At 63.9% G+C, this 52,527-nt stretch carries 33 protein-coding genes; 18 read left to right on the plus strand and 15 right to left on the minus strand.

What is annotated here, in order from left to right:
- Positions 1 to 9 precede the first annotated feature (9 nt).
- Positions 10 to 3,084, plus strand: a complete 3,075-nt coding sequence (locus KA354_17840; protein MBP7936505.1) for a family 10 glycosylhydrolase — start codon at positions 10 to 12, stop codon at positions 3,082 to 3,084.
- A gap of 44 nt (positions 3,085 to 3,128) precedes the next feature.
- Here the strand turns inward: KA354_17840 and KA354_17845 are convergent, their stop codons facing one another.
- The 4 genes from KA354_17845 to KA354_17860 form a co-directional block, all read right to left on the minus strand.
- A complete protein-coding gene (locus KA354_17845) occupies positions 3,129 to 3,653 on the minus strand; it encodes a histidine phosphatase family protein (GenBank protein ID MBP7936506.1) in 525 nt (174 codons plus the stop codon).
- 74 nt (positions 3,654 to 3,727) lie between these two features.
- Complete coding sequence (gene ppk1, locus KA354_17850) at positions 3,728 to 5,833, minus strand: polyphosphate kinase 1 (GenBank protein ID MBP7936507.1); 2,106 nt, start codon at positions 5,831 to 5,833, stop codon at positions 3,728 to 3,730.
- On the minus strand, positions 5,830 to 7,425 hold the full coding sequence (locus KA354_17855) for an HD domain-containing protein (GenBank protein MBP7936508.1): 1,596 nt from the start codon (positions 7,423 to 7,425) through the stop codon (positions 5,830 to 5,832). The genes ppk1 and KA354_17855 overlap by 4 nt, the downstream gene beginning before the upstream one ends.
- A 14-nt stretch (positions 7,426 to 7,439) precedes the next feature.
- Entirely contained in the window at positions 7,440 to 8,423 is a 984-nt protein-coding gene (locus KA354_17860; GenBank protein ID MBP7936509.1) for an ROK family protein, read from the minus strand.
- Positions 8,424 to 8,698: 275 nt separating this feature from the next.
- Between KA354_17860 and KA354_17865 the strand changes: the two genes are divergently transcribed.
- The 6 genes from KA354_17865 to rpsU all read left to right on the plus strand — a co-directional run bounded on the left by KA354_17865 (position 8,699) and on the right by rpsU (position 16,325).
- The gene (locus KA354_17865) at positions 8,699 to 9,577 is read left to right on the plus strand and encodes a deoxyribonuclease IV (protein MBP7936510.1); all 879 of its coding nucleotides are present in this window, start codon (positions 8,699 to 8,701) and stop codon (positions 9,575 to 9,577) included.
- 142 nt (positions 9,578 to 9,719) lie between these two features.
- Entirely contained in the window at positions 9,720 to 10,370 is a 651-nt protein-coding gene (locus KA354_17870) for a hypothetical protein (GenBank protein MBP7936511.1), read from the plus strand.
- A gap of 49 nt (positions 10,371 to 10,419) precedes the next feature.
- Positions 10,420 to 11,898 (plus strand): hypothetical protein, encoded by a 1,479-nt coding sequence (locus KA354_17875; GenBank protein MBP7936512.1) that lies wholly within the window; start codon positions 10,420 to 10,422, stop codon positions 11,896 to 11,898.
- A gap of 76 nt (positions 11,899 to 11,974) precedes the next feature.
- A complete protein-coding gene (locus KA354_17880) occupies positions 11,975 to 14,467 on the plus strand; it encodes a hypothetical protein (GenBank protein MBP7936513.1) in 2,493 nt (830 codons plus the stop codon).
- Between the two features lie 120 nt (positions 14,468 to 14,587).
- On the plus strand, positions 14,588 to 15,934 hold the full coding sequence (locus KA354_17885) for an MFS transporter (protein ID MBP7936514.1): 1,347 nt from the start codon (positions 14,588 to 14,590) through the stop codon (positions 15,932 to 15,934).
- A gap of 187 nt (positions 15,935 to 16,121) precedes the next feature.
- On the plus strand, positions 16,122 to 16,325 hold the full coding sequence (gene rpsU / locus KA354_17890; protein ID MBP7936515.1) for a 30S ribosomal protein S21: 204 nt from the start codon (positions 16,122 to 16,124) through the stop codon (positions 16,323 to 16,325).
- A gap of 237 nt (positions 16,326 to 16,562) precedes the next feature.
- Here rpsU and KA354_17895 read toward each other — a convergent pair whose 3' ends face one another.
- Positions 16,563 to 19,088, minus strand: coding sequence for a sodium-translocating pyrophosphatase (locus KA354_17895; protein MBP7936516.1), 2,526 nt, complete (start codon positions 19,086 to 19,088; stop codon positions 16,563 to 16,565).
- A 214-nt stretch (positions 19,089 to 19,302) separates the two neighbouring features.
- On the opposite strand from KA354_17895, the gene KA354_17900 reads away from it, so the two are divergent.
- From KA354_17900 to KA354_17920, 5 genes are all read left to right on the plus strand, one after another.
- On the plus strand, positions 19,303 to 19,965 hold the full coding sequence (locus tag KA354_17900; protein MBP7936517.1) for an O-methyltransferase: 663 nt from the start codon (positions 19,303 to 19,305) through the stop codon (positions 19,963 to 19,965).
- A gap of 81 nt (positions 19,966 to 20,046) precedes the next feature.
- On the plus strand, positions 20,047 to 21,792 hold the full coding sequence (locus KA354_17905) for a hypothetical protein (GenBank protein ID MBP7936518.1): 1,746 nt from the start codon (positions 20,047 to 20,049) through the stop codon (positions 21,790 to 21,792).
- Between the two features lie 97 nt (positions 21,793 to 21,889).
- Positions 21,890 to 23,173 carry a glycosyltransferase family 2 protein gene (locus tag KA354_17910; protein ID MBP7936519.1) on the plus strand — a complete coding sequence of 428 codons (1,284 nt, stop codon included), beginning with the start codon at positions 21,890 to 21,892 and terminating at the stop codon, positions 23,171 to 23,173.
- The gene (locus KA354_17915; protein ID MBP7936520.1) at positions 23,163 to 23,846 is read left to right on the plus strand and encodes a class I SAM-dependent methyltransferase; all 684 of its coding nucleotides are present in this window, start codon (positions 23,163 to 23,165) and stop codon (positions 23,844 to 23,846) included. The genes KA354_17910 and KA354_17915 overlap by 11 nt, the downstream gene beginning before the upstream one ends.
- Positions 23,847 to 24,023: 177 nt before the next feature.
- Entirely contained in the window at positions 24,024 to 25,523 is a 1,500-nt protein-coding gene (locus KA354_17920) for a radical SAM protein (GenBank protein MBP7936521.1), read from the plus strand.
- A gap of 159 nt (positions 25,524 to 25,682) precedes the next feature.
- On the opposite strand, the gene KA354_17925 is transcribed toward KA354_17920, so the two are convergent.
- The 5 genes from KA354_17925 to KA354_17945 all read right to left on the minus strand — a co-directional run bounded on the left by KA354_17925 (position 25,683) and on the right by KA354_17945 (position 35,815).
- On the minus strand, positions 25,683 to 26,465 hold the full coding sequence (locus tag KA354_17925; GenBank protein ID MBP7936522.1) for a class I SAM-dependent methyltransferase: 783 nt from the start codon (positions 26,463 to 26,465) through the stop codon (positions 25,683 to 25,685).
- 163 nt (positions 26,466 to 26,628) lie between these two features.
- Positions 26,629 to 28,590 carry an acetylxylan esterase gene (locus KA354_17930; protein MBP7936523.1) on the minus strand — a complete coding sequence of 654 codons (1,962 nt, stop codon included), beginning with the start codon at positions 28,588 to 28,590 and terminating at the stop codon, positions 26,629 to 26,631.
- Between the two features lie 541 nt (positions 28,591 to 29,131).
- Positions 29,132 to 31,282, minus strand: a complete 2,151-nt coding sequence (locus KA354_17935) for a beta-N-acetylhexosaminidase (protein MBP7936524.1) — start codon at positions 31,280 to 31,282, stop codon at positions 29,132 to 29,134.
- A 29-nt stretch (positions 31,283 to 31,311) separates the two neighbouring features.
- Positions 31,312 to 34,569: a hypothetical protein gene (locus KA354_17940; protein ID MBP7936525.1), complete on the minus strand. Its 3,258-nt coding sequence runs from the start codon at positions 34,567 to 34,569 to the stop codon at positions 31,312 to 31,314.
- Between the two features lie 280 nt (positions 34,570 to 34,849).
- Entirely contained in the window at positions 34,850 to 35,815 is a 966-nt protein-coding gene (locus tag KA354_17945) for a hypothetical protein (GenBank protein MBP7936526.1), read from the minus strand.
- A 144-nt stretch (positions 35,816 to 35,959) separates the two neighbouring features.
- Here KA354_17945 and KA354_17950 point away from each other — a divergent pair, with 144 nt between their 5' ends.
- The 3 genes from KA354_17950 to KA354_17960 all read left to right on the plus strand — a co-directional run bounded on the left by KA354_17950 (position 35,960) and on the right by KA354_17960 (position 39,330).
- Positions 35,960 to 36,823 (plus strand): histidinol-phosphatase HisJ family protein, encoded by an 864-nt coding sequence (locus KA354_17950; protein MBP7936527.1) that lies wholly within the window; start codon positions 35,960 to 35,962, stop codon positions 36,821 to 36,823.
- Complete coding sequence (locus KA354_17955) at positions 36,807 to 38,744, plus strand: hypothetical protein (GenBank protein ID MBP7936528.1); 1,938 nt, start codon at positions 36,807 to 36,809, stop codon at positions 38,742 to 38,744. The genes KA354_17950 and KA354_17955 overlap by 17 nt, the downstream gene beginning before the upstream one ends.
- 67 nt (positions 38,745 to 38,811) lie before the next feature.
- Complete coding sequence (locus KA354_17960) at positions 38,812 to 39,330, plus strand: thioredoxin family protein (protein MBP7936529.1); 519 nt, start codon at positions 38,812 to 38,814, stop codon at positions 39,328 to 39,330.
- A gap of 146 nt (positions 39,331 to 39,476) precedes the next feature.
- Here KA354_17960 and KA354_17965 read toward each other — a convergent pair whose 3' ends face one another.
- Complete coding sequence (locus KA354_17965) at positions 39,477 to 40,994, minus strand: arylsulfatase (protein ID MBP7936530.1); 1,518 nt, start codon at positions 40,992 to 40,994, stop codon at positions 39,477 to 39,479.
- A 240-nt stretch (positions 40,995 to 41,234) separates the two neighbouring features.
- Between KA354_17965 and KA354_17970 the strand changes: the two genes are divergently transcribed.
- Together KA354_17970 and KA354_17975 are read left to right on the plus strand one after the other, a co-directional pair.
- Complete coding sequence (locus tag KA354_17970; protein MBP7936531.1) at positions 41,235 to 42,200, plus strand: M48 family metallopeptidase; 966 nt, start codon at positions 41,235 to 41,237, stop codon at positions 42,198 to 42,200.
- A gap of 36 nt (positions 42,201 to 42,236) precedes the next feature.
- Complete coding sequence (locus KA354_17975; protein MBP7936532.1) at positions 42,237 to 43,586, plus strand: M48 family metalloprotease; 1,350 nt, start codon at positions 42,237 to 42,239, stop codon at positions 43,584 to 43,586.
- A gap of 131 nt (positions 43,587 to 43,717) precedes the next feature.
- On the opposite strand, the gene KA354_17980 is transcribed toward KA354_17975, so the two are convergent.
- The 3 genes from KA354_17980 to KA354_17990 all read right to left on the minus strand — a co-directional run bounded on the left by KA354_17980 (position 43,718) and on the right by KA354_17990 (position 48,924).
- Entirely contained in the window at positions 43,718 to 45,577 is a 1,860-nt protein-coding gene (locus tag KA354_17980) for a sulfatase-like hydrolase/transferase (GenBank protein ID MBP7936533.1), read from the minus strand.
- A gap of 78 nt (positions 45,578 to 45,655) precedes the next feature.
- Positions 45,656 to 47,215, minus strand: coding sequence for a hypothetical protein (locus tag KA354_17985; protein MBP7936534.1), 1,560 nt, complete (start codon positions 47,213 to 47,215; stop codon positions 45,656 to 45,658).
- Positions 47,216 to 47,394: 179 nt separating this feature from the next.
- Entirely contained in the window at positions 47,395 to 48,924 is a 1,530-nt protein-coding gene (locus KA354_17990) for a YifB family Mg chelatase-like AAA ATPase (protein MBP7936535.1), read from the minus strand.
- 384 nt (positions 48,925 to 49,308) lie between these two features.
- Between KA354_17990 and KA354_17995 the strand changes: the two genes are divergently transcribed.
- The gene (locus KA354_17995; GenBank protein MBP7936536.1) at positions 49,309 to 50,985 is read left to right on the plus strand and encodes a hypothetical protein; all 1,677 of its coding nucleotides are present in this window, start codon (positions 49,309 to 49,311) and stop codon (positions 50,983 to 50,985) included.
- A 44-nt stretch (positions 50,986 to 51,029) separates the two neighbouring features.
- Here the strand turns inward: KA354_17995 and KA354_18000 are convergent, their stop codons facing one another.
- Complete coding sequence (locus KA354_18000; GenBank protein MBP7936537.1) at positions 51,030 to 52,271, minus strand: WD40 repeat domain-containing protein; 1,242 nt, start codon at positions 52,269 to 52,271, stop codon at positions 51,030 to 51,032.
- Between the last annotated feature and the right edge of the window lie 256 nt (positions 52,272 to 52,527).

Below are 52,527 nucleotides of genomic sequence, written 5' to 3' on the forward strand. Positions count from 1 at the left end.
GCTTAGAAGATGGCGTACCGCCTTGGAAGCACGACCGGACTGCACGTCGGGTTCGCTCTCGCTGCATTGGCCGTCGGCCTGCAGTCGCCACCGGCTCCGGCTGACGAATATCGGGCGTTCTGGGTCGATGCCTGGGGACCCGGCTTCCGCAGCCAGTCCGAGGTCGAAACCTTGCTTGGCAAGGTCGGCGATCCGGCCAACGTCGGGCGCATCCGCGAGGCCAACTGCAATGCGGTCATCGTCCAGGTCCGGCGTCGCGCGGACGTGTGCTATCCCTCGGCGGTCGGCGAGCCCTACATGTCCGACCTGTCCCCCTGGAATTTCAACGCCCTGCAGGCCATGATCGACGCTGCCCATGATACCACCGGCGGCAAGCAGCGTATCGAGGTCCACTGCTGGCTGGTCACCTTCGCGACCGGCAAATCCGGATCGGCCGGCGTGGTCTACCAGGCCCATTGCTCCACCCCGACGGGCAGCCTGATTACGCTCGATAACTACTGGCCGACACGCGACCAGAACGGGGCGGAGACCGATGACAAGGCTTTCGACCCTGGACACCCCCTGGTCCTGAAGTACACCACCGACGTCTGCATGGATATGGTCAACAACTTCAACGTTGACGGCGTACACTTCGATTACATCCGCTTCACCGGCAACAGCCAGGGGTACAACCCGACCAGTATCGCCCGCTACAACGCCCGCTACGGACTCACCGGGCAGCCGGCGTCCACCGATGAACGATTCAAGCAATGGCGCCGAGACCAGGTCACGGCCGTGGTTCGCAGGGTCTACGCCCATATCCAGCAATCCAAGCCGCAAGTCAGACTGTCAGGCGCGTTCGTCACCTGGAACCCTTCGCCCACCACATCCACACGGGAAGGCTTCAGGGCCACCCGGCCGTACTACGACGTCTACTCGGACTGGGACAGCTGGATCCAGGAGGGCATTGTGGATATGGCCGTCCCGATGACCTACTACAACTGGGGGGGCTCGCTGGCCGCCGACTACACTCGCTGGATGAACTTCGAGAAGGACCGCAAGGGCGACCGGCACATGGTCGTCGGGCCGGGAATCTACATGAACTCGCTGGACAACGCGATCTACGAACTGCAGATGACGCGGAATGCGTCGCCGGCAGGCAATCACGCTCACGGCTTCTGCGGCTACTCGTATCGAGCCCCTTTCACACTGGGCTCCTCCTACGGCCCCTGGACTGACTTCGCTCCGCGACTGCTCAGTGACGTGACACCGGTCAAGGCCGCCATTCCCGACATGCCGTGGAAGTCCAGCCCCACCAAAGCCCACCTCATGGGAACCGTCACCCTCGTCTCCAGCGGCGCCTGGGCGGACGGGGCAACAGTCGGCATTGCCGGCCCCGAAAGCCGGAGCATGGCCACCGACGGCACCGGCTTCTACGCCTTCATCGACCTCACCCCGGGAACGTATCAGCTCACCGCGAGCAAGGCAGGATACCCCGATCTGACCGCAACCGTAAGCGTGGCCCTGGGCGCGGTGACCGGCAACATGTACGAACAGGACTTCTCACTCGGGGGGAACATTCCACCGGTGATCAGCGAAGTCAATGTGACCGCTCTCACCGACCACACGGCGTCGATCACCTGGACGACGGACACGCCGGGAACTTCCCAAGTCGAGTACGGCACGACGACCAGCTATGGCGCTCAGACGCCGCTCGATGCAACCAGAGTCACCCGCCATGCTGTCACCCTGGCGGCTCTGGAGCCCAACACCCGCTATCATTTCAGGGTCATGTCAGCCAACGACTATGGCCCTTCGACGTCCGCGGACTTCACCCTGGCTACCGACGGTCCACCAGAGATCTCGGACATCAAAGCCGCCAGTGTGGCCGCGACCGAGGCGGTGATCACTTGGACCACCAACGCCGCGAGCACCAGCCAGGTCCGCTACGGGCTGACCGGCGACTATGGGAGCCAATCCTTGCTGGACCCGACCAGGCTCACCAGCCACTTCGTGACGTTGACCGGCTTGACGCCCTTAACCGCCTATCATTACCAGGTCGTCTCGACCAATGACTACGGGTCAAGACAGTCGGCCGATCTTACCTTCGCCACGCCCGAAATGCCCACGGAATACTTGATCGACAATACCGATTCCGGCTGGGCCAATACCTCGCCCTCCGGAAACTGGACGGTAGGCGTCGCCGCGGCCGTGCCGCGCATCGGAGTCAACTACTTGTATACCTCGGGCGTGGGAAACACCGATGAATGGGCCGCCACCCGCAAGTGTACCTGGACGCCCAACCTGGCCCTCAAAGGCTACTACGACGTGTATGTCTACTACCAGATCGGAAGCAACCGCTCGAACTCGGCGCCCTACCAGGTTCATCACCAGGCCGGAACACTCACCAGCGTCCAGAATCAGAACTCGAGCTCTCCGAACCAAAGCGGCTGGTTCCTGATCGGCCAGGACCTGCTCTTCCTGGCAGGGACTTCCGGCTACGTCGAGCTGGGCAACAACACCGCGGATACCAGATACGTCAGCGCGGACGCCGCCAAATTCGTCTTCAAGAGCCCCTTCGACGTGACCCCGCCGAGCACCCCCGTGGTCACCGACGAGGGAGCTTGCACGCTTTCAACCTCGGTCCTGAGCGTCACCTGGACCACCGCCGACGCGGAGTCCGCCATCGCCAGGAGCGAATACCGCATTGTTCAGCTGGCCGGACCGACGGTCCGCGATTGGACCGACGTCGGCACCCAGACCCAGGTGACCGCAACCGACCTTACCCTGCTTCCGGGCCGAAGTTATCGTGTCCAGGTTCGAGCCACCAACGATGTCGGCCTGGCCAGCGAGATCGGAGCATCCGACGGCATTGTGGTGTTCGGCTTCGACGTGGACGGCAACACCCTGGTCAACGCGAGCGACATGAACACCTTCCAGCAGTGCCTCGCCGGACCGGAGATCCCTTACCCCTCGACCGCAGCCCCGGACTGCGGCCGGTTCGACACCGACAGCGACAACGACGTCGACATGAGCGACTTCGCCGTCTTTCAGCGCTGCCTGACCGGCCCCGACCCGATCGACCCGAATTGCGTGAAGCCGTAGACAACGCCCGACTGACCGCGGCAGCGGAATCCGCGAATTCACCGTCAGGCGGAGTCGCTGCTCGCCGCCCACGGGGGCCGGTCAATGCGCTGCGGGCGCCACAGCGAAACGAGCGTGCCCCTGGTCTCCACCGACAGGTCACCCCAAGATCGAATGTCCAGATCGATGCGAGCCACGGCGCAAGTAGCCATGCGCGAGCGGCCGTTGCTCAACAAATCCACCAGATCCTCCAGGCACGGATTGTGACCCACCAGCAGCACCCGTTGACGTTCGTCGGCCAACTTCTGCAAGCACGAAATGCAGTCCTCCGGAGCGGCATCATAGAGTTCGCTCAGAACGTCAACCTCACCCGTATAGCCGCAGGCTTCCGTCACCCGGGCGGTCGTCTTGCGAGCCCGTTTGGCCGACGAACTCAACACGAAATCCGGGACCAGCCCGCACTCCAGCAGATACTGGCCAGCCATCGGCGCCTCGCGTTTCCCCCGCTTGTTCAGGGGACGATCGTGATCCGGCAGCTCCTCGTCGTCCCAGCTTGACTTCGCATGCCGAAGCAGCAACAGTGTCTTCATCCAAGCCTCCCGTCGCCGCGGTCAGCGGCTCGTCCTGAACAGTCGTCCATCTTCCCCCTCCGTCGGCCGCCGGGTCAGATGCCTTCGCCCCCGGGCCGATACGGCTCAAACGTCGTCTGCCGGTGCTGCTCCGCCTGCCGGGCGATCTTCCGCACTTCCCTGAAAAGACTCTCCTGGCAGCGGACCGCCCGGCCACCCTTGTGACGCGGCAGTTGATAGCTGCCGTCGGACGCCAGATGCCGACCCTTGACCGTGTCTTTGAAACATGTCTCCATGATGTCCACCAGCCGCGCCTTGCAGGCCGGATCCTCGATCGGCACCAGGAGTTCGACCCTGCGGTCCAGGTTCCGCGGCATCCAATCCGCGCTCGAGATGAACACCAGCTCGTCACCCCCGTTGTAGAAGTAAAACAGCCGGCTGTGCTCCAGATAACGATCCACAATGCTGATCACGCTGATGTTCTCGCTCAATCCGGGAACACCCGGCCGCAGGCAGCAGATCCCCCGGACATTCAGTCGGATCTTGACCCCCGCCCTCGACGCGGCATACAGCACTTCAATCAACGCAGGGTCAACCAGCGAGTTCATCTTGGCCATGATCCGGGCCCGGCCACCCTGGCGCTTCCGCTCCGTCTCCACCTCGATCAGCTCGATCAGTCTCTCCCGCAACCCCAGCGGCGCCATCTCGATCTTGCGGAACTTCTGGGGCTGTGAGTAGCCGGTAATGGTATTGAAGAAGCTGGTGGCATCCGAGACCAGCTCCTCATGGGTGGTCATGAAGGAGGCGTCGGTGTATTGGCGGGCGGTGATCTCGTTGTAGTTGCCGGTGCCGAAGTGGACGTAACGCTGAACTCCGTGCGGCTCGCGACGAATGACGATGCAGACCTTGGCATGAGTCTTGAGTCCCTTGACGCCGTAGATGACCTGCACCCCGGCCTGCTCCAGCTCGCGAGCCCACTCGATGTTCCGGGCCTCGTCAAACCGAGCCTTCAATTCGACCAGAGCGGTCACATGCTTGCCCCGCTCGGCGGCCCGGGCCAGGGCTGCGACGATCGGGCTCTTGCGGCTGGTGCGATACAGGATCTGCTTGATGGCGAGCACGTCGGGATCATCGGCCGCCTCCTCGACCAGCCACACGACCGGGTCAAAACTGTCAAACGGATGATAGAGCAGGACATCGCGCCGGCTCAGAATGTCGAAGATGCTGAACTTCAGGTCGACGTCCGGCGAGGGATGCGCCGGCCAAGGCTCGTATTTGAGATCCTCGAAACCCTGCAGCTCGGTCAGCCGCATGTAGGCTGCCAGATCCGGCGGCCCTGCGACCGCATAGACGTCCCGCGACGACACGTCCAGCGACCGCTGCAGAAACTCCAGCACCCCAAGGCTGGCCTGCTGCGAGATTTCCAGTCGAACACAGTCGCTTTGTTTGCGCTGATCGAGAATCTCCTCCATTTCCTCCAGAAGATCGAACGCCAGATCCTCTCGCACACTCAGGTCCGCGTTGCGGTTGATTCGGAACGGCACAACTTCCAGCACGTGCTCGCCGGGAAAGAAGCGCTGAATGAAAAGAGTGCAGACGTCCTCCAGCAGAATGTACTCATACCGCCCAATGGCCGGCAGGGTGACGTGCCGCTGAAGGGCCCGGCCGAACGGAATCACGGCGTAGCGGGCCTCACGCTCGCCCGCCCCCGGATCCACCCGAACGCAGAGCGTCAGCATGCGATCGGTCAGCAGCGGAAACTCCCGATCCCCGCCCACGGCCATCGGCGTCAGAACGGAGAAAACCTCACTCTCGAAAACCTGCTCCACGGCCTTCAGCTGCCGGTCGGAGAGTTCGCCCGGCCGCCTTCGCATCACCCCCCCCTGGGCCAGGGCCGGTTCAATGTCGTCGAGATAGCAGCTGTATTGCCCCTCAACCATGCGGCGGGCACGCCGGCTGACCGCCTCGAGCTGCTCCTCGGGGCTCATCCCCGCCGGATCCGTCTTCTGGCTGCCTTGACGTACGAGTTGCTGCAACCCTCCGACCCGCACCATGAAGAACTCGTCGAGGTTGGATGCGGTGATGGCCAGAAACTTGATCCGCTCCAGCAGAGGGATGGCCCGGTCTCGGGCCTCGTCAAGCACCCGCTCATTGAACTCCAGCCAGCTCAACTCCCGGTTGATGTAGGTCCGCGGTTTCATGATCTCGCTCGACGCAGCAGTACCTGCATGCCGTAGGTCTCCTCGAACATCGGCCCTTTCTGGTCGAGGGCCAATTGCTCGAGGGAAAGATCCTCGGTGTTGGGAATCGCAATCACCAGCCGGCCATCCTCCCGGCTGCACCTCAACTCCGTGACTCGCTGACTCCGCGAGCAGTCCAGGGCGTCGGCAACCCGCAGCAGAGCCGCCATCTTCGCAACCACGATCCGACGGGTACGATCCAACGTCGCATACCCCTCGTGCGTCGGTTTGGGCGAGGCCCGCCGCGCATACCGGGCAACCAGGGCAACCAGCCGCACGTCCATCTTGCTCAGTCCGAACAGATCACTGTTCATGATCACGTACATCGAGTGCTTGTGATGGCTGGCCGGGTTGACAAAAGCCCCAATCTCGTGCAACAGGGCCGCGAGATAGAGAAGCAGCTCGTAACGCGGATCGAGCTGGTGCTCGCCCTGCAGGGCGTAAAACAGCCGCCGGCACAGCTCGCCCACGTGACGGGCGTGAGCCTCATTGACCTGATACTTGCGCGCCAGATCTATCGCCGAGCGGATGATCTGGTTGTTGAACTCCTCGGTCCATACGCCTCGCGTGGCCATCTGGTGCAGCAACCCGTCGCGCAGGTTGACCGGGGCGACCAGGACCTCCCGGAGATCAAAAGCCCGGGCCATCTCCACGTAGGTCAGCAAGGCCGGAGCCAGTGTCTCGGCCTCCGGAAACGTCAGATGATACTCCTGAACGATTCGCCCCGGCGTCAGGTCAAGAAGGTCGTCGGTGAGGCTCTCCAGCGCGGCCAGAGATAAGCGATTGATGCCGTCCGGGTCCCAGCGATCCAGCAGCCGCGAAGCCGCAAAACGAACATCACCACCAAGAGCAATCATCTCGATCGCCACGCTCCGCGACACGTGCTGAATGACCTCCTCTACCGTGATGCGGATCTGGCTCACCATGATCTGCCGGGTCTTCACCGTCGGAGCACGATACGTGTTCAGCATCTCCCGGAGCCGGATCGCTCCCAGCCGGTAGGTGCGGGAGAACGCCACGTTGTCGCCCTGGACAACGAGCAGCTCGGTGCTGCCGCCGCCAACCTCGATCACCATGGCCCGGGCCCCGGCCAGCTCCGGCTCCGCCTTCAGGAGCGGCTGGATCCCCAGGTAGGTGATCCGGTTCACCTCCGCTTCATCCAGCGGCTCAACCTGAAGCCCGGTCGCGATGGCAATGCGGTCCACGAACGCCAGTGAATTCGCCGCCTCGCGAACGGCGCTCGTCGCAACGACACGGATCCGGTTCTCCTCACTAACCCCGTATTCCTTGAGCAGACGCTGGTAGCTGCGCAACACCGCCACGCAATCCTCAATGGTGCTCTTGCGCAAATGCCCGCGAGTGAACGTGTCCTTCCCCAGATCCACTTCCCGCGACACCGACTCGAGGATCCGGATCCCTCCCGCCGGACCGATCTCCGCGACAGCCATACGCACAGAACCCGCCCCAATGTCGATAACCGCCACCGGCGTCGTCCCGGCGACCTTCTCGCCCGGAACCGTCGCGGTCGCTTTGTCAGGCACATTCGACTTCATGACAGCGGCCACCATCACTTGACGACCGATTCCCGAGCCCAGGCGGCAGCGCCCATGGCCGCAGCATCGTCACCGAGTTGGGCCGGAACCACCTTGAACGATTTGGCAAAGGCCGGCAGAACACGCTTTCGGGCAGCGCGACCCACGCCATCCACGAACAACTCCGGCATGGCCTCCACCAGACCGCCGCCGAGGATAACCGTGTCCGGAGCCAGCAGGTTCACTACGCCCGCCAGGACAACGCCGATCGACCGGGCCGCCTGCCGGACAATCTCCTCAATCGCCTGATCACCTTCCTTGATCGCCTCGGCCAGCGTCGCGCTGCGAATCTCGGCCAGGTCTGCGCCGGCCTTGGCCTGGAGGTGCGGGGCCTCGCCTCGGCATACCGCTTGGGCGGCAGCGCCGGCGATGGCCAGCCGACTCGCGTGAGCCTCCAGGCAACCTCGCTGCCCGCAACCGCACAGGCTTCCGTCGGGAAACAGCGGTACGTGGCCGATCTCCATGCACGAGCCCGTCTTGCCGCGCAGAATCTTGCCTTCGTACACACACCCGCCACCAATGCCAGTGCCCGGGAAAACCCCAATCACACAGCGCCCCGATCGTCCCGCCCCAAAACGGTACTCACCGTAGATTCCGGCATCCACGTCGTTCAGAATCACCGCCGGACAACCGAACTCCTTCTCCAGCATCGCCTTGATGGGCACGTCCTTCCAGCCAAGGTTGGGTGTGTCGAGAATGATCCCCTGATCCAGATCCAGCGGGCCCGGGCAACCGATACCGATCCCCCCCAGGCGATCGCGGGCAATGTGGGCTTCGTCGAGCATGGTCTGAATGACCTGCACCATCCGCCTGAAAACGGCATCCGTTCCCTCCTGCCCTTTGGTCTTCTTCCGGTTGCGCCCCAGCATCTGGAACTCGGAGTCAAAGACCGTGGCCAGCATCTTCGTGGCCCCCAGGTCGAATCCCACCCAGTACGTCTCGTCCGGTTTGGCTGCCATGATGAAGCAAGGATAGCAGACTCGCCGCCCGAACACCACCCGGCGCTTGACCACGAGGAGCAGGTTGCAGTCCCCGTCAACCACGCGGATAATGAAGTCCGGATGGCAGCGCGCAACCGGATCATCGCGACGTTCCACCCGTGGGAAATCGACCGGCCCGCGAACCATGGCCTTCATGCCGCCGACCAGGCCGCTTGACGCCAGCCGATCGGGGAACGCAAGCCTTGGCCAGCAAACGACTCCTGCCCGATGGCCAGCAACGCTTCGGCGCCCACATGTCGATCGCCGGCGGGCTGCACCAGGCGCTCGTACTCGGCCGCAAGACCGGCTGCAACTGCATTCAGATCTTCGTCAAGAACCAGCGGCAGTGGCACGCGCCACCGCTGACTCAAGATCAGGTCCAAGCCTGGCAGAGAGCCCTGGCGGAATCGGACATCCGGCCGGTGATCGCCCACAGCACCTACCTGATCAACCTCGCCAGCCCCTACGACCAACTCTGGCAACGCAGCATCAACGCTTTCACCGACGAACTCGAACGATGTGAACGACTCGGTATCACCGCCCTGGTCATCCACCCCGGGGCCCACCTCGGCCAGGGAGTCGACCGGGGCATTGCCCGAGTCGCCCAGGCCCTCAATGCCATCCACGCCCGCACCAGGGGTTTCACCGTCAAGACCACCCTGGAAACCACCGCCGGGCAGGGCTCGTGCCTGGGCAGCCGGCTCAACCAGCTGGCGGCCATAATTGAACAAACCCGGGAGCCCGACCGAATTCGCGTCTGCGTGGACACCTGTCACATCTTCGCTGCAGGATACGACCTCAGCTCCGCGCAAGGCTACGCGGCAACGATGGCCGATCTCACCCACCATATCGGCCTTGGTCGAATCGTCGCGTTCCACCTCAACGATTCGCTGAGCCCGATTGGCTGCCACAAAGATCGCCACGAACACATCGGCCGCGGGCACCTGGGCCGCAGTGCATTCCGACACCTGCTGAACGACCCCCGATTCCTGGGCCGCCCTATGATCCTGGAAACACCCAAAGGACAGGATTCCCGCGGCCGCGACCTGGACCGCGTCAACCTCGCCACCCTCCGGCGGCTGGTCGTCTCCGTCAAAACCCGCCCCACCGGCGCCGGCAAACCCCATGCATGAACGCCCGGCAGCAGCCCGCCCTATCGACAAGTGACCACCCGCGGTTAGAATCACCGGATATGGCGGTGCGTCCGAGCCCTCGGATTCACCTCCACGAAGTGCCACCTAACGTATCGGATCATTCGCTGCCGGAGGTGCGACCATGAGCGACACGAATCGTGATCCCGTAACGCCTCCCCCGCCTCCGCCCCTGCCTCCATATTCCACCACCCCCCCAGTCTGCGCAGCGATGCCCTACGCGACAAGAACGCAGGAGTCAAACTGGCCCAAGGTGATCGGCATCATCGCTGTCGTCTTCGCCATCTTCGGAATCGTGGGAGGCGTTTGCGGCCTGGTGTCCTGGCTCGGAATGTCAGCCATGCAAGTCAGCATGCCGTCTTCCGGGCAAGTGGTGAAGGCCAACCTGCCGGTCATCACCGAGATGGGCAAGTGGCGGGCGTACACCTTGGTGGCCGGCGCGGTCAGCTTCATCCTCCAGATTGTCTTGCTGGTCAGCGCGATCCATCTCATGAAACGCCGGCGATGGACCATCCCAGTCCTCCGGATCTGGGCCTGTTTGTACATCTTCTTCTCCCTCATCGGGACGACAATCAGCTACCACATGCAGAAGGAACTCTACCAGCAGCTGGCGTCCGGCGGAGGGCCCCAGGGATCATTCCCCATGGCCGCCCCTCAGGCATTGATCGGCCTGGGAATGCTGTTCGGCATCCTCTGGGCTTGCGCCCTGCCGGTTTTCGTACTCATCTGGTTCTCGCGGCAGAAAATCAAGGCCGAGACGGCCACATGGGTCTGACCACGATCATCAGCCCTGCCAGGGACACCCTGTTGGACAGGTTCACGCCATGAAGTGCAAGAGGTGCGGATACCGACTCTGGCAGCTTCCTACCCGTCGATGCCCGGAATGCGGTGCCGACTTCCGGCCCAGCAACTACGAGTTTGTCCCCAACAGCGTTGAGTTCTCCTGCCCCCACTGCCGGCAACCCTATTACGGCACCGGCCCCAAAGGCCATCTCGAGCCCATCGCATTCAACTGCGTGACCTGCGGCCGACCGGTCACCATGGACGAGATGATCCTCAGCCCGGCGCCCGGCACGAGCGAAACACAGACCGAGGTCTTCCGCCTGCCGTGGCTGGACCGCAAGGAACGCGGTTGGCTCCGCGCCTGGTTGGCCACCGCACGCAGCGCCATGCTCAGCCCTGCCCAGATGATGAAGGGCGTGCCCGTCGAGAGTTCAGGGTGGGAGGCATTTGGCTTCGCGTTCCTCAATACCTTGCCCCCGATGATCATCGCGGTGCTGCCCATCGCCGCAGTCATGCTCGTCATGACCCTGGCCACTCCACGCTCCGCCGTTCCCATCTTCGTCCCTGTCATCGTGGCCGTCGAATTCGCGGTCATTGGAGTCGTATGCCTCGTGGCAACGGCGGTATGGGCAGTGACTACCCACCTCCTGCTGCGACTCACCGGCCAGACCGCCGGTCCGCTCCTGCGAACCCAGCAGGCCATCTACTACAGTTCCGGCGCCAACCTCATCAGCGCCATCCCTTGCCTGGGCTACTACGTGGGCTGGATCTGGTGGATCGTGAGCGCCATACTCGCGGTGAAGGAAGGCCAACGCGTACACGGCGGACGAGCTGTGTTCGCCGTGCTCGGACCGCTGGTAGGCTGCGCCCTGTTGTTCGCCGGTTCTGCCGCCGCCTTGATCGCACTGGCCAAAACGGGCACCTCCTTGCCACTGCCAACCGTCACGCCTCTCACTCAGGCCGACACGAGTAAGGTGACTCAGGCCGTCATCCGTTACATGGGGCGACATAACGGCCGCAGACCCGATCACGCCATCCTCCTCGTCACTCAGGGCGATCTCCTGGTTTCGGATTTCATCAACTGCGACTCCGCAACCACCCTCGGCAACATCCCCCTGGCCGGTACCAACCTCGACTACTTCAACTTCGCCAGACCCAACGAGCGAATCCAACTCGCCAAGAGAGCGGTCGCCGACCTGCCCATGGGAACTGTCGCCCACCGGTTGGGCGACTTTGTCTTTACCTGCACAGGCGTGAATCTACCCATTTCCGACAATCGGCTGTGGGTCGTGGTGCAAATCGTCGATCCGGTCGCCAACGCCGGCCAGCCCCCGCCATCCCACCTAATCTGCGGCATGACAGATGGCACCACGAAGACGACGCCGGTAGCCGACTTCCTGGCCGACCTGAAGACACAGAACAGTGTCCGGGCGGAGCATGGCCTGCCCCCGCTACCCGACCTGCGAACGATCACCCACAGCCAACCCGCCACCTCCGCACCGGCGGAAGCCTCAGAGTAACTGGACACCACGACCATATACGCCATACTGGTGTCCGAGTCCTGTTCGCTGACACTTGCCACGGGGAGGCTTTGCCTTGACCTGCTCCACCATGATGCGAAACATGCTGCTCGCCTCACTCGTCCTCCTCACTGCCAGCCGACATGCCGTTCGCGCCGACGACTGGCACCACGAGCTGGCGACGCCGCGCCCGGAGTTCAGCCAGATGCCCTTCTGGTTCTGGAACGACCAGCTGGACGAGAAGGAAATCAAGCGACAAATGGCCGATTTCCGCGAGCACGGCGTCTACGGCTTCATCATCCACGCCCGCATGGGACTGTCCAAGGATATCCCCTACATGGGCGAACGCTGGCTTCAACTCGTCCGCGCCGCCGTCGAGGAGGCCAAACGCACCAACATGCGTGTGTGCCTCTACGACGAAGGCATGTACCCCTCAGGCTCCGCCCATGGCGAAGTCGTTCGCTCAAACCCAGCCTTCGCGGCCAAGGGCCTGACGATGACCATGCAGGACGTCACCGGGCCAACCGATCTGCCCCGTCCGGCCCCCAGGAACGGCACCCTCGTCGCGACGCTCATCGCCAAGCCAACGCCCGATTCGAAGGCCAAAACCGTGGAACCGACCAGCCTGCAACTTGTCGACCCGGCCGCCACCTCGATCAAGGTCCCCGAAGGTCCGTGGCGCGTCATGACTTTCGCCTGCGTGCCCTCCAAGGGGCGCATCCGCGGAGTCCACGAAGACGAAGAAGACTCCGCTCCAACCGCTCCGCCAGCCGCCAACCTGCTCGATCCCGCCGCCATGCGGGCCTTCATCCGCTTCGCCTACGAGCCCTATGACCGAGTCCTCGAGGAGCATTTCGGCAAGACCGTGATCGCCATGTTCACCGATGAACCCAACATGCTCGGCCGCCGATCGACACCCGGCCTACAGCCCTGGACCGACGGCATCGAGCGCGACTACCAGAGACAGCACGGCGACTCCCTGCTGCCCCTGCTGCCCGCCCTGTTCCTCGACATCGGCCCGAAGACCGCCACCGTCCGAGCCGGCTTTCGTCAGACCCTTGCGAGAAAACTCAACGATAGCTACTACCGCCAACTCTCCGAGTGGTGCGACGGCCACAAAATCGCCCTCACCGGCCACCCCGCCGGGCCAACCGAGATCGATCCCCTCCGCTACTTCCAGATCCCCGGCCAGGACATCGTCTGGCGCGGTCTCCTTCCCGAAAAGAACCTCGCTCTCCAGGGCACCAACAGCGCCATCGCCAAATGCACCAGCAGCGTCGCCCGCCACGACGGCCGGCGACTCAACGCCAACGAGGTCTACGGCGCATTCGGCTGGCAGCTCACCATGGAGGAAATGAAATGGCTGGCCGACTGGCTCATGGTCCGCGGCGTGAACACCCTCTACCCACATGCCTTCTATTACTCCATCCGCGGCGACCGCTTCAACGAACGCCCGCCGGACGTCGGCCCGAACAACGCCTGGTGGCCGCACTACCGGCTCTTTGCCGACTACACGTCGCGACTCTGCGGGCTTCTGGCCGACAGCCGCCAGGTCTGCCACGTCGCTGTCCTCTGCAGGAACAACGAGCTGCCCTGGCGCGCCGCCGAGCACCTCTACCAGAACCAGATCGACTTCAACTACCTTGAAGAACGGCGTCTGACCGAACAGGCCACCATCGACCACCGCAGTCTCGCCGTCGGACCGATGCGCTACACCCTGCTCATCGTAGATCAGGACCAGCCCCTGGCGAAGCCCATACAAGGCAGAATCGACGAGCTCAAACAGGCAGGCCTGAGCGTCAGCTCCTGCACCGGCGGGGTGGGACCGAAACTCGTGCACGACGCCCCCCGCGACCTCACCGCCGATCCGGCCGCACCGGATCTGCGCTGCACCCACCTCCGCAAACACGATCTCGACTTCTACCTACTGGTCAACGAGGGCGACCGGCCCATCGAAACCGACTTGACCGTGCCGATCCGGGGAAAGGCCGAGTGGTTCGACGCGTGGGAGAGCACGTTCCGCCTGGCAACCGTCCACAAGGCAGACCACACCACCATGACCATCGCCCTGCAGCTCGAGCGAAGATCCAGCCTCGTCCTGTGCATCGACCGGGGACAGCCGCGCACGGAGGCCCCCACCACGCCGCGCCCCGCCGCCCAGCCGCCAACCACAATCCAGCTCCCCGGCCCCTGGCAACTCTCCGACACCAAGGGCACACCCTTCGACGGCACGCTCGGCAACTGGCTCCAGAACCCTGACACGACCGGACTCGCCGGAACCGTGCTCTACCGGACCTCCTTCAACCTGAGAAAAGTGGATGTGCTGGCCTATCGTCTCCATCTGGGTGCCGTCGGCGATTTCGCCGCGGCTCGCCTCAACGGCCAGGCTCTGCCGCCACGGTTCTGGGCCCCCTACCGATGGGACGTCACCCAGGCACTGAACGACGGCCGGAACGAGCTCACCGTCGAGGTTACCAACTCGCTGATCAATCGGTATGATCCCAAGCAACTCCGGCCGTCAGGGCTGATCGGCCCGGTCGAGCTGCAGGCAGTTCGCTCCACCGACTGAGCAGGCAATTCCTCCTGCAGAACCTCAGGGCCAAACCGGTCCAGCGGAGGGCCAATGGCTGAATTCTGACCGCCGCTCGCCATTGACGAGTCCCCGGCTTTCACCGATGCTCGCTGCCCTATGCACCAGGAAGACGCTACCGGCGGCCACGATCCCTACACCGCCCTTCGTGGTCGCGATTTCCGCTTGTTCCTGTCCGGAAATGTGCTTGCCAACCTGGGCATGCAGATGCAGAACGCGGCCGTCGGATGGGAAATCTACGACCGGACCGGCCAGCCGTGGGCACTCGGAGCCGTCGGACTGGCTGAATTCCTCCCCGTCGTTGCCTTCACCCTGATTGCCGGCCAGGCAGCGGACCGCTTCAACCGGCGACTGGTGGCCGCCGTCGGACTCACGGTCATGGCCGCCGGTTCACTCGGCCTGGCCGCCGTCTCCTTGTCCCGCGGACCCATCCTCCTTGTATACGCCCTGCTCATCCTCGTCGGTGCCGCCCGAGCCTTCACCACCCCCGCCAAGGCCGCCCTCATGCCTCAGATCGTCCCCCGGGAACGATTCAGCAACGCCGTAACCTGGAACAGCGGCGGCTTCCAGGTCGCCTCCATTGCCGGCCCGGCGCTGGGCGGATGGCTCATCTACCTCTTGGGTAAGGCAGCCATGGTCTACATGCTCGTCGCCCTCGCCGACCTCGTCTTCGTCGTCCTCCTGAGCCTCCTCTGCTATCGGCCGACACCACCACCCAACGAACCGGTCACCTTGCGCTCACTCTTCGCCGGAGTGGGCTTCCTGTGGAACAGCCCCGTGGTGCTCGGCGCAATGACCCTGGACATGTTCGCCGTGCTCCTGGGCGGAGCCACCACCCTGCTTCCAATCTACGCCAAGGATATTCTGCACGTCGGCCCCGACGGCTTTGGCTGGCTGCGGGCCTCGCCGGCACTGGGAGCCCTGGCGATGGCGTTCCTCCTGGCACACCGACCACCGATGCGAAAGGCCGGACGAGCCATGCTCTGGGCCGTGGCCGGCTTCGGCGTGGCCACCATCGCGTTCGGCTTGTCCCGATGGTTCTGGCTCTCCATGACCATGCTCGCCCTGACCGGAGCACTGGACACCATCAGCGTCGTCGTGCGTCACACCCTCATCCAGTTGCTCACCCCCGACTCGATGCGCGGCCGCGTCTCCGCAGTCAATTCCATGTTCATCGGCGCCTCCAACGAATTGGGCGGCGCCGAGTCCGGCTTCGTCGCGGCCCTCTTCACCCCGACCATTTCCGTGGTCGCCGGCGGAATCGGGACCATCCTCGTCGTGATCACCGTGGCCGTGACCTGGCCCCAGCTTCGCCGCTACGGGCGGCTAGGCAGCGATGAGCCGGCACCGGCGTTTCCCATCCCCAAACCGCCCCGAGAACCGGCCAGCCCGCAGTCCGACCAGCAACGTGAGCACGACGCCGCCCTGCGCAAGACTGCCGAGTGATGCAAGTCACAGGCAGCCATGAGGTTGCGATTCGACGTCCCGGATGATGCATCGCCGGGGGGCAGCGGACAGCGGGGGCCAGCGGGGTGTTTACATCCCGCCCGCTGGCCGATATACTAACCTCCTCAGTCCACGGATCGCCGTAAGGTCTGGACAAGACTTGTTCTGCGAAAGGACGCTCGTTGGCATGATCAAGGTGAAGGCTCGGGGCAACGAATCGCTGGATCAGATGCTTCGCCGCTTCAAGAAGATGTGCGAGAAGGAAGGCCTGACCAAGGAAATCAAGCGGACCAGCTACTACGAGAAGCCCAGCGAACGTCGCCGCCGCCGCATGCGCAAGTCTGCCAAACGCGAGTTTCGACCCGGGATGGGCCCCGGTCCGAAGCGCTGACTGTTCGCCGACCGGCGTCGTTCAGAAACTCATCCAGAGCCGTGCCGTCTCTGCGGCCCGGCTCTCTTGATGCGCCACAACCCACATTCCCGCGAGGGGAATACGTTCGGCCGGGCCGGGCGACCCACCTGCATGCCCGGGCCAACAGGAAATCGAAAGCCGCCGGGCCGGACGACCAACCCAGCGGCTTTCGTTGTTCCAGCCGACCGAGAGGCTCGATCGGTGTCTCAAGTCACCTTACCTGACGTCAGCCTTGTCCTCGGGAATCCGCATCCCGTAGAACGACCGGGCCACGAAGATCATCGCGATCAACACCAGCACGCCGCCGATGTAGTACGAGGCCATCGATTCCGGCGCGGCCTTCTTCATCGTCACGGCGATTTCGACCGCCAGCACACCGAATAGCGTGGTGAACTTGATCACCGGGTTCAGCGAGACCGACGACGTGTCCTTGAACGGATCACCCACCGTATCACCCACCACCGACGCCTCGTGCAGCGGGGTGTTCTTCATTCGCAGGTCCACTTCCACGATCTTCTTGGCGTTGTCCCACGCGCCGCCGGCGTTGGCCATGAACAGGGCCTGGTATAACCCGAAAAACGCGATGCTGACCAGGTAACCGATGAACAGGTACTGATTGATGAACGGCAGACCGAGCGACATGCAGAACAGCACGACGAAGATGTTGGACATGCCCTTCTGAGCGTAGAGCGTGCAGATCCGCACGACCTCCTTGCTGTCCTTGATCGAGGCGGTCGCTGCGTCGAGCTTGATGTTCTCCTTGATGTAGACCACCGCCCGGTAGGCGCCGGTGACCACCGCCTGGCAGGACGCACCCGTGAACCAGTAAATGATCGCGCCGCCGGCCAGCAACCCGAGAACGATCTCCGGCTGCACCAGGCTCAACGCTTCCACTACCGGCTTGAACACGCCACCCGGCGTCTTCTTGTACATGTCTTCCAGAAGCATGATGATGCCGAAGATCATCGTCGTGGCACCGACGACCGCCGTGCCGATCAGCACCGGCTTGGCAGTCGCCTTGAAGGTGTTGCCCGCCCCGTCATTCTTCTCCAGGAAGTGCTTGGCGTTCTCGAAGTCCGGCTCAAACCCGAAAGTCTTCTTGATGTCGTTCTTGATGTCCGGCTGGGCCTCGATCCGGCTCAGTTCATAGACCGACTGGGCGTTGTCCGACACCGGACCAAAACAGTCCACCGCAATCGTCACCGGGCCCATGCCCAGGAAACCGAACGCCACCAGGCCGAAGGCAAAGATCGGAGCCGCGAAAGGGAACTCCTTCGGCATCAGGTCTTGCACCGCAGCCTGCTGCGAAAGGATCGCGGCAATGGCCATCAGAGCCAGCATCAGGATGCCCTGCCAGTATGCCGAGAAGTTGCCGGCCACAAAACCGGATAGGATGTTCAGCGAAGCCCCACCCTGCCGTGACGAGGTCACGACCTCCTTGACATGCCGCGAGTGCGTGCTCGTGAAAACCTTCGTGAACTCGGGAATCAACGCCCCCGCGATCGTGCCACAGCTGATGATCGTGGCCAGAATCCACCACAACGAGCCGAACGACGAGCTTGGCGGCAAGAGAATGAAGCTGGCCAGGTAGGTCGCCGCGATCGAGATGATCGAGGTGATCCAGACCAGGTGAGTCAGAGGCTTCTCCGGATCAAATTCAATCTTGCCGGCAAACGCCGACTTGGTGTAAGCGTCGTTCACGAAGTAGGAGACCAGCGAGGTGATAATCATCAGGATACGCATGGCGAAAATCCAAATGACCAGCTGACCGCACAGCATCGCCTGCCTGGCAGCATGAGCCGCAATCGCAGGATCCGCGCTGCCCATGTCCGTGGCCACCGGACCGAAGATCGCCAGAGCCAGGAAGGCAATCAAGGCCACGCCGGTGACGCCGTAGGTCTCGAAACCGTCGGCCGTCGGCCCGACGCTGTCGCCCGCATTGTCCCCCGTGCAGTCCGCGACCACGCCCGGGTTTTTCGGATCGTCCTCCGGCAGGTGAAATACGATCTTCATCAGGTCGGAGCCGATGTCCGCAATCTTGGTGAAGATACCGCCGGCCACACGGAGAGCGGACGCACCCAGCGACTCGCCAATGGCGAAACCAATGAAGCACGGCCCGACGACCTCCTTCGGAAGGAAGCCCAGGATGAGGATCATGAAAAACAACTCAACGCTGACCAGCAAGAGGCCCACACTCATGCCCGACTTCATCGGGATGAGCAGCGCTTCCAGCGGCGTGCCCCTCAGCGACGCAAACGCCGAACGGGAGTTGGCCTTGGTGTTGATGCGGATGCCAAACCAGGCCACACCATACGAGCCAAGGATACCCAGAATCGAGCAACTGATGATCCAGAGGAACTCGGCCGCCGGCTTGGCCTGGAGCTTGATGAAGTAGTAGTACATGCAGATGAAAATCACGACCCAGAGGATCACCAGGAATTTGCCCTGCTGAATCAGGTAGGTCTTGCAGGTCTCCCAGATGGTCTCGGAGACATTCACCATGCAGGAGTGTGCAGGCAGACCCCTGATCTGGAAGTACTGGATCAAGGCGAAGATCAAACCAATCACACACACCACCAGACCAAGCTTCAGGAGGGTCATCCCCTGAAGCCCCCCAAAGGCGTCAAACTGGATCGTGTTGAGGTCCGGCAACTGGATGTCGGCCTCGCCGGCCATGACCGGTACCCCTGCGAAGGCCAGAACGACTGCCGCCCCTGCAAGCAGCCACTCCGTCCTCCCCATTAGACTTTTACCTGACATACACTTTCTCCATATACGATGAAATACGCGATGTCCCTCGGGTAGCGGCCCGAAGGAAGTCCAACCACACTCGATCAGGTTGCAGGAAAACAGCAAACCTGGCCCCCAACCCGGGTTTGGACGATACTGCACAACCACACAAAACGCAAGTGCCCGAGTTCGGTGTACTTGCCTGTCCCAAAAAGGAGAAACGAGCATGACCATTGCGAGACAGACCATAGGCTTGATCTGCCTGGCCGCCTTGGCCACCGCAGCCCTCAGCTGGGCGGCCGCCACCTCCGGTTCACCCGGCGGGCGCGAAGCCGAGAAGAAGACCCTGGCCGTCCTGGAACAAATCTGGGAACACGAACGTGACGGCATGCTCAACGCACCCCCGGAGGACGGCCGCCTACTCAGACTTCTGGCCGAAAGCATGGGCGCAAAGAATGTGGTCGAAATCGGTACGTCCAATGGCTACTCTGCCATCTGGTTGGGCCTGGCCCTGCGAACCACCGGCGGGAGACTGACCACCTTCGAGATCGACCCCAGGAAAGTCGAACTGGCCCGCAAGAACTTCGTTCGCGCCGGCCTCGATTCCATCATCACCGCCGTCGAAGGCGATGCCCACAAGAAGATCACCGAGCTGAGAGGACCGCTCGACCTCGTGTTCATCGATGCCGAGAAAGACGGCTACGTCGACTACCTGAACAAGACGCTGCCTCTGGTGCGCCCGGGCGGACTCATCCTCGCCCACAATACGACCGACTGCAAAAAGGCCCTTGAGGAGTACGTCAGACAGGTCACCACCAACCCCGATCTCGAGACCATCTTCCTCCACGAACAGAACCGTGGAATCGCCGTCACCCTGAAGAAACGCTGACCGAAACGCCGATGCCTACGTCATCCGGCCGGGAGCACCGAGACTCCGGATGAGCCGGCAGAACAGGCGCGGAAGACAGCCATGGCCGACCACCCAACCATCGCTAAACCCGAAAGACACTCTGCCTTTGGCGGGACCAGCCAGCCCCAATACAAACCGTGGATCGTGTTCTTCTGGTTGGCGGCCATCACCCTTGCAGGCCTCCAGGAATGGTCCTCACGCCACACCGTCTCGCAAGACGCTGTCTCCTACATCGAAGTGGCTGAGGCCTACGCCCGAGGCGATTGGAACAACGCCCTCAACGCCTACTGGAGCCCCATGTACTGCTGGATCCTGGCCGTGAGCCGATTCCTCTGGCCACCCTCGCCCTATTGGGAGGCGACCGCTCTCCATATGACCAACATCCCCATCCACCTCTTCACCCTGGCTTCCTTTCATTTCTTCTGGAAGCGCCTGACGCAATTCCGCCACCGGCCCGACGCGGCCGATCTCGACCAGGACTGCACCACACCCTCACTCCCACTGTGGACCATACTCGGCTACACACTGTTCCTGTGGTCCTCGTTCGCCTTCAGCCGGGCAACCGGGGCCGACACCCTGGTCACCGGTTTCGTTCTGCTTTCGGCTGGCCTCTTGCTGCGGATCCAGTCCGGCCGCGACGCATGGGGAAGCTATGTCCTCCTCGGCATCGTGCTTGGACTGGGTTACCTCGCCAAGGCCATCTTGCTCCCCGTCGGCCTGGTCTGCCTGGCAGTTGCCCTCTTCTGTTCACCCAGAGCTCGTAAACGAATCCCCCATCTCCTGGCCGCAGGCATCGCTATGGCCTTGGTCGCCGCCCCGTTTGTGGCCGCGCTCTCCTCGAAGATGGGCCGATTCACCACCGGAGAAACAGGCCGCTTGAACTACGCTTGGCTGGCCGGCAAGCCGACAACCCAAACTCAACCCCCCACCACGCAAGAGGCTCCCTATTTCCCGCGGCGAGTCCTCGATCTGCCCACCGTCGAGGAGTTCGCAACCCCCGTGGCCGGCACGTACCCGATGTGGTACGACCCCGCCCACTGGAACCGGCATCTCCGCGTTCATCTCGATCGCTGGCGACAGTGGACGCTCCTGCTGCAGAACCTGGGCATCTACTACGAGATCCTCTTTGTCCAGCAGGCCGGAATCCTCGCCACCCTTCTTGTTCTCCTTCTCCTGGCGGCGAATCGCGGTCGCCGCCTGCGCGACATCGCCTCAGCCTACCCAATTCTCATACCCGCTATAACTCCTCTTGGCCTCTATGCCCTGCTCTCGGTGGAGCCTCGCTTCCTCGGTGGCTCCATGATCCTGATCTGGTCCGCCCTGCTCTGCGCGGTCCGACTGCCGGCTGGAACACCCTACGAGCGACTCCTCCACGCTGCCGGGCTCGTGCTGATCCTGGTAATGGCAGTCCCCATCGCCCAGGCCGAGCTACACCCTGCCCAGCGAGCGCTCAAGGACATCCGTGCCCGCCGCGACACCGCCCCCCACCCCCAGTGGTATGTCGCTCAAGCCCTGCAAGAACAAGGTCTCAGGCCCGGTGACCGCGTGGCAATCCTCGGAAGCATCAACCCGTACTGGGCCCGCCTCGCGGGTGCACGAGTCATCGCCAGGATTCCCGATGCCCACGCCCAACTCTTCCTGGCCGCCAATGACAAAACCAGGGCCGAAGTCCAGGCCGCCCTGGCCGGAATCCAGGTCCGGGCCTTGGTGGCACGTTCCGGTCCCCTGGTCGACCCCGCCCTCGAGACCGGCCCCTGGCGGCGGTTGGCCCACACCGACCATTACGTCTTCCCGATCCCGAAGTGACCGCATATCTCAAGCCTCCCCCCGGCAGGTCCGATACATCGGATGCACCGGCGAGAGTTCGCCTTGCGCACAGAATACGCCCGGGAGACCGTACCCGATGCCGATGACATTCACCCCCCCGCAACCAGCCTGCACCTGCAACGAGGCTCGGTCAACCCCGATCGAAAACCGGATCACCTTGACCATCGTCCTCCCGGCACTCAACGAGGAAGAAGCCATCGGCCGGACCCTCGAACGCTGCCTCGCCGCCCGGGAAACCATCATCGCCGGAGGCAAGGTGACCGACGTGCAGCTCGTGGTGGTCAGCGACGGGTCAACAGATCGAACCGCGGCCATCGCTCGTGGTTATCCGGATGTGCTGGTCATCGAATTCGAGAAGAACCGCGGCTACGGGGCCGCAATCAAGGAAGGCTGGCGACAGGCGGGAGGCGATCTGCTCGCCTTTCTCGATGCCGACGGAACCTGCGACCCGGCCTACTTCCTGCCAATGTGCAACGTCGCCCTGGATGAGCAGGTGGATATCGTGCTCGGCTGCCGTATGGGCGCGGACTCCAAGATGCCCCTCGTTCGCCGCGCCGGCAACAGGATCTTCGCCTCCATACTCGGCCTGCTCTCCCGGCGGCGCGTCGACGACACTGCCAGCGGGATGCGCGTGATCCGGGCCGATTCATTGCCCAGGTTGCTGCCCCTGCCCAACGGACTCGACTTCACCCCCTCGATGAGCGCACGGGCACTCATGGACACGGAACTGCGAATCCGTGAAATCCCCATGAAATACGAGGAACGCATCGGCCGCTCCAAACTGAAGGTCTTCCAAGATGGCCTCCGCTTCACCCGCGAAATCCTCTCTGCAGCCGTGTACGTCCGGACTTCCCGGGTCACCCTCCCCATCGTGGGCGTTCTCGCCCTCATCGCCGCCTCTCTGAGCCTCTTCCCCGTGCGCCACTACCTGGCCAACGGTACACTCCCCGAATGGCTGATCTACCGCTTCCTGACGATTCTGTTGCTCGGCCTGGCAGGCGTCACCCTCCTGTGCGCGACCGTCGTGGCCGAACACGTCATCGCCCTGTCCCAGCTTCGCTACGACCGCTTCCTCGACAAGGCCCATCTATGGTGGGGGCGCCGGGCGCTCCGTGTCTACTGGAAACTGGGGCTGATCGCGGTCGCCCTGGCCATAATCCTGGTCTGGCCCGGAATCGTCTCCTATGCCAGGACCGGGGAAATCGCCCCAACCACGCTTCATTGGTCGCGCGTGGTCGTCGCGGCGTTCTTCGTGCTGGCATTCTGCCAGATGGCCGCGACGGCCTGCCTCCTCCGGATCATCCCGGCCATGCATGATCGTCAGCGGCTGCTCATGTCGGACTCAGACCATGGGGTTTGACCAATACGCGCTGAACTACGAGGCCGAGTTGTGTCGCGGCCTGCGCTGGTCCGGCCAGCAACCCGATTGGTTCGCCGAACGGCGTGTGGCGTGCGTGCGCCAACACTGTCACGAATCGGGACTGGCCCCACGGCAAGTCCTCGAATTCGGTTGCGGCGTCGGCATTCACGTCCCCTTCCTGCGGGCGGCATTCCCGGAAAGCCAGATCATCGGCCTCGACATCTCCCGGGAGTCGCTTGCGGTCGCAGCCCGCCGCCACGGCAGCCACCACGTCTGCTTCTCGACACCTGAGGAGTTCAGCCAGCGACACACCGCCGACCTCGCCTATGTCAACGGCGTATTTCACCATATCGCCCCGGCCGAACACCGCCATTGGCTCCACCGCATCCGTGACTACATGGCTCCCGGGGCTCTCCTCGCCATGTTCGACAACAACCCGTTCAGCCTCCCGGCCCGATGGGTGATGCACTCAATCCCCTTTGACCAAAACGCGATCATGGTGAACCCCCATCGCTTCGCTCGACTGATGCGGGCCACCGGCTTCGGCCGCCCGCGACTGCGGTTCCACTTCCTGTTCCCGCGTGCATTGAGCTGCCTGCACGGCATCGAGTCGTTGGTCGCCCGCTTGCCTCTCGCGGCTCAGTTCAGTCTCCTCGCCTGCCGGAAAGAGTGACGCGGCCCCGGCACATCGCCAGCCCGGCCCGCCGAGCGGGTAAATCCACCGTCGATCCTCCACCGCCCGGGTCCCATAATCCAGCCGCTCCTACCTTCAGTCAGCCTGCCCAGCAACCGATAACCCTTCAGACGACCCGAGCGTGAGCGGGCGACAACTTGACCAAGGACCCTCTGCGTGCGCGTTCTGCTGATCAAACCCAACAACCTGAGCGACCACATCCAGCCCTCACTGGGACTCGGCTACCTTGCCCAACAGATCCGCAGAAACCACGACGTCACTCTTTTTGACTGCATAAAGAACCACACCTCGCCGGATGAGATCAGCGGCGTCCTCGAAGCCCTGCAGCCCCATGTGGTTGGCATCCAGTCGTACACCTTCGACCTGCCCAACGTCAAACGCATGCTCCGCGTCATCAAGCGATGCGACTCCGCCATCACCACCGTGGTCGGCGGGGCTCACGTCTCGGCCGATCCGCTCGGAGCCTGCCGGGCATTCGGGGACGACCTGGACTACGGCTTCAATGGCGAGGGTGAAATCGGCTTCGGCCCGTTCCTTCACGCCCTGGAGAAAGGCCGCCGGGAATACAGCGGCATCCCCGGGGTGATCTGGCGGCACGGCGATCAGCGCATCGTCAACCCGCCTCAACTCGCCGAAGACCTCGACCATCTCGGTCTGCCGGCACTGGACCTGTTGCGGCCGGATACCTATCCCGAATCCCAGCACGGGGCTTTCTACAACCAGTTCCCCATCTCGCCGATCCTCACCACCCGGGGCTGCCCCCACGCCTGCACCTTCTGCTCCGCGCCCATTCTCTCCGGACGCCGCCTTCGCCACCACAGCGTCGGCTACCTCCAGCAGATGGTGCGCCTCCTGTACTCGGTGTACGGGATTCGCGAGTTCCATATCGTGGACGACAACTTCACCCAGGACCTCGACTACGCCAAGTCAGTCCTGCAAATGATCCTGGACATGCGACTCGACATCTCCCTGGCTCTGCCCAACGGCATCCGCATGGACAGGGTCGACGACGAGCTCCTCGAAATGATGAGAGCCGCCGGAGTCTACGTCGTCTCGGTGGCCGTCGAGAGCGGCAATGACCAGGTCCTGAAGGCCATGAACAAGAAAACCACCGTCCACAGGATGCGTGAGAACGTGGCCCGCATCCGCCGTCACGGCCTCGACGTGGCCGCGTTCTTCATCCTCGGATTCCCCGGCGAGACCCGCGAGACAATCCGCGATACGATCAGGCTCTCACGTGAACTGGACCTGGTCCGGGCCAATTTCTTCACCTACCTGCCCCTGCCGGGAACAGCCAGCTACAACCAGCTCGTGGAGTCGGGCGAAATCGAGAAAGTCGACTGGAACGACTTCAAGTTCATGAGCGCAGCCTACGTGCCCAAGGGAATGACTCGAGATGAACTCCTGAGCCTCAAACGCCGGGCGTTCTTTAGCTTCTACCTGCGGCCATGGATCTTCACCCGCAACCTCCTGGCCATCCGGTCCTACCGCCATCTCCGCTTCCTGCTCCAGCGGTTCTACCACTGGGTGGTAATGAAACCGGCCGACCGCAGGGAACACACCCCCAGACGTCCGCTCCGGGCAATCGCCGCCCGGCTGCGGAGCCTCTTCAGCGCCGTCAAGCCCGCTCCCACACCTCACCCCGATCCCACGTGAGCCGCCCCCCACCAACCAGCCTGCCGCCTACCCTTGCCCCCGCCGGTCGGGTGGCAGCATCCCGCCGGTCACTCGCACGTTGGCCGCGGAGCATCCCCTCGGGCCAGAACCGTCGCCACGCACCGCAGAGCCCGCGCCACTGCCCCACTTTTTCGCTCCTCAGCCCCCCCTTCCCGCCACCTCAGGACTGCGCGGCAAACAGCCGGGCAGCCGCATCGCTTTGATCGCCAGAAACACCGGGATCTCCTCACCCGCACGCTTGAGACCCTTGGCACGAGGCCCCGGCGGCGGCTCCCGATGGGTCAACGGCTCTTCACCCGCCACCACCGCCAGGCCCGCACGCCCCAACGCGTTCAAGTAGTCCGCCAGGGGCCGATGATGAAACACCGTGTGCTGACCCGGCTCGCGGCCCGGATGCGTCGCGATCGGCACCCTCATCGGCGAGGCGTAACGCTCAATCCGCCGGTACTGGGCCTTCTTCTGATCGTCCCAGCCCCACGACGACTGCCGCGGAACGCGGAAGCACGGGTGCATCATGACAATGACCGCACGACCACCCTCCTTCAGCGATCGGGCCATGCTCTCAAACAGATCGTCCACCCCCTCCACATCCTGCACCGCCATCACACAGGCCGCCGCGTCATAGCTCCCATCAGCCAAGTCATCCAGCCGCCGAGCATCCCGAACCACATACCTCACCCGCCGATCCGCCGGCCCGCGCTTCTTGGCGGCCGCGATCAGCTCAGGACTCGCGTCCACGCCCAGCACCGACGCCGCCCCACGCTCGAGAAGAATCCGCGTCAACACCCCCTGGCCACAACAGAGATCCAGATACCGCTCGTCCCGACGTGGATCAAGCAGACGAAGCACAACCGGGAGGATCACCTTCTGGTGATAGTCCGATCCCTCGTCGCCAACCAGCCGATCGTACCACGCGGCCACATGATCCCAGCTGCCGGCTTCGGGCCGGGACCCCCTCCCGAAATCCCGCCCAGGACGGACCCCGGATGGCCGCTCCCCAGGTCGCTGGCCCGACCACCTTCCCCTGCGAGGCAAGGTAGACCGGCGAATCGGTCGCTTCATCACCGTGCGGCTCCATATGCCTTCATCGTTGACCGCCCAACGCCGCCAGATCCTCAATGTCGAACTGGCCCAACAACCCGAAACAGAACTGCTCGGGACAATCCTGCATCGACCAGTTCTTCTCGATGACCTGCTTCAGGCTCACCAGCGGGCCAATCAGGCTTGTCTTCGCGATCGCCTCCGGATCGGCGGCCGCTGCGGCCAAGGCTATCGTGCTCGTACGCGGGCCCTGGGCCACAATCTGCACCTCCTTCGCCCCACCCACCGACCGCACCCACTTCGCGACGGCCACCAACTGACCGGCCTGAACACCCAGCGCCCGCTCGCCAACGCCCCCCATCAGCAGAACGTACAGTGCCGCATGGTGAGCCATCGCAGACTCGCCCAAGTAGAACGGGTCGACCGCGAGAACCCGATGCCCGCCGGCCAGCAGCTCGTCCGCCTTGCCGGCCGCCGCCTTCCGACCCTTGTCGGCAATCAGCACCGCCACCCGGTCACCCTTGCCCTTCGACAGCTCGACCGCCGGTACCGTCCACTCCTTGCCGATCCTCAACCGCCAGAACGTCGCCTCAATCCCCCCCTTTTGCCTCTCGCCGGCCTTCTCGGCCCTCAGCCCGTATTCTCGGAAACGGATCGTGTCCCGCAGCAAACTGCGCCGCTCCTTCTGCCACCGCCCCAGGAGCGAGCGATCAGACGGCGGATGGTGGTCCCGAGGCAGATCCCTGCCCAACGCGAGAGCCAGCGAATGGAAGTCGGCGTTCTTCTCCGGCAGGGGCACCAGGAGCTGCTCATGCGTCTTGATCTCCTCCTCACAGGCGATTTCGTGCCAGTCGAACGCCTGCACGGCGAAGAAGTGATCGCCCAGCAACTTGTAGAACTCCTCCCGGTTCTCCCGCTCAAAGTTGTGCGTGCCGGGATCCTGGTTGACGTGGGAGCGGAGACGGACACCCTTCTCGTACAACGCAAAGATCGGCGTGGCCGCGTCAAGCAACGGCTGCAGGGCGTGGTCCGCACGGAAACAGCAATTGTCCTTCGCGTTGTAGGTCAGCAGCGTCGGCCGCGGGGCACACATGGCCGTCAGGTGCTTGTAGTCCACCACCGTGGCCAGATCGCACGGCGTTTGCTCGGGATCGCCCAGGTCTTCGACGAACCGCGCCCGCGTTGCGAAGCTCGAATACCCCGCCACCGGATTGCACAGCGTGACCCTTGGATCGAGCGCGCTGATGAAGATCGTCTGCCACCCCCCGCCCGACAGACCGGCAACCGCCACGCGAGCGGGATCGGCGTTCGGGTGCTTCAACAGAATGTCAAGCGAACGCTTCATCGACAGGAAAAAGGGTGCTACCGCCGGCGTCCCGCATAAATCCAGTTGGTTGGCCCGATAGTGGTCAAAACCCTCCCCGCGAAGCTGGCCCATGCCCAACCACTCGACGTTGAGCACGATCATCCCGCGCTTCACCTGGTTGATGCAGCGAGTCTGCTTGTAGCCCACGCTCTTGCCGATGCCCTCGTGCCCGTTGACCGCCAGCCCGACCGGCACACGACCCTCCAGCTTGTCCGGCTCGTACAACAAGGCCGGGATCCATAGCCCCGGCACAGCCTCGAACCGCAGCTTCCGAATGTGGTACCCCACCCCGCCCGGAATGGTCTCCAGCCACTCAACCTTGACCTCCCCCTCCGCCCACTTCGCCGCCTCGCCACGAAGCACAACCTTCGCCAGCACGTCCTGCCGCCACCGGCGGGCTAGCGACTCCCACTCCTCCAACGCGGCCACTTGGGGCATGACCGGTACGCGAATCTCGCAGAATCGGGCGACCTCCTCGAGCGGGACGTCCGGCTCAACAATCCGCTCCCCGAGCAGCGTCTCCAGGTCCGTCCCCTGGGCAGCCGTCGTACGCATCTCCAGGCCCGCCACCCACCAGCCCAGGATCAGCCCCGCCACCAATCCGACGGCCCGCGGACGTACCAGCTTTCGCAGCCTCATGAACAGCCTCCCGTACCCAAGACCGGTTACCGAGCATGACCTGCCCGACCAGCCGGCCTGCCGCCTACAGTGTCAACCTTTTTCGGGTTGCCGTCAAAGAGCATCGAAGACACTCCCTGGCATAACCCGGATCGCCGCGGGCCACCACGTTCGTGAATCTGCCGTCGGCGGGGCGCGCTCGTCCCCAGCCGCAGCTCAGAACCATGGATCGCATCCGTCAGCCTCGCCCGACAACAACGGGCGATCGCTGACCGCCGACCAGTCACCCATCACCGGTCCGGGACGGAACATGTGATATGACTATGGAGGACGATCCCCTACCTTGCCTCCCAGCTCTTTGACATCCTGATACCCCCCCAGTCGAACCCTCGGCAAGATGCAACATCGAGGCAATCTAGGCAATCCTCATTGGGTTCGTTTGGCGCCGGCGCTTTTCCCCCCAACCTTATCCCACCCCCCCAGGATCGCCAATCCGATCGGCACCCCAACCAGTGCCTTCAATAGCCAGATGCGGCCGGCAGTCCCGACCTAGCCGCCCACTTCACCTGCCAGGACGCGCTGATGGTGGAACGCTCAATGCTGCCCCCCCATCGCCAACCGCCGATCGGATCGACTCCCTGACCACGTCGAACCGCTTGCGATTGGGCTCCAACCCCTTGGGGCGGTCGGTTCGCAGCCACAGTTCTGCGTACCGGTCGCAAAGCTTGGGAAAAGACCCGTTGAGCTGGACGACCAACCCAGCGGCAGCCTTGCGGCTGTCCGCATCCTTGCCGGCCATCAGGTGCCGACATTCGACCAGATCCGCCAGAACGAACTGCTGCTCCAGAGCAAAGTCGAGGTAGTCCAGATGACCCTTGTGTCGGCGCACCAACGGCCGAACCCGGTCAAGTGTCTCCCGGGCAACAGCCAGGTCGCGGCGAAAGTCGGCCAGGAGACTCAAACCACCCTGGTCAACCGCCCGCGGTCCGAGCGGCTCAAAAAACACCGGAAACGCCGGGGGCATCAGAAACTTGGCGCCCCATGGAAAGTACCGGTCGGTGCTGCCCAGGAAGCGGATCGTCCGGGCCAGATCGCTCGTTCCGGGCCCGTAGAAACTTTCCACGATCATGGGCAAGGCCTCGTTCCACGGACGACCGTGGCTCGTCCACCCCCACTCCGCCGCGAATGCTATGGCCGGCCAGTTGTACTCGGAGAAGATGTTCTCCCCGTACCCGTTCCACTCCGAGTGGGCTGTTCCCATCGCCCCAAGCTTGTGGACCCACGGCAACACACTCTCAATGTTCTCCGCTGCCCCGTCCACGTTGGGGAACAACTCTCCAAAAGCGGCATTCGACGTCCAGATGATCTGGTCGAAACCCATGTCGACCAGTTGCTGGCCAAACGGGAACTGCTCCAGCTTCCCGTAATGCCACGGTACAATGATCACGTCGCGCGGCACCTGGGCCAGGGCATCCAGGCCGTAGTTGGCCAACCCGAACGCCTTGAAGAAGTCCGGCTCGAACGGATCGCCGGCAACGACCATGCGCTTGCCATGGGCAGCGAGAACCTCTCGAATGTTCTTAATGTGTCTGACGAAGAGCTGAGCAGCCCCGATCTCGCTGGCGGCCCCCTTGCTCCTGCCCGTGCCCAGCGCCAGGGCCTCGTCGCCGGCCATGTAGTGCAGACGGCTGGGAAACGCCTTGCACAGATCGGTGTACAGATCGGTAAGCAGCGGGTAGGCGTCGGGATGGGTGACGTTGATCACCGCTCTTTGGGCCTCGTTGTCCGTACCCTCCGCCAGGTGCGCGTACCTGGGATGGGCGAGGGTCCGCAGCATGTGGCCGGGCGAGTTGTAGCAGGGAATGACCTCCACATGGTGTTTCCGGGCAAAGGCGTCCAGCTCCAAGACCTCTGGCGTGGTCAGACGGTCGCGATCCTCGCCGATGTCCGGGTGACTCGGAAACAGGAACGCATCCTCTAGGTAGAAGACAACGGAGTTCATCTTGTAGTGGGCCAGCCGGCGGATGTTCTCCCGCATCCACTCGGTCCTTCCCACCTTGCCGCAGAACAGGTCCACCGAGCAGCCCCGATACCGGATCTCCGTCCAGTCGCAGATCCGCACCGCGGGAATGGCGGCCGGCTCCGCCTCCGGCAGCAGCTGAATCAGCGTCTGGACGCCGTAGTAGACCCCCGCGGGCGCGTTGCCGGCAATGAACACCCGATCAGGCGTGACCTCCAGCAGGTAGCCCTCGTCGCCAACCTCCGGCGGCACCGCGACCCGCTCGGTCCGCAGAATGCGGGCCAGCGGCCATAAGCGGCACGGATCACCCAGGAAGACGACCACGTCAGCCTGCAGATCGACCACTTCCTGGGTCGGCACGATGCGCGGCTCGTTCAGCTTCCGCTCCCTGCAGGCGTCAATCAGCGTCTGAGCCGCAAAGCGATCGTCAGCCCGGTCCGGCGTCACCACCACCGCGATCCGCTTCCGCCATTCCAGCCGCCCGTCGGCCACGTGAATCTCGCGCGGACGAGGCACCAGCCGGGACAGGACCTCGTCCCTGGAGTCCGCCCCCCGGGTCGGAGCGCAAACCAGCAGTACCGGCAACCACACGCTGACCATCAGCCACAGCCGAAACGGAGTTGAGAGTCGAGAACGGATCACGGAGCCCGGACGACGCCGGAGCCCGATCGGTTGGGTGGCCTGCTTCGTCAATGGTCCGTTCTCCATGCTCCATTCGCCCTTCAGTACCGGGCAACCATCTCCTGCCGGCCCTCCGCACTACCATCCAGTACTACCCAGTCCTTCTTCGGATCGAACCGGTCGTAGGCGGCCCCGTTGAGGATCACCCCCTTGATCGGCTTGGACTCGGGATGGCGGATGCGAACGTAGATCGTCGCCGGCCGGGGGCGATGCGGAGGATCGAGAATGACCTTGATCTCCCCCCGGGCCACGCGGGGCTCATACCGGAGGGACAAAGGGCCAAATCGGGAAGCCGCCCGTTCGATGCTCGCCCCCCTTCCATCCGCCAGCCAGTACCGCGGAATGGCCTGCCCGAGAAAGAGGTCACTGCCCCGCTCGTTGACGAACATGAGCCGGAGCCAGTAAGTCGACTGGGCCTCGTCCGAGGTCTTGAAGTGGTCACCGGCGGGATAACCCAACTCCGGAAGGCAGTGCTCGTTACACATGCGAAGCTCAGGATAGAACGCCGAGGCAAAGCTGTTGAAGTACGCCCGCAGGTAGTGCTTGATATCGTCCCGCCATAGATAAGGCAGCGGACCATCAAGCAGGTTGGCCTGCATGGAGAAACCGCCCCGCGAGAACCAGAAGCTGTTGAAGTTCGGGATGTCATAGCCGAAGCGGTTGGAGATGTACAGGTTGTCCTCGAAGTCCTTCAGAATCCAGAGGTGCTCGGGCGCCTCCGGTGGAATGAGATCGTAGGCCGGCAGGAAGACCGAGCCCTCCAGCGTCTCGCGAAGCCAGCCGTGTGAACGCCCACGCTCATACAGCCGGGACGGGATCTTCGGAACGTACGTCCCATCACGCAGCCGAACCACCGGACAGAGCACCATCGATCGCCTGATGCCGTCGAGAAAGTCGTCGCGGTATGCCTTGGCCTCCTTCTGCAGCTCGCCCGCCTCCGGATGCCCAAAGTCCGCCAGGGCGTCGGCCAGGTTCAGGAAGCCCCAGACGGTGGCCGCATTCGTGGAAAGCCAGTGCCAGTAGTCGGTGACGTCCTCGAGCGAGCCGGTCGGCAGCCAGCCGTATTCGAGCGGCCTGGTTCCGTCTGCACTGAGCTTCAGGTTGGCCTGACGCTCAAGCGTGACCCAGCGGCAGCCCTTGACCAGCTTCGGTGCGGCCGCGTCCATCCAGCGGCGGTCGCGAGTGTGCCACCAATGCTCGGCCATGTTCCACAGGACGTAGCCGTGGCTCTTGTTGTAGCCGCCAGTCTCGTGCCCGCCGGCCCCGTAGAACTGCCCCTCGGCGGTCCTGAAATTGCCCGGCATCGAAACGGTACCCTGGTAGTGCAGCAGGGCGTCGAGGTTGCGTCGAGCCTCGTCGTGATAGCCGCGACGATCGAGATCGCTGATCATCATCACCGACTCGTTCGGGTACACGCCGTACCGGAATGTGCCTACGTGAGCGTGCAGGAAGTCGGTGTCGAGTTCCTTCTGGCAGTTAACCAGCAAGTGGAGCAGGTGGGCCCGGTAGTAGTCGTTGAGCCAGGGCTCCGGAGTGTGAATCTGCGTCCCGCGGGCGGCCATAGCCCGCCAGTAGTCGCAGATCCGCTTCGCGTCAGCGCCGAACTGCCGGCCACGGAGGGCATCAATCTCCTCCGGCTCGCTGAGGGTGATCGTGGGGATCATGAAGAACACATCCGCCGCTCCGCCGGGCTTGAGGTCGGCCGACCACCGCGCGGCGTTGTCCTCTGCATGGAACACGCCCCGGCCGTCCGTCCGAACCAGGAACCGCAATCGCGGGCCCTTCTCCGATCGAGCAACGGCCTGATCGCCTTGAACCACCAGCCTGCCATCCCGGGCAGTGTTCGAGCGAAGCCGCAGGACGGCCGTAGCGTCATCCGAACCGGAGACGTTCGCAACGTGCACGCGCATCAGCAGGACGGTCGGCGTATCCAGCTTCACGTCGTCCAGCTTGCCGTCGAGGGCGTCCATGACGACACACGACTCGTAGTAAATCGACCCATCCTGCCACCAGGTCCGCAGAAGCGGCAGGTAGCCTTCGGCCAGTTCGCATCCGCCCCGGAGCCTCTCCTCCGGGAAACCGAAGTCCAAACGAAGCTCGTTGCCTTCCCACAGCTTGCGGTCGCAGTCGCGCGGACTCTTCTGGATGTCAAACCAACGTCCCCTCCCGGAGATCTCCAGCCCGCCGTTGGGCTGCTGACGCACAACGTTGCGATCACCGGGCAAACCGTGCACGAAGTACAGGGGCCGCTTGAGTGGCATCTCGTTCCATGCTCTGGTCAGGGTCTGCTCCGGTTCCTGCTCGACGCGGTCGTAGATCGTCTGGCCAGAGAACTCGCGCCGCAGGGCATCCCGATAGGTCGCCAGGGCAATGCTGTCGTCACCGCGCGTGACCAGGACCCCGAGATCGTCAACCAGAATCCGGTCGCCATGAGCAACCTCCGCCGCCGCGAAAGAGAACGGACGCTGGCTCGATCGCACCGTGACGATGGTCCGGTCGTACCCCGGATCCATGGGATCGACCGCGGTCAACAGGTCGACAGCGATCCCTCCCTTCTCACCGGCCCGAAGCACCCACTGGTTGTCCGTCGTCACCTGGACCGGCTGGTCGGGCAACGGTCGAACGGCCGCCACCTGGCCATTGAAGACCTCGATCCGGCCGGGTTCATCCCCGCTGAGCCTCACGCCGGAGTGGGCGGGCGAGTCGAACTGGATCCGCACTTGGAGCGTCTTGAGCTCCGCGTCGGTGTAGACCGCAAAGCGTTCGATCCTCGAAAGCGGCTCCCGGGCAACGAGCCGAACCTGGAGCGTCTTGCGGTACGAGACGCCGGGGCCGCGGAGCTTCCTGATCTCCTTATCGCTGGTGGAGGCAAAAGTGATGCTCCAGGTATTCCCCCCGACCGCCACCTGCGTCGCAGCATCGATCCAGCTGCCATTGGTCCAGTCGTCCATCGCATCCCAGCCGACGCGCCCGGCGCCGCGCTCGGCCAGGACCGGGTCCGGCTTGCCGTCCCAGACTCGGTGCCAGTACTGCAACTTCACCGACGCCGGATCAGGCATCGGCCCTGACCCGAACTCCACGACGATCCGTCGCACTTTGCGAGGCTCCGCCCAGCGCACACCCTGCCACTTGCCCTCGTCACCCTGGATGGCCACCCCGAACGGCGCAGCATCGAACAACGTCCCGCGAGCAGAAGGCTTGAGTTGCCCAACGCGCACCTCAACCATGTTCGACACGAGAAGAAGCAGAACGCACGTCGCGGCCGCACTCACGAGACCTGCTGCGGAAGGACGATTCATCATCCGCCTCCCTGGTAGGTGGACCTGGTGTTCTCCAACGGGCGCCGGCCGTGCGGCCGGAAGACGTCACCGCGGCACTGTAGCACGCCTGCCGAGGACTCGCAATCAGGCATCCGTGACCCGGGTGGCCGGCCGCCCAATCGCGGCCGCACACCCTCACAGCGTCAAAACCCCATTGCCGGAACCGGCGCCGAATGATCGCGACAGCGGCGGGGACAGAGATGAACCGGACTGCGGGACAACACTCACCAACGGCCACGCTGGTTCCTGGCCCAGCCGCTCAGACCCGGCTGTAGTGGTCGGGGTACTTGAGCAGATGGCAACCAATGTTGTCCGCATAGCGCTGCATTGCCTGCTGCAGTACCTCGGGCGTATCCTCGGCCTTGTCCGGATCAACCAACCCGTCCAGCGGGATCAAATCGAAGTAGAAGTTGTCTCGAGATACGACGAAGCCCTGGAGTACGGGCACTTTGCAGCGCAGGGCGATCTGCATTGTCCCCGTCAGGAACTCCCGCTCCTCGCCGAAGATCTTGACCTTCGCGGTGCGCAGATGAGACGCGCGCAGGCGGCTGACGTCCAGGGCGGTGCCCAGGATGTAACCTTCCTGAAAACAGCGGTACAGGTCCCGCGGGTAGGAGTCCGCGAAGAACATACGGACCGCTCTGAGCTCAGGAAAGCTCTGCTCGTACTTCTCCTGAATGTAGCGGCGCATGGCCCCCTCGTTGCGGTCGCGGACCCCGGCAATGCGATATCCGAGCATGGCCATGATCTGGATGAGCACGTGGTGGGAGCCGTTGTGGCTCATACACACGTACAGGCCCTTGCCCCGCTCGAGGGCGTTGTCAATCAGCTCGCGGCGGTGAAACGTGGTGCGCCGGATGATCTCCTCGCGGGGAATCTTGTCGAAGATCAGGTAGAGCAGCTTGTCACAGCGGGTGCGAACGAAGTGCTGCCAGCAGGCGTAGGTCATCGAGCAGGACATCTCCTTGACGTGATCGCCAAGGGTCGCCCCCAGTCGCTTGCGGAACCTCCGCCGCCGCTTGTGATTGACCAGCCATTCACAGGTGCCGAAGAAACGGCCGAAGTGGTACAGCCCGCCGAGTCCAAAACACACGGCCAGTCCCCACAGGAAGCCGCGCACGAACATGAACTTCGTGCGGGTAAACCAGCTCAGCCCGTCCGATTCGACGGGCTTCTCCTCGGAACCGGGAACCGGCGTATCCGAGATGACTGGATGGGCGGCCATGATGCCTCGCACCTGGACCTCATCTCACCGGGCCTTCGGACGCCGGTGTTCGCACCGGCGGCATTCTATCCCAGGATCGTCGAACTCGGCAACCGCGGCCGCAGGGATAGCCAAGCCGTACGCGTTTTCCTATGATGGCCACCTATGAAGCTCTATGATCAACACCTGCACTCCGCGAACTCGGTCGACAGCCGATCCGATCCCAGCGAGGTGGTGCGCGCGGCGATCGGGGCCGGACTGGCGGGCGTCACCTTCACCGAGCATTACGACCCCCACGAGAGCGAGTGGGACGTCTGCATCTACGACTACGAGCGCATCGCCCAGGCCGTGGCCGTGCTTCGGGAACAGTACGGCGACCAGATCTTCATCGGCCACGGCATTGAGGTTGACTACCAGCGGGAGCGCATGCCCTACATTCTTGATCATCTGACCAGCCATCGGTTTGACCTCGTCATTCTCGCCGTCCATTTCTTCGACGGTCGCGCCCTCCACCACCGGGAGCACTGGGGCAGCCTGTCGCCGGATGCAGCAACCCGGGCTTATCTGGCCACCGTCCTGGAGGCCGCCCAACTGGCCCTTGAGCTGGACCGCCGGGGACAACGGCCGTTCGACGTCCTGGCTCACCTGGACCTAGTCAAACGCTACACCCAGCGCTACTTCGGCTGCTACGACGTCGCCTCGCACCAGGCCGCGATCGACAGTATTCTGCAGACCTGCCTGGCCGCCAACCTGATCCCTGAACTCAACTGCAGCAGCCTGAGGCAATCGCTGCCCGAGACTCTGCCCGCGGATTGGGCCGTGCGACGCTATGCCGAACTCGGCGGTCGGGCGATGACCTTGGGCAGCGACGCCCATGCCCTGGAGCACGTGGGGGCGGGGCTGAATGAGGGGGCTGCCATTCTCCAGCAGAACGCGATCAAGCACCAGGCGATCTTCATGAACCGCCAACGTTATGATCTGCCTCTGGAAGACGAAGACCGCGAGGTGGGCCATGCCTCCAGGGGCTGAGAAAACCGGCTCGCATCTCGCTCTCCGGCCGGAATGGGCACCGGGTACCCTGCTGCTCGCGGCCATGTTCGTCGCCTGGGTGTACGGTCCGGGGCAGGGGGCGGATCTGGCCCCGGTCGTGCCGCTGGACAAGAACGAATGGCTGGGAACACCCCCGCCCGCAGTGGAGCCGGCCGATCAGACCTTCCTCATGCGCCTTGTGCGCCGGTCGCTTCAACGGCTCGTGCGCAGCGGCGAGCGATACACCGTGGACTACGTACCTTCCACGCTCGAGGAGTTGAGATGCTGCGTGTCGGTGACGCTTCGGCGATGGGGTCGCGTGACGGGGCAGGGCCTGTCAGGCTTCGACACCGTGGTGAAGGCCTGCGCCAGCGCCGCGGAGGCCGCCTTGGCCGATGCTCGCCGAGACGCGCCGCTGGCGGATCATGACCTGGCCGAGACGAGGATCGAACTGGAGTTGATCGGTCCGTTTGAGATGATCGGCACCTCCGACCAGCCGACCGAGGAGCTTGCCCGGCAGTACGAACCGCCGGTCCACGGCTTGGCTCTGCGGTTCGAGAGCACCGAAGCCCGCATTCGGCCTTCCGAGTGGTTCACTGCGGACCTCAAATATGATCCATTGGACGATCAGCACCACGGGCGAGGTCGCTGCGTCATGGCCATCGCGAGACTCCGCGAGATGATCGAACGCAGGGAACCCGTCTCACAGAACCATCCGGACCGGATCATCGTGCTCCGATTCCGGAGTCTTCATCTCTACGAGCCGACGCCGGGACAACCGCCCGTTGAGCTGTTGGCCGGCCTGAGGCTTGTTCCGTCTGCAGACGTTCACCCCGAGAAGCTCCTGGTCGCGGCCGACACCATGGCTCGATTCATCCGCTTCCGACAGAATGCCGATGGCGTTTTTGCCTACGAGTATCTGGCCGGCCAAGGCATGTATCGAGGCGAGGACCAGAACTGGATTCGACAAGCGGCCACGACCTGGAGCATGGCCGTCCACGCCCGAAAGCGAAGGGATGCCGAATCCGCGAGGGCCCTGGACCGGGCGATTGGGGTGTTTCGGAAGATGATTCGCCCGGTCTCCGGGCAGAGCGATGCCACCTTCCTGGCCACGCCTGACGATGAGAACGGCCTGGGGGCGACCGCCTTGGTCTGCCTGGCCCTGGCCGATGGGCCGGACCCGGAGCGATACGCCGACATCCGTCTGCCCCTGCTCAACGGCCTGGCCTCGATGCAGGAAGCCGACGGCACCTTCCGCACCCACTTTCCCCCTTCAGCTCTACAAACCACTCAGGACTACTACCCGGGCGAGGCCCTGCTGGCCATCGCCCGCCAATATGCTCTCGACAGCAGTCCCAGGTGGAGGGCCGTCTGCGACAAGTCGCTGCCATTCTACCGTGCCTATTTCCGTCAGAAGCGACCGGCTCCGTTCATACCCTGGCAGGCCCAGGCCTGGGGTCAACTTGCGCGGACCACCCGGCGTCAGGAATACGCCGACTTCGTCTACGAAATGACCGACCATCTGGCCGGTACCCAGATGGCGCCGCCTCGCCCCATGCTACCCATCTACCTCGGCGGATTCGACGTCTACGGCAGCGGCCGTCCGGGTGTCAGCAGCGCCGTGTATCTCGAAGGGGCGGTTGACGCCCTGCGGACTGCCGAATCACTGGGCGACCGCGCCCGGGCAGACCGCTACCGCCGCGTGGTGACCGAAGCGGCGCGGTTCGTGTTGCAGCTTCAGTTCCGTGAGGAAGAATGCTATTATGTGGGTACGCCGCGGGACGTCGTCGGGGCAGTGCGCAACTCGCCCAGCGACCCGTCGCTGCGGATCGACCACGTGCAGCACGCGCTGTGTGCCCTGCTCGGAGCAGCGGAGTTGCTGACACCTGCCAGCCGGCCTTCAGCATGGAAATCGCGCTAGGCGGTGGCTTGGCGTCCGGACACGCGGAAGCACCGACCGTGAGGGACCGAAAGTGATCCACGTACACATGCCAGGCCCGGCAGAAGAACTGGCCGCCCGTCCCCGTCGCCCTGACCAGGTCGCCCTGGTCGGCATCCCGACCATTCGGACCCATTTGCCCGCCGGCCGTCGGCGAACTCACGACGGCCTTCGGGCGGCTCGGGCCATCCCCGCCGCCCTGCTGGTCGTGGCGGGATTGACGGGGTGTAGCCCAATTCGCTGGGAGGTGAGCTACGAGCGGGCCCTGCAGGTGGCGGCAGAACGGCGCACCCGCGTCCTGGTCGCATTCCACTCCGTGGTCAACGCTGACTGCCGGGCGATGGACGCCGAAGTGTTCTCCGACGCCAACGTCCAGAAGCACGTTCGCCAGTATGTCCCCGTCCGCCTTGATCCGCTCATCCATCGGCAGCTGGCGAAGCAGTTCGGAGTCGAGACGGTCCCCGCCTTCCTGGTCGTTCGCCCGGACGGCGCGGTGGTGGGAGGCCGGGGCGGCAGGATGGACGCCGAGCAGTTCGGCTATTTCCTGATCAGGAGCAGGTTCAACTGAACGGGACCGAGAACGTGCGCGTCTCAAGCCCCGTGTGGAGCGCTTCGGCCTGGGGCTTCCGGTGGGTTCTATTTGGTACTATAAAACTTTATATCCCGCTTATTCACAGGCGCAAACGGCGGTTGCGCGATCGCTGCTGGCCGCGATCATGGCCGCGATCGACCTGACCGGCGGATAGTCTGAAGTCGCTCGTCCAAGCCCTCTGCATCCGGCGACCGATGGGCCGCCAGGTTTCTGGCTTCGGCCGGGTCGTCGCCCAGGTTGTAGACCTGCGGGCGGGAATCGTTGCCCAGTTCGGTGTGGGTGGCCGCATTTCGCCTGGGGCCCTTGCCGGGCTCAATGTACTTCCAGTCGCCCCGGCGGAGGGCGAGGGTGCCCGCCTGCTCGACGAGTTCCTCGCGGCCGCCGCGGGAGTCGCCCAGCAGGGCGGGCAACACGTCAAGACTGTCCGGGCCGTCCTCGGGACCCAGCTTGCGTCCGACCAGAGCAGCAAATGATGCCAGGAAATCGACCTGGCACACCAGGGCCGGGCTCGTGCCGGGCCTGACCCGCCTGGGCCAGCGGATCAGCATGGGTACGCGCGTGCCGCCCTCGAAGATGCTGTACTTACCGCCCCGCCAGGGCCCGGCCGGCCTGTGATCGCCGAGTCGGGTCGCCGCCTCGTCCCGGTAGCCGTCGTCCACCACCGGGCCGTTGTCGCTGCTCAGAATCACGAGCGTGTTCTCTGCCAAGCCCAGCCGGTCGAGGGTATTGAGGATTCGGCCGACGCACGCATCGAACTGGAGGATGACATCGCCCCGAGGCCCCATGCCGCTCTTGCCCGAGAAACGCGGGTGCGGAACCCTGGGCACGTGAACGTCGTGAGTCGCGAAGTAGAGAAAGAACGGCCGGGCCTTCTGTTGTTCAATGAACGCGACCGCCTTCGCGGCAATCGTATCGGCCATATCCTCGTCCACCCACCGGGCCGCCTTTCCACCGCTCATGTACCCGATTCGACTGATGCCGTTAACGATGGTCTGATCGTGCCCGTGGCTGGGTTGGATCTTAAGAAGCTCAGGGTTGTTTTTGCCTGTAGGCTCATCGCCCACCGGGGAGGCATAGCTCACCCGGAGGGGGTCCTTCGGATCCAGGCCGACAACACGGTGATTCTCGACGTAAACGCAGGGTACTCGGTCACCAGTCGCAGGGATCAGGAAGCAGTAGTCGAAACCCAACTCGAGCGGGCCGGGCCTGATCTCCCTGTTCCAGTCTAGGGCTCCGTTTCCGAGCCCCAGATGCCACTTGCCGACAACACCGGTCGCGTAGCCTGCGTCCTTCAAAACGGATGCCAGCGTCGTCCGGCCGGGCTCGATGATCAATCGGGCATCGCCGGGCAGGATGCCTGTACCCTTTCGGCGCCAGGCGTACTCACCGGTGAGCATGGCATATCGCGAGGGCGTACAGGTTGCGGCCGCCCCATGGGCATCGGTGAACCGCAAGCCCTGCTCGGTGAGCCGATCGATGTTCGGCGTCTTGAGGCTCGTGGCCCCATAGCAGCTGACATCGCCGTAGCCGAGGTCATCGGCGTAGATCAACACGATGTTGGGTTGCGATTGGGCCGCAAGCCCGGACGCGAACGCCAGGACCAGCGACGCACTGAGAGATGCGAAGATCCGGTGCTGCATGACGCGGCCTCCAGTCGAGCGTGAGGTGTATTGTCCGCGGGAGGCAATGATACGTCCAGACGGCCGACGAGGCCAGGCACCCGCGATCGCACGCGAACGCAGGGCGCGAGCGTGAACAGCACGCGGCCTGATTCAGCGGAGCAGCTCGCAGCCGCGAGACTCGCGCCTTCGACTTGCCCAGGTGGCGACGTTCCGCTATCCTCCCGGCCACATTGCCTGGCACAAGCACGAGGTCTTTCGATGAGCATACCTGCAGAAGACACTGTCGCGGTCGAATGCCCGCACTGCCACGTGACCCTCGGGGTCAACCGGCAGTATCTGGGCCAGACCATCCAGTGTGGCAGGTGCCGACAGCAGTTGACCGTACCCGCCCAGCCAAACACCGCAGGCGGCACCATCTTCGGCCGCGTATCGCCCGGCGCACCGCCGCGGACGCCCCAGGCCAGTGAATCCGTGGACATCGAGAGCTTGCGGACCGCCGGCGAATCGGCCCTGCGGGTGGTATGCCTGGTGGTCAGCATTCTCCTCACCCTGCTTCTGCTTCTATCGTGCTTCGGCATTTTCTACCTTGCTGGTTTCATGCTAACCAGCTGGATCAGCCTGGCGTTCATGATGGCTCATATCAAGGCTCGCGCCATCCAGGTCACACCGGCCCAGCTTCCCGAGATCCACGAGTCGGCATGCCGAGTCTGCGCGAAGCTTGGTCTCCAGATGCCACCCGACGTCTACGTTGTCCAGGAGCAGGGCTGGCTTAATGCCTTCGCCACCCGGTTTGCGTCGCGCGACTATGTCGTCCTCTACGCCGAACTGGTTGAGGCCTGCGGCTCCAACACCAGGGAACTGGACATGATCGTCGCCCACGAGATTGGCCACCTGGCCTTGGGGCACATCACCTGGGGATGGCTGCTCTTCCCGGCCCTGTTCATCCCATTCCTCGCCCAAGCTTACTCGCGGGCCTGCGAGTACAGCGCGGATCTCTGCGGCCAGGCCGGTTGCGGGGATTCCGCCGCGGCCGCGCGGGGGCTGCTCATTCTCGCAGCCGGCGGGCGCTGCGCCCGAATGGCCAGTATGGCGACCTTTTTGCGGCAAGGCCAGGAGGTCGGTGGCTTCTGGCAAACCGTGATCCAATGGCTATCGACGCACCCCTGGCTGACGCATCGTGTTCAAGCCCTGCACCGAGCCGACCCGATCACGAGCGGCAGTTGACTATCACCTGACGAGTTGCCCGGGAGGACAATCCGTATGAGCGAGAACCCAGGACAGCTTCATCCGATGCCGACCGGCGACATGATCGCCGAGACGAGACATCCTCGCGAACGAGTACTCTTTGCGTTCTGTCTCTTGTTCTCCCTGTTGGCTTGGGTCGCGATCGGCATCGTGGTGGTCCCCGAGCTGCTCGAGGATGCGGAAGGACTGCTCGTCGCGGTCGTGCTGATCGGGGTGATCGGGCTGGTCAGCCTTTTCGTTCGTGCCGCGTTCGTAGCCCACGTTCGCGGCAACGGACTCCGCGTCAGCGGCGAGCAGCTTCCCCACATTGCTGCGGCCGTGGAGCGGGCGGCGGCCGCGCTCGGCGTCCCCGCGCCGGAGACGTATGTCGTCCAGTATGGCGGTGTTCGCGAAGCGGCAACCAGGATCTTTCTCGGCTCCAGAATCCTGGCCCTGTCCAGCGACCTGGTCGAGGATCAGGGCGAGGGTCCCGAACTCGACATGGTCATCGGACGCGAGGTTGCCCATTTCCGCTACCACCATCTGAGGTGGGGACTGATCCTGCTCCCGTCGATGATTTTGCCGCTCCTCTATCCGGCGTGGCGACGATCGACGGAGTACACCGCCGACCGCTGCGGGCTTCGCGTCTGCGGCGACCCAGTCGCGGCCGAGCGAGCCATCTACATCACCGCGGCCGGCAGCGAACTCGGCCGGCGAATCGCACCTGGCGCTTATCACGAACAGGTCCGCTTGACTGGCGGGTTCTTCCTGACCCTCGCTTCGCTGCTCAGTCCCGAACCGAACACGGTCTGGCGGGTCTCCCGGCTGCTCCAGGCCCTCCCCGAACACGCGGGCACCGCCCCGGCACCCAGGAGGAGCGTTATCGCGACCTTCCTCTCCGCCTTCATCCCCGGAAGCTCGTTGCTTCGCGGATCCTCCGGTGCCGGAGCCAACCTGCTGATCGCCGTCGCGCTCATTGCGCTACTCATCTCCTTCATGCTCCCCTCCCTGGCCCGGGCCCGCGAGCTGGCCAAACGCAGCGTCTGCGCGACGCGCATGAGCACCATCGGTGTCGCCCTCGCACAGTATGCCTCGGAACACAACGGACGACTGCCCGCCGACCTCGCCGGTCATCTGCTCCGCGCCGGTATCCCGGCAGACACCTTGTGCTGCCCGAGCGGCACAGGCCCTAACTACCTGGTTGCCCGGCCACCTCCAGGGGGATACACGGCCGCCACGCCGGCAGTCTTCGAGCCGCTCGACAACCATGGCCAAGAAGGAGGGTTCGTACTCTTCGGTAACGGCACTGTGGAATTCCTCCTGAAGGCCGAGTTCGAACGGGTAACGGAACCGTACCTGGAGGATGCGACGCCGATCGAACCTTGACTCTCCCCCCGGCCGGAATCACGCTGTTTGGGTCACTCTCGTCGATGCAGCCATCCCGATCCGAGCGATCAGAGGGTTACCGTCGTGAAGCAGGCTGGTCCCAACACCCGCCCACCCTCTGGTTGCGACGTCTACCTGGGATTAGCCAGCATCGTGTCCAGGATCTTGGGGATATTGCTTTCCATTCGTTGGATCACCGAGGGATGCGTTCGAGGCAGCGCTGCGATGGCCGTCCTGAAGCCGGCAGCCCGATCACCCAAGGCATCGATCGCGTTCAGTGCCGGGAGTGAAACATAGATCCCGTTTCTGGAAACGTCCGCTCGATCAATCAGGAGGGCCAGGATTGCCGGGAAGTCGGCTGCCGCCCCAAACCGGGCCAAAGCCTCGGCCGCCACGATCTGCACATGGGGCGATGCATCCTTCAAGGCCTGCCTGAGCGCCGGCTCAGCAGCTTCAACCGACGTTCTGCCGCGCATCAGGATGCCCATCGCCGCCCAGTATCGGACGGCGCTGTCCGCATCCTCAACGAGCGCCGATCTCAGTGCAGTCTCGGACTCGATTTCGAGCGATGACGCCTGCTCCGCCGCGGTCAGGATCCTGGCCATCGGGTACTTGCGTTCGTCGCGCCCGACGTCATACGGCGTGGAGCCCTGCGAGCGGCGATGGATCTCTCCCTCGGGCAGGAAACCCAGATCGCGATCCTTCAAGAGCCGTTCGCGCAGCACGGTGCGCATTCGTCGCAGTATGTCCTGGTGCGCCGGCGAGTCGGCCAGGTTCTGCACCTCGTCGGGATCCTCCTTGAGATCGTAGAGCTCCTCGGGAGCCTTGGGTTCCCAGAAGCACGTTTTTGGCGGGGCCAGCTTGCCTTGGTCGAACAGCTGTTTCCACACCCGGGTGGTGGGCGTCTCGAACATGTATGCCACGTGCTGGCCGGCGGGAAGGTGCGGCATGTAGTTACGGACGTAGACATAGCGCTGGTCGCGGATGGAGCGGACCAGGTCGTAGCGTTCGTCCATGCGGCCTCGGAAACCGGTGATGTACTCCGGCGACGGCATCTCGGAAGGCCCCAGGAACGCCCGGCCCTGCATCCAGGCCGGCGGCTGGATCCCGGCGAGGCTCAGCACCGTGGGCGCCAGGTCCTCGAAACGGATCAGTCGCCGGCTCCGCCCTCCGCGCGCGTAGTCCGTCGCGGCCAGGTTTCGCCACTTAGGTGGAACGTAGACGATCAGTGGCACGTGCAGACCGGAATCACACGGCGAGCGTTTGCCGCGCGGCATCCCTGGCCCGTTGTCGCCGTAGTAGAAGACGATCGTGTCGTCCGCGACACCGGCCTCCTCCAATTCCCGGAGGTTCTGGTTGGCGATACCATCCATCTCGCTCAGCTGATCGTAGTATTGGGCCCAGTCCTGCCGGACCTCAGGGGTATCGGGATGATAGACGGGCACGCGCGCGCGGGCGACGTCGTGCTTCCACTGATGCGGTCGCTTGCGGATCTGGCTTTCATGGGTCACTCCAAGGTTGAACACCGCGAAGAAAGGCTGGTCGGGGCGGCGGTTGCGCCAGTGGGCCTTGGCGGAGGACATGTCCCAGACCTTGCCCGGCTTCTCCAGGTTGTAGTCCTCCTTGCTGTTGTTGGTGCAGTAGTAACCCGCCTCGCGGAGCAGTTGGGGGAACATGCGCATAGGCGCGGGCATCGGGACCAGGCTTCGCATGTGCTCTGCACCCAGTGACGGCGGGTAGATGCCGGTGATGATCGCCGTCCGAGCGGGCGCACACACCGGGGCGCTCGACCACACGTTCAGATACACGCAACCCTTGGCGGCCAGTCCATCGAGCGTCGGGGTGGTCGCGTAGGCATCGCCGTAACAGCCCAGGTGCGGACCGTTGTCCTCGCTGGTGATCCAGAGGATGTTGGGGTGAGGCCCCGATTCCCCCTCTGCCCCCCCGACCGCGCAAAGGAAGGCAGCGATCGACAGCACAGGTGTTCGCATCGTGTGGCTACCTCCTGCTCGTGATTCCTACCCCGGTGACCGATTTGCCCGGCTCGTAGTTCAACCGGTCTCAGGAGTTCATCCGCCGCAACCGGGATCGGCCGGCGTCTTCGTCCCACTGTAACACCGCTGCAGAGCCCCGAAATCACCCTGATCCACGTCGCTGTCGCCGTCGAAATCCATGGCCGAGCAGGAGCCGGTGATTGAGATCCCCGAGCCCGAAATGCAGTCCTTGAACGCCGTGAAGTCGACGCCGTCGACGTCCCCGTCGCGGTCGACGTCGCCCGGTATGAGCGGCGGGCAGCCGTTCGCGTCCACGACCGCACCCGGAATCGTGCTTGCGCACGTGTCGCAGGGGTCATACACGCCGTCGCGGTCGCTATCCGCCAGAGGCACGGATGAGTACCGGAAATCGGAGATGATCGCCTCGACATCCCGGCCTTCCGCAGGTGGCTTGCCGTCGATCAGCCAGAGGTTCATCCGGATGTTCTCGCCGCCCGGGGGAGGATTGTCCGCTCCGGCGTACCGCCAGGTCCGGATGACGCGTGGCTGAGACGGAACCACGCATGCCTCCCCGTAGTGACTCTCGAAGGAAACTGCCTCGGAAGCCCAAGTCATGACGTGGGTTGTCGAGTCAATACCGCTCGCGTAGTTGATGTTGAAGCGGAGCATGTTTCCGGCCGTACCCCACGGCTGAATGACATACTGGGAGTTGGCGCTGGCGGGATCACCCCATCGGCCGAACTCGAAGTCAATCTCGCGGTAATGGTACTGCGGGGCAGTGGTGTCCCAGGTGAACAGACCCAGGGTGGCATTCGGGTCCAGACCGTCCACTCGACTGTCCACGGTGAAGAGGTATGTACCGTAGCCGAGCGACTCCCGAGCGATGACCTCGCTGCAGAACCACCGGCCGCAACGCGGCACGATCTTGAGGTGCAGTCGGCCAGAAGCATCAACCCAGACATTCTCTTCGCTCTGGGAGAAGTCGTTGGGGCCCGGTCCCTGCCCGTCGCCGCTCTTGACGATCCAGTCGCGCCCGGCGAACCGGATCTGCCGTGTCGGTACCAGCCGGAGATGGTCGAGGTAGATCGTCCCGCTGCTCCCGGCGAGATTCTCAAACAACAGCGCGGCGATATGGCTCAGCGAGTGCTTCTTGATCTGGCCGACGTTCATCGAGACGGTAAACCACTGATTGACGGCCGTGGGCACAGGGCAACCGGCCGTCCAGCCGAAAACGTCGTCCCAGATCCCCACGGTCTGGGCCAGAGCCGACAGGGAGGCAACGTAGACATCCACCCTGATCTCCGCGATGCCGGCCGTCATGCCCGGCAGATCGAACGTCCGCCCGACCCACTCGTGCCGAACCTGTACCTTGCGATCCGTCTCGCCGCTCCAGTGCAGCTTGAGTACGTGCCGCCCTTCCGTGGCCGTCGGCGCCCCGCCAACGCCCCCCTCTACCGGCCAAGTCACGGTCAATCCCGGGTCACTGCTCCCCGCCCGTATCATCACCGCCCCGACTTCCGACCGCTCGTAACCGGCCAGGAGGTTGCCATCAGCCAGCGCCATGGACGACATGGGCATGACAGAGGCCGCCGCGGCGAGGAAAGCCCTGCAAATACTGAACATCGTGGCGGTCATACACCTCATTGTACCGAACTGATCCCCGTCAGGCCAAAACGGGATGGAACGGCTTCATCTCTGCTCCCTCGTCGAGGAGGAGTCTGACGGACTCCAACCCCTGACGGCCGCCCCCCGGACCCTCCCATGCGAGGTTGGTTCTATACTCACTCCGGACTGGCTTCGATGGAATGCGCGGCCTACAGCTGCCGATCCAGCCTTCGGTACATGATCGCCTCGCCGACGTGCTCGGGGAGCAGATGCTCCTGGCCGGCGAGATCGGCAATGGTCCGGGCAACCCGTAGAATCTTGTCGTGGGCCCGGGCACTGAGGCCCAGCTCGGTCAAGGCTTGCCTGAGCAACTGCTCGCCGGCCTCGTCGAGCTTACAGTACTTTCGCAGCAGCCGCGAGGTCATGCGGGCGTTGATCATCGTGCTCTGCTCACCGAATCGGCGGCGCTGAATCTGCCGGGCTCGGATCACCTGCTCGCGAAGCGAGGCGCTGTCGCTGCCGTCACGCTCTCCACGCAGCTCACGGTAAGCGACCGGCGGGACCTCAATGTGGATATCGATTCGGTCGATCAGCGGCCCGCTGATCCTCGACAGGTACTTGTCGATTTGCGTCGGGCTGCACTTGCACGGCTTATTCGGGTCCGTGAAATAGCCACATGGACACGGGTTCATGGCTGCCACGAGCATAAACTGCGCCGGGAACGCCACCGCCGAGTGCGACCGGGCAATAGTAACCACGCCGTCTTCGAGCGGCTGCCGAAGGGTCTCGAGGATCGTCCGGGGGAACTCGGGGAACTCGTCGAGGAACAGCAACCCGTGATGGGCCAGCGACACCTCGCCCGCCTGCGGAATGCTGCCCCCGCCGACCAGGGCCGGCCCGCTGGCCGAATGATGCGGCATGCGCACGGGGCGGCGGGCCATGAGCGGCAGGCCCGGCGGAAGCTTGCCGGCCGCCGAGTAGATCCGGGTCGTCTCCAACGACTCGGTCAGTGTCAGTGGAGGCAGAATCGTCGGCAACCTCTTGCTGAGCATGGTTTTGCCGGTTCCCGGCGGACCGATCAGCAGGACGTTGTGCCCCCCTGCCGCGGCCAGGGTCAGGGCTCGCTTGGCGGATTCCTGTCCGCGCACCTCGGCGAAGTCCTCCTCGTAGCGCGAGGCGCGATCGAACACCGCCTGGATATCGATGACCGTCGGCTCGAGCGGCAGTTGCTCGGTGAGGAAGCCCACCGCCTCGGCCAGTGTCCCGATCCCGATGACCTCGACGTCGGTGACCACGGCCGCCTCGGGGGCGTTGTCCCGCGGCACGATCACCCCGACCACGCCCCGGTCCCGGGCCAAGAGGGCCATGGACAAAGCCCCTTTGATCGCCCGGACCCGACCGTCGAGCGCCAGTTCCCCGGCGATCAGGTACCGCCCAACCCGTTCAGGTGTGCCCGCGTCGCTGCCGAAGATCATCCCCAACGCGATAGGCAGGTCGAAGGCCGGCCCTTCCTTCTTGATATCCGCCGGGGCCAGGTTAATGACCGTCTTGTACTCCGGCCAGGAGTAGCCGGAGTTGTTCAGGGCGCTGTGCACCCGTTCCAGGCTTTCCTTCACCGCGGTGTCCGGCAAACCGACAATCGAGGTCTTCTCGAAGCCCCGAGGGGCAACGTCCACCTCCACCTCACAAGCCGTGGCTTCGATCCCGATTAACGCCATGCTTTGTAGACGTGCGAGCATGGCGGGATTCTACAAGCCCCGGTTCTCCGTGCCAAAGGTCTGGGTCAGTCGGAGCAGGTTACGCGGATCTCACTCAACCTCGCGCCCTGTCAGGTGCGAGCACGACGGAACTGAGTCAGCCTCGGCCTGCCCCGCCTCCGGCCCAGGCCCGCCGAAATTCCGTCGCCCGACATCCCCGAAGGCCCTTGAGCTCTTGACGGACCCACGTCTTGAGCGTAACCGGCACGCGCTGGGCACTGACCCCGGCTGCGCCGCGGCCTGGGCCTCGTCGTTGAACTACAATCTAAGGTGTGGTCTGGTAGCCGTTTCTCGGGGTGATTGACTAGACGGATGCCGTGTCATCTCTCGCGATCGGTCGCCCCATTGCATGCAAAAGGAGGTCGTATGTGCTCCGCCGCTGCCTCCCGGTCTGTTCTTCTCCCCGTCGTCTTCGTGAGTCATATCGGGCTTGCCGTCCTGCTGGCGGGATGCTCCATCGGGTGCGCAGAGTGGCACGGGCGACCCGGGGGATTCACGGGGCGAGATGCGCCCGAGACGGACTCGGATCTGCCGCCGTTGCCGGATCGCAGTCTCCGCGGGGTTTTCGTGGTGACCGCATACAACTTCGATTGGCCCAACCGCCCGGGCCTCAATCCACGCGTGTTGAGTGACGAAATCCGCGCCGTCGTGGGCCGGACCAAGGAGTTGAACTGCAACGTCATTATTCTCCAAGTCCGAGCGTTCGGCGACCGCCTGCACCGATGGACGAGGCTTTCCAAGCCCGAACCCTGGTCCGTGGCCCTGAATCCCGGCAGTGACCGGGATCCAGACAAGAAACCAACGCCGGAGTACGATCCTCTCGGCGACTGGATCACGCAGTGCCATGCGGCGGGGATCGAGCTGCATGCCTGGGTCAACCCCTTTCGCGTTGACAGGATCGTCAAGGACGCGAATGACAAGGTCTATTCGCTTCTCGCGTCCGAGAAATACGACACGGTCTACCTGGACTACACTCAGACCAATGTGCAGGACTATGTGATTGACGTGATCGATGACCTGCTCCGGTACCGCGCGAAGCAAGATGTCACCACGGTGACTCCTGGCGGCGGGGCGCTCAGAGTGGCCAGAGGAGGCGATGGAATTGACGGTCTCTTGTTTGACCATAATCTGCCCAAGGAACACCATCACCGCGTGGCCAGCCGGACCACCGTCCTCTTCTCCGCTCCGCCTGACTACACCCCGCATCAGAAGCGGGTCAAATGGCTGGCCACGGAATACGGAGCGCCGACAGCGGGCCCGAAGACCATGGACGACTTTATCTTCAGGACATTTCAGAGGGTGTACAAGGAGCATGGGCTCAAGTTCGGCATCAGCCCCAATCACGATGACGCTCAGGGCATGGAATGGCTGAAGAAAGGCTGGGTCAACTACGTTGTCCCCGAGCTGTACACGAAGGACCCGCCTGGAAGCGTGAAGCGGAGACTCGGGCCGTGGCTCGGCAACGTCCAACCGCAAACGGAGTTCACCCCGATCGTCGTGACCGGCCTGTGTGCCACTCGGGTTCAATCACCTGAGGACTCGTCCAGCCAGCCCTGGTCGGGCAAGGACATCGCTGACCAGATGAAGGAAGCGAACAACGCCCGAAGTCGAACCGGAACCCGGACGTCGGGCGAGGCCCACTACTCATGGAGCGCGTTGCGGGCCCCCTGCTGTGGGGGCCCTCTCGACGCTCAGGATCCCCAGAACACGCTCGGAGAGTTGCTGCAACGTGAGTTCTACGTTCAGCCCGCGTTGGTCCCCAACTGCACGGCGCCTCCTGGCAGCCGGCTGCCCGACAAACCGGTTGTCTCGCTGGCCAACAACACCGCCAGCTGGCGACTGCCTGCACACTCCAAGACCAGGGTCCGGTTCTGGGCAGTCTGGTTGCACGACTCCGGGCCCCGATCGTCCGGCTGGGGACCCATGCAGGTCCTCGATGGGTCCGTTAGCAGCCGCCCGGTTCCGAGAACGGTGGATCGCGTGGCGGTGAAAGCGATCGATCACCACAACCGCGAAACGGACTACGGGCTCGCCGCTCCCTGACGAGACTGTCGCCCGAACTCACGGCGGCCTTGTTACCCGAGGACCTATCCTCCGTCCTGCTGGACGGGAGCCGTGAGCAGTCGCCGGTCGGCCTGTGTGCCGGTCACCGCGTCCACGCAAAGGCGAAGGTAGTTGGGCGATGCTTCACGCCGGACTATCGCCTTGTGGAACTCGTTGGCGGCTTCATTCGTCTGACCGAGTTGCCAGTAACAGCGGGCCAGCGTGAGGGAGGGTATGTCGGCTCCCCGGCTCCGGGCCTTCTCCAGGAAATGCAGGGCCCAGTCGTTGACGCCCCGGAATGCATACCATTCGCCCAGTGTCAGCAGCGCAGCACTGTCGTCCGGACGAGTGCGAAGGGCAGATGCCGCTCTATCAAGGCGGGCCCCAAAGTCGAGATGCCGCAGGGACCGGGAGATATCCCAAAGACTGATCGACGACCCGCTGCTCGCCAGCACCGCATCGCCGGCCGGAACAACCGCCAGGGCATAGCCATAGGTGGGAAGCTGAGCCCCGAGTCTCAAGTCGCGCCCCCGCTGCGCGTCCCACATGCGGAGGGTTTGATCGCTGCCGACCGAGAACACGGTGCGATCTCCGCGCCCGTAACGTACGCCCCTCACCACCAGAGTCGGTCCAACGAACTGGCCGGCCTCATCGCCGGCGATCAGATCCCACAGATGAACGACCAAGTCGTGCCCACTCGTGAGGGCGTGTTTCCCGTCCGCCGAGAAAGCCGCACAGTCCACGCTGGCAGGCTTAGAGCCGGACAGATAGCGAAGAAGGCGGCACTCTCCAGTCTCTGGCTTCCAGTAGTACACTTCACCCCGCTCATCACCACAAATCGCATACCGCGAATCCGGAGATGCGGCAACACAGGTGACCCGGCTCCTGCAGACCAACCGCTTAGGCTCACCGATCTCCGACCCGATCATCCGCCGAACCACCGTGTGATCGGGCTCGGAACTGAGAAAGAAGCGGCCATCGCGAGAGACCGCCGTGAAAGACCACCCCTCCCCACGAGTGCGTTGACCTTCAAAGGACCCTTTGCCGGCATACCGGTGGAGTTCATCGCCGCTGATGATATCCCAGACTCGGCAGTTGCCTGCGCTGTCCGCTACGAAGAGGCGATCGCCGCCCGAGAGAATGGTGACGGTGTCGATGGGGCCAAGCTGCCCGTCGAAAGTCTTGAGGAGGCGGAAAGTCGCCAAGTCGCGGAGCCTCACGGATCCGGTTTGGTCACCACAGACGAAGAGCATGCCGTCGTCAGGGGAGCAATCCAGACTGGTCACCGTTTTGGCTTCGCTTGCGGTTGGAGCATCGGCATTCTGCGTCAGGTCCCACACTCTGAGTGTGCGGTCAATTCCCGCGGAGACGGCCCGGCGTCCGTCGATCGTGACGGCAACGCCGCGTACACCGCCGTGTAAGCGCCCACCAGAACCATTATTGACGAGCCGGCTATCCTGACGCACGTGTTGCTGGTGTGAGTTTGCACGTTCAGGAGAGTCTGCATGCCTCGTTCAACGGATACCCGGAAGCTGGCGTTGT

The organism is Phycisphaerae bacterium (genome assembly GCA_018003015.1).
Lineage (GTDB): Bacteria > Planctomycetota > Phycisphaerae > UBA1845 > PWPN01 > JAGNEZ01.

Coding starts and splice junctions, on each gene's coding strand:
- KA354_17840 (MBP7936505.1), top strand. CDS start 10: ATGGCGTACCGCCTTGGAAGCACGACCGGACTGCACGTCGGGTTCGCT.
- KA354_17845 (MBP7936506.1), bottom strand. CDS start 3,653: ATGAAGACACTGTTGCTGCTTCGGCATGCGAAGTCAAGCTGGGACGAC.
- ppk1 (MBP7936507.1), bottom strand. CDS start 5,833: ATGAAACCGCGGACCTACATCAACCGGGAGTTGAGCTGGCTGGAGTTC.
- KA354_17855 (MBP7936508.1), bottom strand. CDS start 7,425: ATGAAGTCGAATGTGCCTGACAAAGCGACCGCGACGGTTCCGGGCGAG.
- KA354_17860 (MBP7936509.1), bottom strand. CDS start 8,423: ATGGCAGCCAAACCGGACGAGACGTACTGGGTGGGATTCGACCTGGGG.
- KA354_17865 (MBP7936510.1), top strand. CDS start 8,699: ATGTCGATCGCCGGCGGGCTGCACCAGGCGCTCGTACTCGGCCGCAAG.
- KA354_17870 (MBP7936511.1), top strand. CDS start 9,720: ATGAGCGACACGAATCGTGATCCCGTAACGCCTCCCCCGCCTCCGCCC.
- KA354_17875 (MBP7936512.1), top strand. CDS start 10,420: ATGAAGTGCAAGAGGTGCGGATACCGACTCTGGCAGCTTCCTACCCGT.
- KA354_17885 (MBP7936514.1), top strand. CDS start 14,588: ATGCACCAGGAAGACGCTACCGGCGGCCACGATCCCTACACCGCCCTT.
- rpsU (MBP7936515.1), top strand. CDS start 16,122: ATGATCAAGGTGAAGGCTCGGGGCAACGAATCGCTGGATCAGATGCTT.
- KA354_17895 (MBP7936516.1), bottom strand. CDS start 19,088: ATGGGGAGGACGGAGTGGCTGCTTGCAGGGGCGGCAGTCGTTCTGGCC.
- KA354_17900 (MBP7936517.1), top strand. CDS start 19,303: ATGACCATTGCGAGACAGACCATAGGCTTGATCTGCCTGGCCGCCTTG.
- KA354_17905 (MBP7936518.1), top strand. CDS start 20,047: ATGGCCGACCACCCAACCATCGCTAAACCCGAAAGACACTCTGCCTTT.
- KA354_17910 (MBP7936519.1), top strand. CDS start 21,890: ATGCCGATGACATTCACCCCCCCGCAACCAGCCTGCACCTGCAACGAG.
- KA354_17915 (MBP7936520.1), top strand. CDS start 23,163: ATGGGGTTTGACCAATACGCGCTGAACTACGAGGCCGAGTTGTGTCGC.
- KA354_17930 (MBP7936523.1), bottom strand. CDS start 28,590: ATGAGGCTGCGAAAGCTGGTACGTCCGCGGGCCGTCGGATTGGTGGCG.
- KA354_17940 (MBP7936525.1), bottom strand. CDS start 34,569: ATGAATCGTCCTTCCGCAGCAGGTCTCGTGAGTGCGGCCGCGACGTGC.
- KA354_17945 (MBP7936526.1), bottom strand. CDS start 35,815: ATGGCCGCCCATCCAGTCATCTCGGATACGCCGGTTCCCGGTTCCGAG.
- KA354_17950 (MBP7936527.1), top strand. CDS start 35,960: ATGAAGCTCTATGATCAACACCTGCACTCCGCGAACTCGGTCGACAGC.
- KA354_17955 (MBP7936528.1), top strand. CDS start 36,807: ATGCCTCCAGGGGCTGAGAAAACCGGCTCGCATCTCGCTCTCCGGCCG.
- KA354_17960 (MBP7936529.1), top strand. CDS start 38,812: ATGCCAGGCCCGGCAGAAGAACTGGCCGCCCGTCCCCGTCGCCCTGAC.
- KA354_17965 (MBP7936530.1), bottom strand. CDS start 40,994: ATGCAGCACCGGATCTTCGCATCTCTCAGTGCGTCGCTGGTCCTGGCG.
- KA354_17970 (MBP7936531.1), top strand. CDS start 41,235: ATGAGCATACCTGCAGAAGACACTGTCGCGGTCGAATGCCCGCACTGC.
- KA354_17975 (MBP7936532.1), top strand. CDS start 42,237: ATGAGCGAGAACCCAGGACAGCTTCATCCGATGCCGACCGGCGACATG.
- KA354_17980 (MBP7936533.1), bottom strand. CDS start 45,577: ATGCGAACACCTGTGCTGTCGATCGCTGCCTTCCTTTGCGCGGTCGGG.
- KA354_17985 (MBP7936534.1), bottom strand. CDS start 47,215: ATGACCGCCACGATGTTCAGTATTTGCAGGGCTTTCCTCGCCGCGGCG.
- KA354_17990 (MBP7936535.1), bottom strand. CDS start 48,924: ATGCTCGCACGTCTACAAAGCATGGCGTTAATCGGGATCGAAGCCACG.
- KA354_17995 (MBP7936536.1), top strand. CDS start 49,309: ATGTGCTCCGCCGCTGCCTCCCGGTCTGTTCTTCTCCCCGTCGTCTTC.